The sequence below is a fragment of the Polaromonas sp. genome (assembly GCF_035638815.1).
GTDB lineage: Bacteria > Pseudomonadota > Gammaproteobacteria > Burkholderiales > Burkholderiaceae_C > Polaromonas.
The window spans coordinates 1-55,814 of sequence record NZ_DASQZG010000009.1 but is presented as its reverse complement, the minus strand read 5'-3'; the positions used below and the strand labels follow the sequence as shown (position 1 = coordinate 55,814).

53 protein-coding genes (1 of these 53 running past the window's edge) are annotated in these 55,814 nt (G+C 58.7%); 28 read left to right on the top strand and 25 right to left on the bottom strand.

The features are described 5' to 3' along the window. From glmS to VE934_RS04145, 3 genes are all read left to right on the top strand, one after another. A protein-coding gene (gene glmS, locus VE934_RS04155) for a glutamine--fructose-6-phosphate transaminase (isomerizing) (RefSeq protein WP_324884626.1) crosses the window boundary here: on the top strand, positions 1–1,716 show its 3' portion. It extends 132 nt beyond the left edge of the window; only the last 1,716 of its 1,848 coding nucleotides appear in the window; the start codon falls outside the window, past its left edge; its stop codon occupies positions 1,714–1,716. Between the two features lie 128 nt (positions 1,717–1,844). After that, the gene (locus tag VE934_RS04150) at positions 1,845–2,648 is read left to right on the top strand and encodes an alpha/beta hydrolase (RefSeq protein ID WP_324884623.1); all 804 of its coding nucleotides are present in this window, start codon (positions 1,845–1,847) and stop codon (positions 2,646–2,648) included. Continuing rightward, complete coding sequence (locus VE934_RS04145; RefSeq protein ID WP_324884622.1) at positions 2,611–3,780, top strand: HAMP domain-containing sensor histidine kinase; 1,170 nt, start codon at positions 2,611–2,613, stop codon at positions 3,778–3,780. The genes VE934_RS04150 and VE934_RS04145 overlap by 38 nt, the downstream gene beginning before the upstream one ends. Here the strand turns inward: VE934_RS04145 and VE934_RS04140 are convergent. Next, the gene (locus VE934_RS04140) at positions 3,758–4,618 is read right to left on the bottom strand and encodes a helix-turn-helix transcriptional regulator (RefSeq protein ID WP_324884620.1); all 861 of its coding nucleotides are present in this window, start codon (positions 4,616–4,618) and stop codon (positions 3,758–3,760) included. The genes VE934_RS04145 and VE934_RS04140 overlap by 23 nt on opposite strands. 115 nt (positions 4,619–4,733) lie before the next feature. Here VE934_RS04140 and VE934_RS04135 point away from each other — a divergent pair, with 115 nt between their 5' ends. Next, positions 4,734–5,147: a hypothetical protein gene (locus VE934_RS04135; RefSeq protein ID WP_324884618.1), complete on the top strand. Its 414-nt coding sequence runs from the start codon at positions 4,734–4,736 to the stop codon at positions 5,145–5,147. Positions 5,148–5,155: 8 nt separating this feature from the next. Here VE934_RS04135 and VE934_RS04130 read toward each other — a convergent pair whose 3' ends face one another. Then, positions 5,156–6,094 carry a Ku protein gene (locus VE934_RS04130; protein ID WP_324884617.1) on the bottom strand — a complete coding sequence of 313 codons (939 nt, stop codon included), beginning with the start codon at positions 6,092–6,094 and terminating at the stop codon, positions 5,156–5,158. Continuing rightward, a complete protein-coding gene (locus VE934_RS04125; protein WP_324884615.1) occupies positions 6,094–6,273 on the bottom strand; it encodes a DUF3606 domain-containing protein in 180 nt (59 codons plus the stop codon). The genes VE934_RS04130 and VE934_RS04125 overlap by 1 nt, the downstream gene beginning before the upstream one ends. 252 nt (positions 6,274–6,525) lie before the next feature. Between VE934_RS04125 and VE934_RS04120 the strand changes: the two genes are divergently transcribed. Then, positions 6,526–6,900 (top strand): response regulator, encoded by a 375-nt coding sequence (locus VE934_RS04120; protein WP_324884613.1) that lies wholly within the window; start codon positions 6,526–6,528, stop codon positions 6,898–6,900. A gap of 112 nt (positions 6,901–7,012) precedes the next feature. Here VE934_RS04120 and VE934_RS04115 read toward each other — a convergent pair whose 3' ends face one another. The 4 genes from VE934_RS04115 to VE934_RS04100 form a co-directional block, all read right to left on the bottom strand. Next, positions 7,013–7,573, bottom strand: coding sequence for an alpha/beta hydrolase family protein (locus VE934_RS04115; protein ID WP_324884612.1), 561 nt, complete (start codon positions 7,571–7,573; stop codon positions 7,013–7,015). Beyond that, the gene (locus VE934_RS04110) at positions 7,516–9,024 is read right to left on the bottom strand and encodes a S9 family peptidase (RefSeq protein ID WP_324884610.1); all 1,509 of its coding nucleotides are present in this window, start codon (positions 9,022–9,024) and stop codon (positions 7,516–7,518) included. Before VE934_RS04110 ends, VE934_RS04115 begins: the two co-directional genes overlap by 58 nt. Positions 9,025–9,181: 157 nt before the next feature. Then, positions 9,182–9,658, bottom strand: coding sequence for a peptidylprolyl isomerase (locus VE934_RS04105; protein ID WP_324884608.1), 477 nt, complete (start codon positions 9,656–9,658; stop codon positions 9,182–9,184). A gap of 80 nt (positions 9,659–9,738) precedes the next feature. Then, positions 9,739–10,647, bottom strand: a complete 909-nt coding sequence (locus tag VE934_RS04100; RefSeq protein ID WP_324884606.1) for a LysR family transcriptional regulator ArgP — start codon at positions 10,645–10,647, stop codon at positions 9,739–9,741. A 97-nt stretch (positions 10,648–10,744) separates the two neighbouring features. Between VE934_RS04100 and VE934_RS04095 the strand changes: the two genes are divergently transcribed. The 3 genes from VE934_RS04095 (at position 10,745) to queC (ending at position 13,445) form a co-directional block, all read left to right on the top strand. Further along, the gene (locus VE934_RS04095) at positions 10,745–12,034 is read left to right on the top strand and encodes a D-amino acid dehydrogenase (protein ID WP_324884605.1); all 1,290 of its coding nucleotides are present in this window, start codon (positions 10,745–10,747) and stop codon (positions 12,032–12,034) included. 130 nt (positions 12,035–12,164) lie between these two features. Then, positions 12,165–12,629: a CBS domain-containing protein gene (locus VE934_RS04090; protein ID WP_324884603.1), complete on the top strand. Its 465-nt coding sequence runs from the start codon at positions 12,165–12,167 to the stop codon at positions 12,627–12,629. A gap of 108 nt (positions 12,630–12,737) precedes the next feature. After that, positions 12,738–13,445, top strand: a complete 708-nt coding sequence (queC, locus tag VE934_RS04085) for a 7-cyano-7-deazaguanine synthase QueC (protein WP_324884601.1) — start codon at positions 12,738–12,740, stop codon at positions 13,443–13,445. A 128-nt stretch (positions 13,446–13,573) separates the two neighbouring features. Here the strand turns inward: queC and VE934_RS04080 are convergent, their stop codons facing one another. The 6 genes from VE934_RS04080 to ilvA form a co-directional block, all read right to left on the bottom strand. Further along, positions 13,574–15,373 carry an ABC transporter ATP-binding protein/permease gene (locus VE934_RS04080; protein WP_324884599.1) on the bottom strand — a complete coding sequence of 600 codons (1,800 nt, stop codon included), beginning with the start codon at positions 15,371–15,373 and terminating at the stop codon, positions 13,574–13,576. A gap of 23 nt (positions 15,374–15,396) precedes the next feature. Beyond that, positions 15,397–16,365, bottom strand: coding sequence for a 5'-nucleotidase (locus VE934_RS04075; RefSeq protein ID WP_324884597.1), 969 nt, complete (start codon positions 16,363–16,365; stop codon positions 15,397–15,399). A 183-nt stretch (positions 16,366–16,548) separates the two neighbouring features. Further along, entirely contained in the window at positions 16,549–17,094 is a 546-nt protein-coding gene (locus VE934_RS04070; protein ID WP_324884595.1) for a histidine phosphatase family protein, read from the bottom strand. Then, positions 17,091–17,933 carry an adenosylcobinamide-GDP ribazoletransferase gene (locus VE934_RS04065; RefSeq protein ID WP_324884593.1) on the bottom strand — a complete coding sequence of 281 codons (843 nt, stop codon included), beginning with the start codon at positions 17,931–17,933 and terminating at the stop codon, positions 17,091–17,093. The genes VE934_RS04070 and VE934_RS04065 overlap by 4 nt, the downstream gene beginning before the upstream one ends. A gap of 2 nt (positions 17,934–17,935) precedes the next feature. Further along, the gene (gene cobT, locus VE934_RS04060; protein WP_324884592.1) at positions 17,936–18,979 is read right to left on the bottom strand and encodes a nicotinate-nucleotide--dimethylbenzimidazole phosphoribosyltransferase; all 1,044 of its coding nucleotides are present in this window, start codon (positions 18,977–18,979) and stop codon (positions 17,936–17,938) included. A gap of 17 nt (positions 18,980–18,996) precedes the next feature. Further along, a complete protein-coding gene (gene ilvA / locus VE934_RS04055; protein ID WP_324884590.1) occupies positions 18,997–20,613 on the bottom strand; it encodes a threonine ammonia-lyase, biosynthetic in 1,617 nt (538 codons plus the stop codon). Between the two features lie 244 nt (positions 20,614–20,857). On the opposite strand from ilvA, the gene VE934_RS04050 reads away from it, so the two are divergent. Continuing rightward, positions 20,858–21,328 carry an OsmC family protein gene (locus VE934_RS04050; protein WP_324884588.1) on the top strand — a complete coding sequence of 157 codons (471 nt, stop codon included), beginning with the start codon at positions 20,858–20,860 and terminating at the stop codon, positions 21,326–21,328. A gap of 65 nt (positions 21,329–21,393) precedes the next feature. On the opposite strand, the gene coq7 is transcribed toward VE934_RS04050, so the two are convergent. Then, positions 21,394–22,011 (bottom strand): 2-polyprenyl-3-methyl-6-methoxy-1,4-benzoquinone monooxygenase, encoded by a 618-nt coding sequence (gene coq7, locus VE934_RS04045; protein ID WP_324884586.1) that lies wholly within the window; start codon positions 22,009–22,011, stop codon positions 21,394–21,396. A 297-nt stretch (positions 22,012–22,308) separates the two neighbouring features. Between coq7 and VE934_RS04040 the strand changes: the two genes are divergently transcribed. The 9 genes from VE934_RS04040 (at position 22,309) to VE934_RS04000 (ending at position 33,137) form a co-directional block, all read left to right on the top strand. Next, a complete protein-coding gene (locus tag VE934_RS04040; RefSeq protein WP_324884584.1) occupies positions 22,309–23,547 on the top strand; it encodes a porin in 1,239 nt (412 codons plus the stop codon). 261 nt (positions 23,548–23,808) lie between these two features. Beyond that, a complete protein-coding gene (locus VE934_RS04035; RefSeq protein WP_324884582.1) occupies positions 23,809–24,465 on the top strand; it encodes a DUF3047 domain-containing protein in 657 nt (218 codons plus the stop codon). 90 nt (positions 24,466–24,555) lie between these two features. Next, positions 24,556–26,139, top strand: a complete 1,584-nt coding sequence (locus tag VE934_RS04030; protein ID WP_324884580.1) for an ABC transporter substrate-binding protein — start codon at positions 24,556–24,558, stop codon at positions 26,137–26,139. A gap of 126 nt (positions 26,140–26,265) precedes the next feature. After that, positions 26,266–27,246 carry an ABC transporter permease gene (locus VE934_RS04025; protein WP_324884578.1) on the top strand — a complete coding sequence of 327 codons (981 nt, stop codon included), beginning with the start codon at positions 26,266–26,268 and terminating at the stop codon, positions 27,244–27,246. Next, positions 27,246–28,484, top strand: a complete 1,239-nt coding sequence (locus VE934_RS04020; RefSeq protein WP_324884576.1) for a M20 aminoacylase family protein — start codon at positions 27,246–27,248, stop codon at positions 28,482–28,484. Before VE934_RS04025 ends, VE934_RS04020 begins: the two co-directional genes overlap by 1 nt. Positions 28,485–28,512: 28 nt before the next feature. Then, complete coding sequence (locus VE934_RS04015; protein ID WP_324884574.1) at positions 28,513–30,093, top strand: ABC transporter substrate-binding protein; 1,581 nt, start codon at positions 28,513–28,515, stop codon at positions 30,091–30,093. Positions 30,094–30,153: 60 nt separating this feature from the next. Continuing rightward, on the top strand, positions 30,154–31,065 hold the full coding sequence (locus tag VE934_RS04010; RefSeq protein WP_324884573.1) for an ABC transporter permease: 912 nt from the start codon (positions 30,154–30,156) through the stop codon (positions 31,063–31,065). Between the two features lie 102 nt (positions 31,066–31,167). Next, the gene (locus tag VE934_RS04005; RefSeq protein WP_324884571.1) at positions 31,168–32,145 is read left to right on the top strand and encodes an ABC transporter ATP-binding protein; all 978 of its coding nucleotides are present in this window, start codon (positions 31,168–31,170) and stop codon (positions 32,143–32,145) included. Then, positions 32,142–33,137, top strand: coding sequence for a dipeptide ABC transporter ATP-binding protein (locus VE934_RS04000; protein ID WP_324884569.1), 996 nt, complete (start codon positions 32,142–32,144; stop codon positions 33,135–33,137). The genes VE934_RS04005 and VE934_RS04000 overlap by 4 nt, the downstream gene beginning before the upstream one ends. A 618-nt stretch (positions 33,138–33,755) precedes the next feature. Here the strand turns inward: VE934_RS04000 and VE934_RS03995 are convergent. Beyond that, positions 33,756–34,604, bottom strand: coding sequence for an SIS domain-containing protein (locus VE934_RS03995; RefSeq protein ID WP_324884567.1), 849 nt, complete (start codon positions 34,602–34,604; stop codon positions 33,756–33,758). A gap of 180 nt (positions 34,605–34,784) precedes the next feature. Next, the gene (gene zwf, locus VE934_RS03990) at positions 34,785–36,251 is read right to left on the bottom strand and encodes a glucose-6-phosphate dehydrogenase (protein ID WP_324884565.1); all 1,467 of its coding nucleotides are present in this window, start codon (positions 36,249–36,251) and stop codon (positions 34,785–34,787) included. Between the two features lie 118 nt (positions 36,252–36,369). On the opposite strand from zwf, the gene tal reads away from it, so the two are divergent. From tal to VE934_RS03970, 4 genes are all read left to right on the top strand, one after another. After that, positions 36,370–37,317, top strand: coding sequence for a transaldolase (gene tal / locus VE934_RS03985; protein WP_324884564.1), 948 nt, complete (start codon positions 36,370–36,372; stop codon positions 37,315–37,317). Between the two features lie 2 nt (positions 37,318–37,319). Further along, positions 37,320–38,894: a glucose-6-phosphate isomerase gene (pgi, locus tag VE934_RS03980; RefSeq protein ID WP_324884562.1), complete on the top strand. Its 1,575-nt coding sequence runs from the start codon at positions 37,320–37,322 to the stop codon at positions 38,892–38,894. Next, positions 38,891–39,544, top strand: a complete 654-nt coding sequence (locus VE934_RS03975) for an HAD family phosphatase (protein ID WP_324884560.1) — start codon at positions 38,891–38,893, stop codon at positions 39,542–39,544. Before pgi ends, VE934_RS03975 begins: the two co-directional genes overlap by 4 nt. A gap of 134 nt (positions 39,545–39,678) precedes the next feature. Then, on the top strand, positions 39,679–40,008 hold the full coding sequence (locus tag VE934_RS03970) for a DUF805 domain-containing protein (RefSeq protein ID WP_324884558.1): 330 nt from the start codon (positions 39,679–39,681) through the stop codon (positions 40,006–40,008). Between the two features lie 55 nt (positions 40,009–40,063). Here VE934_RS03970 and VE934_RS03965 read toward each other — a convergent pair whose 3' ends face one another. The 4 genes from VE934_RS03965 to phnC are packed head-to-tail and all read right to left on the bottom strand — an operon-like array spanning position 40,064 to position 43,625. Then, a complete protein-coding gene (locus VE934_RS03965; protein ID WP_324884556.1) occupies positions 40,064–41,056 on the bottom strand; it encodes an NAD(P)-dependent oxidoreductase in 993 nt (330 codons plus the stop codon). 18 nt (positions 41,057–41,074) lie between these two features. After that, positions 41,075–41,887, bottom strand: coding sequence for a phosphonate ABC transporter, permease protein PhnE (phnE, locus tag VE934_RS03960; protein ID WP_324884554.1), 813 nt, complete (start codon positions 41,885–41,887; stop codon positions 41,075–41,077). Further along, positions 41,884–42,753: a phosphate/phosphite/phosphonate ABC transporter substrate-binding protein gene (phnD, locus tag VE934_RS03955; protein ID WP_324884553.1), complete on the bottom strand. Its 870-nt coding sequence runs from the start codon at positions 42,751–42,753 to the stop codon at positions 41,884–41,886. Before phnD ends, phnE begins: the two co-directional genes overlap by 4 nt. Further along, entirely contained in the window at positions 42,750–43,625 is an 876-nt protein-coding gene (gene phnC, locus VE934_RS03950) for a phosphonate ABC transporter ATP-binding protein (protein ID WP_324884551.1), read from the bottom strand. The genes phnD and phnC overlap by 4 nt, the downstream gene beginning before the upstream one ends. Positions 43,626–43,704: 79 nt before the next feature. Between phnC and VE934_RS03945 the strand changes: the two genes are divergently transcribed. After that, positions 43,705–44,598, top strand: coding sequence for a LysR substrate-binding domain-containing protein (locus VE934_RS03945; protein WP_324884549.1), 894 nt, complete (start codon positions 43,705–43,707; stop codon positions 44,596–44,598). A 104-nt stretch (positions 44,599–44,702) separates the two neighbouring features. On the opposite strand, the gene groL is transcribed toward VE934_RS03945, so the two are convergent. Beyond that, a complete protein-coding gene (gene groL, locus VE934_RS03940; RefSeq protein ID WP_324884547.1) occupies positions 44,703–46,361 on the bottom strand; it encodes a chaperonin GroEL in 1,659 nt (552 codons plus the stop codon). A gap of 94 nt (positions 46,362–46,455) precedes the next feature. Then, positions 46,456–46,746: a co-chaperone GroES gene (groES, locus tag VE934_RS03935; protein WP_096667046.1), complete on the bottom strand. Its 291-nt coding sequence runs from the start codon at positions 46,744–46,746 to the stop codon at positions 46,456–46,458. A gap of 504 nt (positions 46,747–47,250) precedes the next feature. Between groES and VE934_RS03930 the strand changes: the two genes are divergently transcribed. From VE934_RS03930 to VE934_RS03920, 3 genes are all read left to right on the top strand, one after another. After that, complete coding sequence (locus tag VE934_RS03930) at positions 47,251–47,445, top strand: hypothetical protein (RefSeq protein WP_324884541.1); 195 nt, start codon at positions 47,251–47,253, stop codon at positions 47,443–47,445. 208 nt (positions 47,446–47,653) lie between these two features. Beyond that, a complete protein-coding gene (locus tag VE934_RS03925; RefSeq protein ID WP_324884539.1) occupies positions 47,654–49,156 on the top strand; it encodes an ATPase domain-containing protein in 1,503 nt (500 codons plus the stop codon). Continuing rightward, positions 49,157–50,662: a response regulator gene (locus VE934_RS03920; RefSeq protein WP_324884537.1), complete on the top strand. Its 1,506-nt coding sequence runs from the start codon at positions 49,157–49,159 to the stop codon at positions 50,660–50,662. A 193-nt stretch (positions 50,663–50,855) separates the two neighbouring features. On the opposite strand, the gene metK is transcribed toward VE934_RS03920, so the two are convergent. Next, positions 50,856–52,037 carry a methionine adenosyltransferase gene (metK, locus tag VE934_RS03915; RefSeq protein ID WP_324884535.1) on the bottom strand — a complete coding sequence of 394 codons (1,182 nt, stop codon included), beginning with the start codon at positions 52,035–52,037 and terminating at the stop codon, positions 50,856–50,858. Between the two features lie 162 nt (positions 52,038–52,199). On the opposite strand from metK, the gene VE934_RS03910 reads away from it, so the two are divergent. Then, the gene (locus VE934_RS03910; protein ID WP_324884533.1) at positions 52,200–53,048 is read left to right on the top strand and encodes a lysophospholipid acyltransferase family protein; all 849 of its coding nucleotides are present in this window, start codon (positions 52,200–52,202) and stop codon (positions 53,046–53,048) included. After that, positions 53,045–53,941 carry a lipid A biosynthesis acyltransferase gene (locus VE934_RS03905; RefSeq protein WP_324884531.1) on the top strand — a complete coding sequence of 299 codons (897 nt, stop codon included), beginning with the start codon at positions 53,045–53,047 and terminating at the stop codon, positions 53,939–53,941. Before VE934_RS03910 ends, VE934_RS03905 begins: the two co-directional genes overlap by 4 nt. A gap of 71 nt (positions 53,942–54,012) precedes the next feature. Here VE934_RS03905 and VE934_RS03900 read toward each other — a convergent pair whose 3' ends face one another. Both VE934_RS03900 and yihA read right to left on the bottom strand, forming a co-directional pair. Next, complete coding sequence (locus tag VE934_RS03900) at positions 54,013–54,924, bottom strand: alpha/beta hydrolase (RefSeq protein ID WP_324884529.1); 912 nt, start codon at positions 54,922–54,924, stop codon at positions 54,013–54,015. Between the two features lie 103 nt (positions 54,925–55,027). After that, on the bottom strand, positions 55,028–55,750 hold the full coding sequence (gene yihA, locus VE934_RS03895) for a ribosome biogenesis GTP-binding protein YihA/YsxC (RefSeq protein ID WP_324884937.1): 723 nt from the start codon (positions 55,748–55,750) through the stop codon (positions 55,028–55,030). Positions 55,751–55,814 lie beyond the last annotated feature (64 nt).

The window sequence follows — 55,814 nt, the reverse complement described above, 5'->3', positions numbered from 1 at the left end:
CGCAGCACCGCCCGGGTGGCGGAACTGATGGAGCAGGTCAAAACGGACCATATTGAAAGCGGTACCGGCATCGCCCACACGCGCTGGGCCACCCATGGCGCACCAGCCGTGCACAACGCCCACCCCCACTTCAGCCACGGCACAGGCGAGTCTGGCAGCAAGCCGGGCAAAGTGGCGCTGGTCCACAACGGCATCATTGAAAACCATGAAGAGCTGCGCGCTGCGCTGCAGGCCAAGGGTTATGTTTTTACAAGCCAGACCGACACCGAAGTGATCGTCCACCTGATGGACAGTCTGTATGACGGCGATTTGTTTGAAGCACTCAAGGCCACCACTGCCCAGCTTCACGGCGCCTATGCGATTGCAGCTTTCTGCAAGGACGAGCCACAGCGGGTGGTTGGTGCACGCGCCGGTTCCCCGCTGATTCTGGGTGTGGGCAAGGAGGGCGGCGAAGTTTTCCTGGCCAGCGATGCCATGGCCCTGGCAGGCGTGACCGACCAGATCCTGTACCTTGAAGAAGGTGACCTGGTCGACATGCAGCTTGGCAAATACTGGGTTATTGACCGCGATCACAAAAAAGTGGAGCGCGAGGTCAAAACCGTTCATGCACACAGCGGAGCGGCAGAGCTGGGCCCGTATCGGCACTACATGCAAAAAGAAATTTTTGAGCAGCCGCGCGCTATTGCCGACACGCTGGAAGGCGTGGAGGGCATCATCCCCGAGCTGTTTGGAGACGACGCCTACCGAACCTTCAAGGAAATCGACTCGGTACTCATTCTTGCGTGCGGCACCAGCTACTACAGTGGCTGCACCGCCAAGTACTGGCTCGAAAGCCTTGCCGGCATTCCGACGCAGGTTGAAGTGGCCAGCGAGTACCGCTATCGCACCTCGGTCCCCAATCCCAAAACGTTGATCGTCACGATCACGCAAAGCGGTGAAACCGCTGACACCCTGGCTGCCCTGCGCCATGCGCAATCGCTGGGTATGAACCACACACTCACCATCTGCAACGTATCTACTTCTGCCATGGTGCGAGAGTGCAAACTTGCCTACATTACGCGGGCGGGTGTCGAGATTGGCGTTGCGTCCACCAAAGCGTTCACCACGCAGCTGGCCGGTCTCTTTTTGCTGACACTGGCACTAGCGCAAAGCAAAGGCCGACTGAGTGAAGAAGAAGAAGCGGCGCACCTCAAAGCCATGCGCCACTTGCCCGCCGCTCTGGGGGGTGTACTCGCACTCGAGCCGCAAATCATCAGCTGGTCAGAAGATTTTGCAAAAATGGAAAACGCGCTTTTCCTGGGCCGCGGCATGCATTACCCCATCGCCATGGAAGGCGCGCTGAAGCTCAAGGAAATCAGCTACATCCACGCCGAGGCCTATCCCGCCGGCGAGCTCAAGCATGGCCCGCTGGCGCTGGTCACCAGCGCGATGCCGGTAGTCACCGTGGCGCCCAACGACAGTTTGCTGGAAAAACTCAAGAGCAACCTGCAGGAAGTACGCGCGCGTGGCGGTGTGCTTTATGTTTTGGCCGACGCGGATACGAAAATTGAAAACGCGGAAGGCATTCATGTCATCCGCATGCCTGAGCACTACGGCGCCCTCAGCCCGCTGCTGCATGTGGTGCCCCTGCAGTTGCTGGCGTATCACACCGCCCTGGCGCGTGGCACGGATGTGGACAAGCCGCGTAACCTCGCAAAAAGTGTGACTGTGGAGTAACTTGGCTTGGCTAAAAGCCGCCCCTAAAAGAAAATCTGTAAGCGGGGCTGCAAAGTCCCGCTTGCAAAAACCCACACGGGACGATTGATCAATGTCCTTCGGTGCGAAGGGTTCATGGAGGAGATGGGATGACGGTACTTCAACGCAACAACGTCAAGGTTTCGGGCACAGGGCCGGCGACCATGTTCTTTGCGCACGGTTTTGGTTGCGACCAGAACATGTGGCGCTTGCTCCAGCCCAGCTATGCCCAGCGTTATCGGACGGTTGCGTTTGACCTGGTCGGGAGTGGCAGCTCTGATCTGTCCGCCTACGACCCGACAAAATACGGCTCGCTTCAAGGGTATGCGGACGACATTCTTGAGATTGTTGAAGAGTTTGGTGAGGGCCCCGCCATCTTTGTTGGTCACTCCGTCAGTTCAATGATCGGCGTGCTCGCCGACCTGAAAGCCTCGGGAAAATTTTCGGCTCAGATCATGGTGGGACCGTCCCCGTGCTACCTGAATGACGGCGATTACCGCGGCGGGTTCGAGCGAGCCGACATCGAATCGCTTTTGGGTACGCTGGAAAGCAACTATCTGGGTTGGGCGAGCAGCATGGCACCGGCCATCATGGGCGCGCCCGGTCAACCTGAACTCGGACAGGAATTGACAAACAGTTTTTGCCGCACCGATCCTGAGGTGGCCAAGCAATTTGCCAAGGTGACATTTCTATCTGACCACCGCGCCGATCTGCCAAAGCTGAAAACGCCCACGCTGATCCTGCAATGCAGCGAAGACATCATTGCGCCCGTCACGGTTGGCGAGTACATGCACAGCACGCTTCCCGACAGCGAACTGGCGATTATTGAGAACGTCGGACATTGCCCGCACTTAAGTTCTCCCGGATCCAGTACGGATGCAATCGACAGGTTTTTATCCAGGCGCGGGTTTTAACCAAGTGATCTCTGGTGATGGATGCTCGCCAGAGGTAGCTCGCGCGCTGGACGACGCGCCTTGTGGACTCGCGCGAACCTCGCAGGACGGGGTGTTCCTTCGGGTCAACTCTGCCTTTTGCGCGTGGGTGGGTTATTCCGCGGAAGAGCTCGTCGGCAAGCGCAAAGTCCAGGACTTGCTGACCATGGGCGGGAAAATTTTTCATCAGACGCATTGGGCGCCATTGCTGCAAATGCAGGGCTCCATTTCTGAAGTGAGGCTGGAAATCATCCGCAAGGATGGCGGCACCATACCGATGATCCTGAACGCTGTTCGTTCAGAAAAGCACGGGGTGATTGTTCATGACCTCGCAGCCTTCGTGTCCCGTGACAGGGACAAATTTGAACAGGAGCTTGTGGCGGCACGCAGAAAGCTGGAAGTCATTGTGGCGGAAGCTACGCAAATGCGGGAAGAAACAAAAGACCGCGCGCTCTTTGCAGAGCAATTGGTCGGAATTGCAAGCCACGATCTTCGCAACCCTCTTTCAACGATTTCCATGGGGGCTGCCGTTCTGGCGCGCGGTGAACTTTCTGCATCGCAGATTGGGGTGCTGGGGCGGGTGACCCGTGCCGTAGAGCGGGCCAATCGTCTTATCACCGACCTGCTGGACTTTACCCAGGCGCGACTTGGGCAAGGTCTCAAAGTCTCTCGTAAACCCATTGATCTTCACCGGGCAGTTGCAGAGGCAGTCGAGGAACTGTCTCTTGCCTTTCCGACCCGCGAGCTGCGCCATATCAAAGAGGGGCCTGGTGCCTGTAATGCTGATGCCGATCGCCTCTCGCAAATGGTTGGCAATCTGGTTTCCAACGCGATGTCATACGGAAACCCCGCGCACCCTGTGACGGTGACATCGAAACCAGCAAACGGTAAATTTTCAGTTTCCGTGCATAACTTTGGAAAACCCATACCGGTTGAAGCGCGCGCTACGCTATTTCAAGCCATGGTGCGTGGCGAAGCGGCTACCAGTTCAGCGCGCAGTGTTGGACTTGGGCTCTATATCGTGAGCGAGATAGCAAAGGCCCATGGTGGTGGTGTTGAGGTGTCTTCCGATGAGACGAGCGGCACTGAGTTTACGGTGACGATTCCTGGCTAGTCTGGTCGATCAGGCCAATGCTTGCTTGCGAAGATCCAGGCTTCACTAAATGAAGCTTTTCACAAATTTCGCGTGTGGCCTGGTCAAGCGGGAAATAACTTTCAATCCGCAGTTCTTCCAGTGTCACCAACCTTGGCGCGGCGAAAGTGGTGACCGTTGTCATGAACCGCACGGCCAGTTCACCACGGCGCAGGCAAATGCTGAGGGTGCTGCCGAGCTCGGCGCTGAAATCGGGACGACGCCATTCGTCCTTGACGTCGGGGTACTGCATCACCCGGTCCAGCAATGCTGGCAGGCGCGCGTCACCCGGGTTTTGCAGGGCTTCACGGTGCAGCCGTGCGAGCATGTGATGCGCCACTTGAGGCCAATCAACCACGAACGGCTTGGCTTGGGCAGGGTCGAAGACCAGGGCGAACATGTTCGGGGTCTGATCGGGTCGAGGTGGGTTCGCCATGAAAAGTTGGAAGATCCGCCCCGCGGCAACGTTGCGCCTGAAAATGCAGTAGTCGGACGACAACACCGTCATCGGATAGGGCTCCTGCTGGGCGAGCATTCGATCGATGGCCCACTCAATTTCTGGGGAAATTTCCTGCAACTCGGGTTCGGGAAAGCGCGGCGCGTACCCGGCCACGGTTAATGCCTCGTTTTGGTCACGCAATGAAAGGCCAAGCACAGACACCAGCCGCAGCACCATCTCTTCGCTGGGCATGGCCCTGCCGGATTCCAGGAAGCTAATGTGCCGCGCCGACACGCCCGACTCTAGTGCGAGGTCGAGTTGCGACTGTCCATGGCGGTTGCGCCAGTATTTCAGCAGGGCGGGGAAGAGTCTGGCCGACATGGCGCGACTCTAGCAGTTGATTAGGCGGACGCAATGACCTCTCCAGGTAATTGCCCGCGCGCCGAGGCTTACATAGGATCAGCTCCACCGTGCAGCAGCACAATCCGGAGGTCCTATGAGCCGAAAAGTTTTTCTCACCGTGGTGAGTTTCATTGCAACAGCCGTGGGGAGTGCGGCCTTGTTCCTGCCGGCTGCTTTACTCGAAAGCAAGGGCGTGGTGCCGCATGCCGCAACCATCGTCTGGGTACGCGAAGTGGGCGTTGCGCTGATAGCGATAGGCCTTGTTGCGTGGATGGTCAGGGGACATCCAGACTCGCCAACCATGAGGGCGTTTCTCATGGGCAATGCGGTGCTTCAGCTTGGTCTGTTGCCCATAGAAATCATTGCATTTGCCAATGGCACCCTCTCCAAAGTGTCGGGCATCGTCCCCAACTCACTACTGCACGCGACATTGGCTGCGGCGTTCGTCTACTACGCCTGGAAGGTCTGCAACGTTAAAGCGGGTGAAAGCCGGACAACACGAGCTTGATACCCGCTTTACGCTGCCTTGCGAAGCTTGGGCGCTGATTTTTTAGCGGGCGCTTTTGCGGCCGGTGCCTTTTTGGCCGGCGCCGATTTTGCTGCGGGCGTGCGTGTGCCCCCGGCAATGCTTCGCTTGAGCAGTTCTGTCAGATCAACAACCTGGCCGCCGGAGCCACCGCCTGACTCGGGCGCGATTGTCTCAACTTGCTCTACCTGGCCCGACTTGGCCTTGTCTTCCACCAGCCGCATGATCGCCTCATGGAACGAATCCCGAAACTGGTCGGCGTCCCAGCTTGTGGTCATGTCCTTGACTAATTGCTTGGCCATGGCAAGCTCGGCGTCCTTGATTCCGGCTTCCTTTGCCCCCTGGGGTGGCAATTGAAGCGCGCTCCAGGACCGTATTTCACCACCCCAGCGGAGCAGGTTCAGCACCAGGGCCGGGCCGCATGGCATCAACAGGGCCAGATGCTGCTTGTTGGAAATAACGACCTTGGCAACGCCCACCATCTGGGTTGCTGCAAGCGCTTCACGTAGCAGCGCGTAGACCTTCTGGCCCTTGTTTACCGGCGCGGTGTAGTACGGCTTCTCGAGGTAGACGAAAGGAATCTGATCAATAGGCACAAAAGCTTCGATCTCAATCGTCTGGGTGGTTTTGGGATAAGCCTTCTCAATTTCCTCAGGAGACACCAAAACAAATTGGCCGTCCTCCCATTCAACACCTTTAACAATGTCGGCCATGGCAACTTCTTTGCCAGACTTTTTGTTGATGCGTTTGTAGCCCACCGGGTCCATCGACCGCTTGTCAATCATCTTGAAGTTCATGTCGGTTTCGGACGTTGCCGAAAACAGCGCCACGGGGACATGTACAAGGCCAAAGCTGATGGCCCCCTTCCACAGCGACCGGGTAGAACTGGCCGCCTTGCCGGCATCCGGATCGGATTTCGCCTTGGCCATTATTTGCGGCCGGAAAGGTATTTGCGCACGGCGTCCGCAGAGTTGCCGACCGCCTCCACCGCTGCACGCAATTGTTTTTCCGTGCACCCCAAAGATTGAGTCCAGTCGCGCAGTTCGTACTCCTGCTCCAGACTGATGAGTTTGCGGTCGTTTCCGGTTTTGCTTTTGTCGTCTGACATGGCGGCTCCTGATTTGTATGCCGGATCGTAGACGTGCGGAAAGGCTGTGTCCTGTAGGACACGGTCGGATCATCGATTCGGGAAAATCTTCGTCAGGCGCGGATTGACGGAGGAGTGGCTGTGTGAAAGGGGTGGCTATCCCTCTGCGCGCAGGACTCGCTTAGATGAAGTCCTACAGACCGTTGCACTGTAGTGCGGTACTGTTGGATACATCTGTCCATAACTACACCAAGAGCAAGAGAGTACGAGAGCATGAGAGTTGTCCTGATTGAAGACAATGAGGTTTTTCGCACGCATATGAAGAGGTTGCTCAGCATGCTGCCGGGCACCAGTATTGTCAAAGAGTTGAGCGTCCAGAACGAGGCTGAGCAGTGGTTCCGCGATCACCCCTCGGATTGGGATTTGGCACTGGTCGATTTATTTCTGGCGACAGGCAACGGCTTTCATGTTTTGAAAAGCTGTCTGGCAAGAAGCCCATCCCAGAAGGTAGTTGTTGCTACCAACTACGACACGGATTTCGTACGCGGGCAGGTGCGAAGTTTTGGTGCGGACGCATTTTTTGACAAGGCCCTGGAGCTGGATGCGCTGGCGGACTACTGCAAGGACATTGCCACAAGCCGCATTTAGCGACAGTCCAACGCGGAAGAGCAAACTTGCCGCGGTCGATGACCATGCTGCTGTCAAAGATTGCGCCGCTACAGAGTCGGTAGAGCCGATGCGGCTGCTTCTTCGCGCGTCCTCAGACAACTCCTTCAAGCTGGGCGACGGAGTTCTCTGCTGCAGTGGGTGTTGAGGTTTCCGGTGTTTGTTCCAGGTGAGATTCGTGCCAGTCAATGATTCGCTGCGCTGCGTCGGCCCGGCACATGGGCTTGCCCTCGCCCAGAAAAAGATGGCCTTCCTCTGGATAGAGCACCAGTTCAGTCCGGGTGTCTCCTGCGGTGTAGAGGCTCACAAAAAGTTCTTCGGACTGACATTTCGGGCAGCGTTCGTCATCTTTCCCCTGAAGGAAAAGAGTGGGCGTTTTTGCGGATTCAATGAACTGAAGTGGCGATAATTCGCGCGCCCGCTTGCGGCTGAATTCGGGCTCTGTTCCCAGATAGAGTGGGTCGGCGTAATACCCGCCGTCCGACGTGCCGTAGTGGGTTTCGATGTTGCCGACCGGCGCCATGACCACAGCGGCCTGAAACATGTCGGAGTGACCAATTGCCCAACTGCTCAGATAGCCACCATAGGACTTGCCGGTCACGCACACCCTGTCGTCGCAAATGCCTTCAGCCTGCAATTGTTTGATGGCCGCCATATGCTGCGGAAAGTCCAGGCCCCCCATTTTCCAGCCAATCGCGTGCGGAAGTCTTCGCCATAGCTGCTGGAGCCGACGGCGTTGAGCAAAAGGATGGTCCAACCTCTGGAGCACATGGCCTGCCAGTACACATTGGTGTCGTAGTCGAGAAGGGCGTAGCTCCCGGGTCCGCCGTGGATGTCGTCGAGTAAGGGGGAGGGTTGGCCCTTGGGCGTGTCTGTGCCCCGCAGCAACCAGCCATGTATTTTCTCCAGACCACCTTTTCCGTCAGGCACCTCAAATGTTCGCTCCGACATTTCGATGGCGCTGCGTGAAGCCCACCAGCTGTTCAGATTGGACAGTTGCAGCTTCTGTCCACCTTCGAACGATTTGTAAAACAGCTCTTCCGGTGCGTCAGGCGACTGCGATGAGAAGGCGTAGCCATCTGCCATCGGCGACATGGCGCCGATTTGACGGGGGCCGGTCAGCAGAACGTCAATGTCGCCATCTTGCACCCCCACTGACACAAGCTCGTGGCGCCCGCGCCACGCCCGCACAAGATAAATTTTTTGGTCGTCCTCATCCCAGCAAAGTGACTCTGGATGCGCCACCTCGACCGCGTCGCCCCCGACGCAGCGCGACATGCCTGTTTTGAGATCGAGAATCCACAGCCGGGCTTCACTGTCACCGGCCTTGCGTGCACCTGCATAAGCGAGTGACTGGCTATCGGGTGCCCACGAAGGCTGCATAACTGTGGAAACGTCATGCGTCACCTGGCGGTGGTTTTTGCCCTCTGCATCGCAAATCCACAGATCCGAGAGGTGGGCATATTTGCCATCGCGCGCGCGTACGTAGGCGATGTGCTTTCCGTCTTGCGAGGGCTCAAAAGCGAGCACATCAAAGGGCCCGTCTGTGATTTGTTCGGTCTGTCGTGTGTTGACGCCAATGCGGAACAGATGAATTTCCCGTTTGAGGAGATAACCCACGCCGTCACTTTTGTAGGGGAGTTTCCAGCAGACTTCGGGGTCACTTTCACTTTGGGTTTCCGGACTCTTGCCGCGTTTTCCCCTTACGTCCGGCGACACGCTGGTCGGCACTGCCAGGATCAAACTCTGCGAATCGCTTGCCCAGCGCAAGCTGCTGACCCCGCTGGCGAAATTGCCCAGTTGTTTGGCTTCACCACTGTCCAATGCAAGCAAATGGAGTTGGGTATTGTCCCCGCCCCGGTTTGAAAGAAACGCCAGCGTCATGCCATCGGGCGAAAGTCTGGGCGAGTTGTCCGACCCATCACCGGGGGTCGCGGGCTCGGCGGTTTTTGTCAGTGCCTCAAACCGCCAGATCTGCGTGCTGTAGGTGTTGTCTTTTCTGTTGACTGAGCGGACAGTTCCAAAGGATTTCGTATGGCCGGCCAAGCCATGAAGGTCAATGAGTTTTTTTTGCTCGTAAAGGTCGTCTGCGGTAAAGGGTTTCATGATTGAAGCGTCGTGTGGAATGCTTCAAATCTTGCGCACCCTTACGCCCGGACCTGTAGGATAAAAGCGCGCGCCGCTGCCCAACTTGTTCGACTGGAAAGCTGGGGGCAGGGGCGGGCCGTGAGGGCCCCTAAGTCATGGCGCCGGAAGCGAATGCTCAGTGGTGGTGGCCGTGCTCACCGTGCACGTGGCGGTGGGCAATTTCTTCTTCTGAGGCTGCGCGTACATCCGTCACGGTGAGCTTGAAACGCAAGGCCTTGCCAGCCAGGGGGTGGTTGCCGTCCAGAATGACGGTGTCGCCCTTGATCTTGATGACCGTGAAGGCGACTGTGTGTCCGTCTTCACCGCGACCTTCGAGCTGACCGCCTACTTTGACGCCTGGTGGAAACTGGCTTTTGGGGATGGTTCGCACAAGGTTTTCGTCGCGCACGCCAAAGGCGTCTTGTGCCTGCAGTTCCAGAGTGGTTTGGTAGCCTTTTGTCTTTCCGTCGAGAGCTTCCTCGATTTTGGGCAGGGTGTTGCCATAACCGCCGTGCAGATAGACCATGGGTTCGTTGCTTTCCTCAACAACTTTGCCCAGCAGATCGGTGACTTTAAAGCGCAAGGTAACGGCGGTGTCTTTTTCGATTTTCATGGCGTGACTGGATGAGATGAAGGGGATGATGTGTGGGATTCTCGCACCCCGCGCAAGTTGGACTCAAAAGGCGCCCTCCGTCAGGCCAGGAGCTTTTCTGCCCTGGTACTCAGCGCAACGGTGATGGCGTCCAGCACGTCGGATTCGAGATTCCAGCAATGCCAGTAGAGTTGGGTGGCCATCACATGGCCGGGCGCTACATTGACCAGTGCCCCGGTTTCAACCAGTCCGCGCACCAGCAGCTCCGGCACCACACTCACACCCCAGCCACCCAGCGCCGCCCTGACTTGGCCCTCGGAACTGGGCACAAACAATTGGCAAAGACTGATGTGCTTGAGGCCAAGGGCTTTGGCTACAAAGTCACGCTGCATGTCGTCTTTGCGATTAAAGGCAATGTAGGTGATGTTGCGAAAGTTGGACGCATCCAGACCGCCTGCCAGATGAGTCTGCGCATAAGCCGGCGTTGCGACGGCTACGTAATTCATGGCGCCAAGGCCAGTCACTTTGCAGCCACGCAGGGGTTGCTTGAGTGTGGTGACGCAGCCCAGCACCTGGCCCTCACGGAGCCAGTCGTGGGTGAAGTCCTGGTCATCGGCAATGATTTCGATGGGAAGGCCCTGGGTGACCAAATCGGTCAGCGCGTCGAGCGCCCAGCTGGCAATGCTGTCGGCGTTGATGGCAATCGAAATACGGCCGTCTTCACGGATGCCGCCGGATGCGCCCGGGGCCAGTTCCTTAAGGTCGCGCTCCAGGTCGGTGCGGATCAGGCGGAGCTGCTTTGCGTGTTTGAGCAGCAAGCGGCCCGCCGATGTTGCCTGTAGCGGCCGGCTTCGGACGATCAGGATGGCGCCAACCTGGCCCTCCAGAACCCGCAGGCGCTGCGAGATGGCCGACTGCGTGACGTTCAGGCGCTGCGCAGCACGCTCAAAACCACCTTCTTCAATGATGGCGGCCAGGCATTCCAGCGCAAGGGGGTCGTAGATAGTCATGGGCTCAGGAGCGGGTTTAACATTAGGTCTCCTAATGAATTGCCAAAGAGTTTATCCATGCTGTTCATTTATTGCAAGTTCATTCAAACTGTCGATCATGAAAATCATCGTCCTCGGCGCCGGCATCATTGGAATCAGCACGGCCTGGCACCTGGCCAGGCGCGGGCATGAGGTGACGGTGATTGAGCGCCAGCCCGGCGCCGCGCTGGAGACCAGTTTTGCCAATGCCGGACAAATATCGGTGAGCTACTGTGAGCCGTGGGCCAGCCCGGAGGCGCCGGCCAAGCTTGTGAAATGGATGTTTCGCAAGGACGCACCCCTGTTGTTTCGTCCCAAGCTGGATTGGCGTCAATGGCGTTGGGGCTTGCAGTTTTTAAGCCAGTGCAATGACGCTGCCTTCAAGCGCAACGTCGAGCAACTGGTGGCCCTGGGAGCCTACAGCCACGAAGCGCTGAAAGACATCGTTGGCGTGACCAACATTGACTACAACCGGCTGGAACGCGGCATTGCCCACTACTACACGGATCAAAGATCGTTTGATCTGGCTGCCGACGCGGCGGTGCTGATGCAGGGCTTTGGCGTCAAGCGCCAGGTGATCAGCCGGGAGGAGTTGTTCAAGCTGGAGCCTGCCTACCGCGCGTTTGCCCGCCGGATTGTCGGTGCCACCTACACCCCCAGCGATGAAAGTGGCGATGCGCGCATGTTCACTCAGGAGCTGGCGCGCCAATGCGAAGCAATGGGCGTGCAGTTTTTGTACGGACACGACATCCTGCGGCTTGAAAAAACAGGAGGGGCTATCACTGCGGTCAAGGTCGCGCAGCGCAGCACCGGCCTTGAATCTTCGTGGAAGGCCGACGCCTTTGTGGCCGCCTGTGGTTCCTACACGGCGCCTTTGCTGCAAGAGGTTGGGGTCGAATTGCCCATCTATCCCGGCAAGGGCTACAGCGCAACATTCAAAATACTCCGACCCGATCTCGCACCCTATGTCAGCACGATTGATGACGAGGTCAAGTGCGCGATCAGCCGTCTGGGCGACAGCCTGCGGGTAGCGGGAACGATTGAGGTGGCGGGTTACGACCTGACGCTGGACACCCCACTGGCCAAAGCCCGCTGCCAGATGCTTGCCGACCGGATTGAGCAGGTGCTGCCGGGCGTTTGCGATACCCGTAGCGTGGCCGAGGGCGGGCAGCCCGACTACTGGGCAGGCCTCAGACCCGCAACGCCGACCAACATCCCCTTCATTGGCAAAACCGGTGTTGAAAAACTCTGGGTTAACGCGGGGCACGGGACTTTAGGATGGACACACGGCGCTGGCTCGGGCAAGGCCCTTGCGGAGTTGATCGACGGTCAGCGGCCTGGCCTGCGCTTCAAATTTCTCGGCGATTGAAAGCCACGGCAGCGCCTACGTCAGGCTTGGCGCTTGTCTGACAGTTGTGTGCGGGGTGCGGGGCTAAGGTGTTAAAAGTGCCAGCTTGCCTGGTGAAACATCAACACTTCTTTTCCCATCAGGAGCTTTTATGCCTACCGTATCCAGCATCATGACGCGCGATGTGCGCGTCCTTGCCCCAACAGACTCCCTGCGCCGTGCAGCGCAGCTCATGGAAGAGCTTAATGTCGGCGTAATTCCTGTTTGCAACGGCAAAAAACTGGTGGGAATGGTGACGGACCGGGACATTACGCTGCGCGGAGTTGCAAAAGGTCTCGGCGTTGAAGACACGCCGCTGTCAGTCATCATGACCGAAGAAGTCCTCTGGTGTTTTGAGGACCAGCCCGTGAGCGAAGTGATGGAAAAAATGGGCGATGCCCAGGTCAGGCGCCTGCCAGTGGTTGACCGCGAGAAACATCTAGTTGGCATCTTGTCCTTGGGAGACATTGCAGCCAAGGCCGACGGGAAATCTGTTGGTGCAGTTTTGCAGGATATTTCCGAGACTTCGTCGCCTGAGCGCACCAGCACGCCGGCCGCCAGCCAGTCTGGCGGCTAAATTCACGTTAACGGTTATGCGGGCTGTGCGCCATTCGCACAGAGGCAGGGCACGGCAAAGTGATTCACACGGGGCACAATAGGCCCCGTTTTCATTTGTTTTTGCAGCATGCACACCACCGCACTCGTACTCTTCTCAGGCGGGCAGGACTCGACCACCTGCCTGGCGCAGGCGCTCTCAAAATATGAGCGTGTGGAAACCGTGGCCTTTGACTACGGCCAGCGCCACAGCGTCGAGTTGCAGGCGCGGCTGGAGGTCCTGCGCGAGATCAAAACGCGTTTTCCTCATTGGGCTTCAAAGATGGGAGAAGACCACATGCTGGATCTGGCCGTCCTGGGTCAGGTCAGCGAGACGTCCCTGACCCGCGACACAGCTTTCAAGATGGAAGCCTCTGGTTTGCCCAACACCTTTGTACCGGGCCGCAACTTGCTGTTCCTGACGCTGGCTGCGGCCCTGGCGTACAGGCGTGACTTGCAGGTGCTGGTAACAGGCGTGTGCGAGACGGATTTTTCAGGCTACCCCGATTGCCGCGACGACACGATCAAGGCCATGCAACTGGCTTTGTCCCTGGGCATGGACAAACGCTTCCTCATTGACACGCCGCTGATGTGGATAGACAAGTCCGCCACTTGGGCAATGGCGCATTCGCTGGGCGGGCAGGCACTGGTAGAGCTGATCATCGAACACACCCACACTTGTTATATGGGTGACCGAGAACACCGCCACGCCTGGGGTTATGGCTGCGGTGCATGCCCGGCCTGTGAGCTGCGTGCGCGCGGCTTTGCTTCTTACAGCGCTGGGCTTTCAAAGCCGTAATTGCGCTCCACTTTGGCGATGCGGGTTTTGTACTGGCGATACCAATCGGTTCGCCCGGTCTGCTGCGTCAGGGGACGCTCTGCCCAACTCGCACCGTGCTCGGCACGGCGCGGTGGGCGTCGCGGCGATCACGCAACCTTTTCCTTGAGCTGGTACAGCGCAGGCGAGCCCTCGGGTAACTTTTCCAGCTCCCAGCGCTTGCTGTGATAGTCTGCAACGGCAGGACGGTGCGCTATTGAAACGATAGCGCCTCCCGCTTGTTGCACTTGGGCAATCAGCCGTTCGTACAAGGTTTTTTCTGCGGCTTCATCCAATGCACTGGTGGCCTCATCGGCAAACAACCATTTCGGTTTTTTCAGCAGCACACGGGCAATGGCCAGGCGCTGCTGTTCACCGCCCGAGAGCTTCTGGCCCCACGCGTCTTCGTCGTTGAGGCGTTGCTTGAGCTGGGGCAACAGGGCGTCGTCCAGCGCCTGACGCAGGGCCTCGTCGGTGTAGCTGCCAGCTGGCTGCGGGTAAGCCAACGCATCACGCAGGGTGCCGTTGGGAAAGTAGGGTCGCTGCGGGATAAACATGGCGTCGGGCGGCAAACTGGTGCGACCTCGACTGAACGGCCAGATGCCGGCGAAGGCCCTGAACAGCGTTGACTTGCCGCTGCCCGAGGGACCCTTGAGCAGCACGCTGTCGCCCGCTTCCGCATGCAGGGACAGGCCCGAAAGCAGCACCGAGCCATTCGGCAGGCTGAGTGTCAGGTCTTCGGCGTCCAAGGTATTGTTCGTCCCGGATGCTACTGAATAGATAGCAGACTGCGCCCGTCCCGCCTGGGCCAATTGCTGAAAACTCTCTTCGAAACTTGTCAGACGGTCGGTCGTGGCACGCCAGGCAGCCAAACTGCTGTAGTTGTCGACAAACCAGCTCAACGAGTCCTGCACCCGGCCGAAGGCAGACGCAATCTGCATCAGCTGCCCGAGCTGGATGGCGCCGCTGAAAAAACGCGGCGCTGCCACGATGAATGGAAACACCACGGCGGCCTGCCCAAAAAAGTTGGTGAACCAGATCAGGTTTTTCTGCTTTTTGATGAGTGTCAGGTAGTTACCCAGCACGGTGGAAAACCGGGTGTCGAGTTGCACGCGCTCCACTGCTTCGCCTTTGTCCAGCGCAATTGACTCACTGTATTCGCGCACCCGCACCAGATGGTGGCGAAAGTCGGCCTCATAACGTTGTTGCAGAAAGTTGAGCTTGATCTGGGGGCGGCCAATGTAGTGGGTAATGAGGCTGCCCACGGCGCAGTAAAGCACCGCCATCCAGACCATGAAGCCGGGGATATTGAAACTGCTCTCTCCAACCGTGAAAGCAAACGGACCCGAGAGGCCCCACAGAATGCCGACAAAGCTCAGCAGGGTCACCACCGCATTGAGCAGGCCCATGCTCAGCGACACGGTGTAGGTTGTGAAGAGGTTCAGGTCTTCCTGAATACGCTGGTCCGGGTTGTCGGGTGTGGCTTGCTCCCCGCTGGCTGTTGCATACCGCGCCAACTCCAGTTTGTAAAACGCGTGGTTGCTGAGCCAGCGCTGCAGGTAGTGCGCCGTCATCCAGGCGCGCCAGCGGATCTCCAGCAGTTGCGTCAAGTAAAAGCGGTAAACCGCAATGATGATGAAGGCAAATGCAAGGTAAGTAAAACGTCCCAACTGCTCCCAGAACACTGGCTGGTTTTTCTCCTGCAAGGCGTCGTAAAACACGCGATTCCACTCATTGAGCAACACCAGCATGTAAACCGCAGCCAGGTTGAGCACAACAATGGCCAGCAGCAGGCCACGCGCTTTCCATTTTTCTTCTGACTGGAAGTAGGGCTTGGTCAGCGCCCAGGCCTTGCGGCAAAAGTCCCGGAAGCTGTTCAGTTTTCCGGACGTGGTGGTGGGAAGGTTCATGCGTGGAGCCTCGCTGGGTAGTATCAGGACAACTGGTTTGACACACCGCTCACCACATGGCCGGACGGCACATGTTGCGCGGCAGAATTCACGTGACCGGTCTGGTCATCAAAGAAAAAATCGGGCTCGAACTCGCGCAGGAATTCGCCCTTGGGGAGGCCGCCCAGAAACATCGCTTCATCAACCTCGATGTTCCAGTCCATCAGCGTGCGGATCGCGCGCTCATGCGCCGGCGCGCTGCGCGCGGTGACCAGCGCGGTGCGTATGCGCATGTGCGATGTGCCGACCTGTTGCAGGCGATGCAATGCCTCCAGCAACGGTTTGAAAGGGCCAGCCAGCAAGGGTTGACCGGCCTTGTCACGCTCGTGCGCCTGAAAGGCAGACAGCCCATGCGACTGGAACACACGCTCGGCTTCGTCTGAAAAAATGACTGCGTCACCGTCAAAGGCAATGCGTACTTCATGCGGATGTTTATCGCTGGCGTGGGCTGATTGCGGATAGACCTGGGCAGCAGGCACACCAGCCGCCAACGCATCGCGCACATCGCTCAAGTGGGCCGACAAAAACAGGTTCGCATGCAGCGGTTTGAGGTAGCGCCACGGCGCCTCGCCCCGGTTGAAGGTGCCGCGCTGGATGTTCAGGCCGTAGTGTTGTGCTGAGCGAAACACGCGCATGCCAGACACCGGGTCATTTCGCGAGAGGATGACCACTTCCACGCGTTGTGCCAGTTTGGCGGCAGGAGAGGCATCGTCCAGGCTGTCGGGGGCGTCATTGAAGGCCAGCAGTTTTTTGACCAGTGAAAACGCCACGCCCGGCTTGGCCGGCACGTCGAGCCGGTCTAACTGCATTTGCATGTAGGCCGCGTCTTTTTTGCGGCCGGGTTCGGGTGACTGCACAATGCCGTCTTCAAACACCCGGTTTTCTTCCTCAAAGTCAAACAGCGCGCGCGATGAAATCGCCACCACCAGTTGTCCGTCAAGATTTGCTGCCATGGATTACCTGCTCACTTCAAAAGCCTACTGTAACGCCGGCCTGCTCCCCGGTCCCTGTGTAACCAGCAGCTCTCGCCTGTCATCCCGGGCGCTAGACCCGGGATCCATGCCGAGCAACCCACCGACGGGAGTTCTCCATCCCCGACCGCTACTGCAAGCCCGCAATAAAAAGCGCACTCACCGCTACAGAGTCAAGCATCGCCAATGTCCGCACCCCGTACCCTCCACAGGCCATTGGCCGGCATCCGTGACCTGGCGAATCCCTTGTGCCACCAACTGCGCGCTACGGATGATGCCGGCGTGGGTGATCCAGACTGAATCGCGCCCGGAAGGAAGTTCGTCAAAAGCCTGGGCAACACGTTCCATCACGGCATTGGTGCTTTCTCCATGGCCGCCAACGGCGTGGTCAGCAAAGTTGCCCATCCATTGGTCGAATTCGGTGCGTGCAATGTGGTCCCAGAGTTTGCCTTCCCAATCCCCGAAGTTCATTTCCTTCAAACGGGCATCCGTTTGAAGGGTCAAATCGGGCCGAAGCCCAATCAACACCTGCGCAAGCTGCGCACATCTTTGTAGCGGGGAGGCACTGACGGCGGCATTCGGAGGGAGCACGGTTGCAAGTGCTTTGGCGCATTGCCGGGTGGCGTTCGGGTCGGCCGCGACATCCATGGCGCCATAACACGTGCCCGGCTCCATCAGGACTTGTGCGTGGCGGACCAGCCAGAGGGTCATGGAAAGCTGAGCGCCAGGCCAAGGTAGAAGGCGATCTCGCAGACCTGCTGCGTGGCACCCAGGCAATCACCCGTGAAACCTTGCAGACGCCGCGTGAAAAGCCGGCCCATCCAGAGCAGGGCAATCACCGAGAAGCTGAAAGCCACTATCAAAGTTATAGCAGGTAGCGCCCATGATGAAAGGGCAAGAGCGCCAAGACACCAAACAGCCGCAATGAAGAGGCTGTTTGGACTGATCTGGGCGGCCAGCGGCTTTGATTTGGAGTTTGCGCTGTCGCCCACATGTGGCAGGGAGTAAATCAGTAGCAGCGGCAGGGCGCGAGAAGCGACATGCGCGGCAAAGAGCGCGGTGGCGACCAACCAGCCGTTGAAAAGCACGGGGGCGTCTTCTTCTTGGGGCACGGCGCCTTCAAGCGAGCCAAGCAGGCCAAGGAGTGCCAGCTTGCTCACCAGCGCGAGGACCAGCGCGATGGCGCCGAAGGCGCCCACGCGCGAGTCCTTCATGATTTCCAGCGCGCGATCACGTTCTGCGCTTCCACCCAGACCATCGGCGACATCCGCAAGCCCGTCCTCATGAAAGGCCCCGGTCAATAAAACGCCAGTAACTGTCGACAGTACCGCCGCAACCAGCGGCGTGAACGTGGTGGCTGGTAGCAGAGCCAGCAGCAGAAGGTAGGTTCCGGCGGTCACGGCGCCAACAATCCAGCCAATGCCAGGGAAATGGGCAGCGCTGGCGCGGAGCATCTCGGGGCTAAAACCTACCCAATCGGCCAGACGCCCGGTGATGGGGATGCGGGTAAAAAACTGTACTGCCAGCAGAAAGTGGCGAATGGACTGCATCGCTAATTTTTCCCGCTAACCCCAGCGGACTCAAAACTCGCCATTTCCGCAAGAAAAAGCGCTGCAGACTGCAGCAACGGCCAGGCCAGCAGCGCACCCGTGCCTTCGCCCAGACGCATCTCCAAGTCCAGCAGTGGTGTGGCCTGCAAATGAGCCAGCAATAGGCGGTGTCCAGTCTCGGCCGAGCGATGGCAAAACACCAGGTAGTCTCTGGCGTGCGGTGCCAGCGCGCAAGCCACCAAAGCCGCCGTACCTGCGATAAAACCATCAACCAGCACCACGCGGCGCTCGCTGGCGGCCTGCAGCATGGCGCCGCTCATCATGGCAATTTCAAAACCGCCGAGTGCTGCGAGAACGGGCAGGGTGTCCTTCACATCGGCATGTTGGGTCAAAGCGCGTGCGAGGATGGCCTGCTTGTGTGCCAGTTGCGTGTCGTCCAGCCCAGTGCCGCGGCCGACCACATCGCTCAAAGGCAAGCCGGTCAGCCGCGCCAGCAGCAGGGCGGCTGCGGATGTGTTGCCAATGCCCATCTCGCCAAATGCCACCACATTGCCAGGTAGTCCTCGCATGACAGTCTTGCCGGCTTGCAGCGCCTGCTCTGCCTGGGCCATCGACATCGCAGGCCCTGTGCAACTGTTGCGCGTGCCCATCGCAATCTTGTGTTTGATCAGCTGCGGGTGGTCTTCGAATTCTGCGGCCACGCCAGCGTCCACCACATGCAGCGCAAAGCCGTGCTGACGCGCAAACACATTGATAGCCGCCCCGCCAGACAGCATGTTGCCCACCATCTGCACCGTCACGGCTTGCGGAAAAGCCGACACGCCTTCTGCGGCAATGCCATGGTCGGCGGCAAAAACCACCATTTGCGGCGAGTCAAAAGAAATAGTTTCACTGCGTTGGATCAAGCCCAGTTGCAGTGCCAATGTCTCTAGCTGGCCCAGCGCGCCCAGCGGTTTGGTTTTCGTATCAATGCGGTGCTGTAGCCGCACTTGCAGCGTGGCGTTGTGGGTGGACTCAATGGGAGGCAGAAAGGACAGCGCTGTCATTGGGGCACTAGCGCTGGTCAACGCGCGGCCTGCAGGAACAGACGGTAAACCGGGTTGTCGGTTTCTTCCACGTGCGGGTAGCCCAAGGTATCCAGAAAATCCTTGAAGGCCTTGTTGTCCGCCTTGGGCACCTGCAGGCCCACAAGAATGCGGCCATAGTCGGCGCCCTGGTTGCGGTAGTGAAACAGCGAAATGTTCCAGCCCGGCTTCATGGCGCCCAAAAATTTCATCAACGCCCCGGGCCGCTCGGGAAACACAAAACGCAGCAATCGCTCGTTGCTTGAGAGCGCGCTGTGCCCGCCCACCATGTGGCGGATGTGTTCCTTGGCCAAATCATCGTGGGTCAGGTCCAGCGCCTTGAAGCCGTGCTTGCTGAAGTTATTGGCAATTTTGGTGCTTTCGCCTTTGCCTAGCGTGGTCAGGCCGACAAACACGTGCGCCTCGCTGGCGTCGCTGATGCGGTAGTTGAACTCAGTCACGCTGCGTGGGCCGCCGGGGAGCTCGCCTATCAGCTCGCAAAAGCGCCTGAAGCTGCCGCGCTCTTCGGGAATTGTCACTGCAAACAGTGCCTCGCGCTCTTCGCCCACTTCGGCGCGCTCAGCGACGAAGCGCAGGCGGTCAAAGTTCATGTTGGCGCCGCACAAAATGGCGGCGTAGGTTTCGCCTTTGGTTTTGTGGGTGGCCACGTATTGCTTGATGGCGGCCACGCTCATCGCGCCTGATGGCTCGACGATGCTGCGCGTATCGATGAACACGTCCTTGATGGCGGCGCACACAGCGTCGGTGTCCACGGTGATGAACTCGTCCACCAGCTCGCGGCTGATGCGGAAGGTTTCTTCGCCTACCAGCTTGACGGCTGTACCGTCGGCAAACAGGCCCACGTTGGGTAATGTCACCCGCTTGCCGGCGCCCACAGACAGCGCCATGGCGTTGGAGTCGTTCATCTGCACGCCTATGACCTTGACCTCAGGCCGAACCGCCTTGATGTAGTTGGCCACGCCAGAAATCAACCCGCCGCCGCCTATTGCCACAAACACCGCATCCAGCGAGCCTTTGCCTGTGGTCTGAATCTGCCGCAGGATTTCCACGGCGATCGTGCCCTGTCCGGCAATCACGTCCGGATCATCAAACGGGTGCACAAAAGTCAGCCCCTTCTTTTTCTCCAGCGTCACCGCGTAGGTGTAGGCGTCTGAATAGCTGTCGCCGTGCAGGATCACCTCGCCGCCGAAAGACTTGACCGCGTCCACCTTGACCTGCGGCGTTGTGACAGGCATCACGATCACGGCGCGCGTGCCCAGCTTGTGCGCACCCAGCGCCACGCCTTGGGCATGGTTGCCGGCCGAGGCGCAAATCACGCCTTTTTTGAGCTGGGCCGGGCTCAAATTCGCCATCTTGTTGTAGGCGCCGCGCAGTTTGAAGCTGAATACGGCTTGCTGGTCTTCGCGCTTGAGCAGCACCGTGTTGTTGACGCGCCGGCTGAGATTTTTGGCCGGCTCCAGGGGGGACTCCACCGCCACGTCGTAAACCCGCGCTGTCAGAATTTTTTTCAGGTAATCAGCCGGTTTGAGATCCCGGGTTGACGCCGCAGCTGTTTTTTGGGGTGATTTGGCGGTGGTTTTTTTGGCAGGCAACATATTTTTTCTCGCAGGGCCGAATCATAGGCCCAAGAAAAAAGGCCCAGTCCTTGCGGACTGGGCCTGTAAATCCACCCTTAGAGGGATGGAGGAGACAAACGGTGCACGAAAAACAAAATCTGTTCGTGCGATGATTTCAGTATAGCGGGCAGATGTTGCGCTGCAACAATATCTGTTGCGAAAAATAAACGTTTAGAGGCTTCTGCCCAGTCATTCTGGGCTTTTTTTAAAGGGATGGCGAGTGATGGAATGCACAGTGAGCTGGACCGGCGCAGGCGCCAGCACGGGGGCGGGTACAACTTCGGGCTCTGCCATGAGTTTTTTGGCAACTACCGGCAGCGGCCACACATTGGTGATGGACGGGGCGCCCGATGCCGCCAAGCCAGAAAACGGCGGGGCAAATTTGGCGCCGCGCCCCATGGAAACTGTGCTGGCCGGCACCGGGGGTTGCACCGCCTACGATGTGGTGCTGATCCTCAAACGTGGCCGTCACGATGTGCGCGGCTGCGTTGTCAAGCTCACCTCCGAGCGTGCCGAAGTGGACCCGAAGGTATTTACCAAAATTCACATGCATTTCGTGGTTACCGGACGCGGTATTCCGGCTAGTGCGGTAGAGCGCGCCATCGCCATGAGCCACGACAAATATTGCTCGGCCACCATCATGCTGGGCAAAACTGCGGACATCACCACCGGTTTTGAGCTGATCGAGGCCTGAATTTAAGGAAAAGACGCTATTCGCCCTTTATTTGCAAAGCTTTATCGCTATTAAATGCATAGCAATTAGATGTAGTGAGCCGTTGTTGTCATGACTTTGGCCGATGCCCGCATTAAGGCTTTAACAGGTGCAGGAAGCTCAAATCCGCCTGCATTTTGAGCCTCTTGCGCATGCCGGGCTTCGTCGTCCTTCATCTGCGCCACGATGGCGCGCGAGGCGTGGTCGCCAGAGGGCAGGCGCTCCAGGTGGGTGGCCAGATGGGCCTCAACCTGCCGCTCGGTTTCGACGACAAAGCCCAGGCTGGCCTTGTCCCCCAGGCGCCCCGCCAATAGACCCAGGCCAAATGCACCCGCATACCAGAGGGGATTGAGCAGGGACGGCCGTGCGCCCAGCTCTTCAAGCCTTTCGCGCGTCCACGCCAGGTGGTCACCTTCTTCGCGGCTGGCCTCCATGAAATGCTGGCGCAAAACAGGGTTTTTGGTGCTTAGCGCCTGGGAGGCGTAAAGGGCCTGGGCGCAAACTTCCCCCACGTGGTTGACCCGCATCAAGGCGCCCACAAGGGCTTTTTCAGGACCACTCAGCTCTGTGGCTTGCCCGGCAACGGTGGGGCATGCCCGGCTGGCGTGGGGTTTAGCGAAAAGGGTGCGCAGGGCACTGTCGGCGGCATTGAGCAGGGTGTCCATGAGGTTCCGGGGGTCTTTTCACTTGTTTTTAAGCTGACAGGCGGCGAGAAGACAGTTTATCTGTCCGGATGCGGAGGGGCGCCTCCCCGTACCCAGAGCCCCTTTTGCTTGGCTTGTGGCGTTTGTCCTACGAGGTGACGGGCATTTGTTGCAAGGGTGCAACGGAAATGAAATTAGGTGGCTATTTCCTTTGCGAAAGGTCCCGGCCTCTGGTGCAATACATACAACTTCCTAAACGGAGGTTGGCCCGGGGATCCGAATCCTGGAGCCCTATGTTTAACCTTGGAGAAACTCGCAATGAAAAAATCCCTAGTCGCGCTGGCTGCACTGTCCTTCATCGGTGCAGTCTCCGCTCAGTCTTCTGTCACCCTGTATGGCCGTTTGGACATGGGTCACGCTGTCAACAAGAACACATCTAGCACCACAACGACAACGCCCGCTGGCGTCAGCACCACAACGAACTCGGACTCCAAGAGCACCAGCTTGGCAGGCGCAGAAAGCATGCGCACAACGCAGCGCCTGGGCGTTCGCGGTACTGAAGACCTCGGTGGCGGTTTGCGCGCTAACTTCGCGTTTGAAACACGCCTTGCTTCTGACAATGCTCCTGGAGCATCCCAGTTGAGCAACGGCTACAGCACCCAAGCTACTTCTTTCGGCGCTACCCGTTTGGCTCTGGTCCAGTTGGCTGGCGGTTTCGGTTCCGTGACCATTGGTACCTACCTCAACTCGCTTGACGACGTCCGCGGTTACAGTGCTGGCACGTTCAACATCGCTGGCGGTGACTATCTGGCCAAGAGCGTTCAGCCCGCCGGTCTCAGCGGTCGTTCACAGAACGCAATCGCATACAAGACTCCAAATATGGGCGGCTTTACAGCTTCGATCGGTTTTGTCGGCGAGCGTACCAAAGGTTCTTCGCAAGTCATTACCGGTGGTGTTGCGGCTCCAGCTACAAGTACGGACGCTCGGACCCGCGGTGCCATGGCTAGCGTTGCCTACAACAATGGTCCTTTGAATACGCAATTGACCCACGGGCAAGCTCGCGTCTCCACACAGACCGGCGCTGCGGCGACTTCGGCAACTACTGACGGCAAAGTCCGTGACACAGCATTTGCTTTGAGCTACAACTTTGGGGTAGCGATTCCTTACATCATCATGGAGCGTGCACGCACGACAGGTGCTACTCAGACCCTGCCAGCGGCGGCCCTGCCTGTTAGCCTGCGTACGCGCGGCGTTGAAATCGGCTCGAAGTTTCCTATGGGTGCGTTTACTCCCTACGTTCTGGTCGCTACTGGCAAGACAAGCAGCAGCGCAGACGCTGGGGGCAACACCATAGTTAACGACAGCAAAACACGCGCGTTCCAAATCGGCACCACGTACGACCTCAGCAAGCGTACTTATGTGTACGCAGCAGTTGGTCGTGATCGTGTGACCGGCTCTGGACGCTCCAACGCCATCGTTGGCGGTGCTTTGGTTAACACCACTGGTTCTTCCTCGCGCAACTCTGGCTACGCCCTCGGCGTTGTCCACCAGTTCTGATTTTTGCTAGCGCAAGCTAGCTGATTGACGAGCCAAAAAACCCTGCCGTGGTCACACGGCAGGGTTTTTTATTGCTTTGACACGGTGTTATCCGCATCCCAAATTATTTCGATGAACAGGTTGTCCGTGCACTTAAGTCGAAATGGACTCCTGGCATTTTTTCGTCGAGCTTTTACTGGTGCACTGATTTTGCAACTGGTCGCCTGTGCTTCTTTTCCCGGCAATCCCGCTTTATTTGAAGATCAAGCCAAGCCGTGGGTCATGGCCTCGACCGCGCAGACTGCGGAAAATGCCCCGCCCCCCGTGTGGCGGCACCAGTCATTTCCCGGTAAACAGGCCAGTCAGTTCAAGTATGTACGGCTTGATGGCCGGGACGCCATAGCGGCTACATCCTTGTCGTCTGCCAGCATGGTGCGGCAGGTAGTTCGTGTAGAGCCTGCGCAATTGGACGGTGTTCGCTTTTCGTGGATGGTGCCTGAGCTGATCGCCCTAGCTGACATGGGTGTTCGCGAATCTGACGACTCCCCTGTTCGCATCGTTCTGGCTTTTGAGGGGGATCGCAGCAAGCTGTCCGCCAAAAACACCATGTTGTCCGAGCTCGCCAATGCCTTGAGCGGCGAGCCCATGCCGTACGCCACCCTCATGTATGTGTGGTGCAATACGCGCCAACCCGGCTCGGTCATCGTTAACGACCGCACAGATCGGGTCCGTAAACTCGTTGTGGAGTCCGGCGAGGCCAGGCTGCACCAGTGGATCAATTACGAGCGAAACATTCGCGCTGACTACAAAAAAGCATTTGGTGAAGAACCCGGCGCTTTGGTTGGCATCGCCATCATGACGGACAGCGACAACACCCGCTCAAAAGCCAAAGCCTGGTATGGCCCTGTCACACTCGGGACTGCAATGCTGCCCAGATAGTCGGGGCGGGCAGTCATTGAGGGAAAGTCCTTGGATGCATCAGGCATTCTTGTTGCATAGTAGGCAGCTTTCCAACTGATAGGTCTTCCTATGAAACTCAAACTTGCATTGTGTGCTGCTGCCGCCGTTGCAGTTCTCTCGGGCGCGCCAGCCCTCCATGCCAAAACATTCAAATGGGCCGCCGCCGGTGAAATTTCCACCTGGGACATTCACTCTCAAAACAATGCTTTGCAGAGTGGAATTCACGCCGCTGTGTACGAGTCCCTTGTGTACTACAACAGCCGGACTTTCAAGATAGAGCCCATGCTGGCCACCTCTTGGACGCAGGTAAATCCAAGTCAGTTGCGCGTCACCCTGCGTCAAGGTGTCAAATTTTCTGATGGATCGCTTTTTACTGCTGACGACGCGGTCTACTCATTGACGAGGGCCATGGCCAAGACGTCCAATTTCACGCCTTATGTTTCCGGATTTGACCGCATAGTGAAAGTCGGCCCGAATACGATTGACATTTTCACGAAGGGGCCAAACCCTGTTCTTCTCAATCAACTTACCGAGTTGCGGATGATGAGCAAAGCGTGGGCTGAGAAGAACGACTCTGTGGAGCCTAAAGACATCAAAAACGTTAACCAAGAGACTTTTGCCAACCGGAACGCGATGGGCACTGGGCCTTTTACCCTCACGCTGTGGCAGCCTGATCAAAAAATGGTTTTCAACGCCAATCCGAACTGGTGGGGAAAGATGGAAGGGAATATCACCGAGATTATCTTCACGCCGATTAAATCCGAGGCCACACGAGTGGCGGCCTTGTTGTCTGGTGAAGTTGACTTTGTGCTCGACCCTAGCCCGCAGGATCTGGCCCGCCTGCGCAGCAGTCCCAACCTGAAGGTGATCGACGGCGTGGAAAATCGCACACTTTTCTTTGGCATGGACCAGTTCCGAGAAGAATTGCCTGGCTCCAACATCAAAGGCAAAAATCCACTTAAGGACTTGCGGGTGCGAAAGGCCTTATACCAGGCTATCGACGTCAATAGCATTGTCCGCGTGAGCTTGCGCGGCTTGGGTCAGGCCACGGGTGCCATGGTGGCGCCGCAGGTCAACGGCTGGACCGAAGGCGTGCACAAGCGTCTTCCCTTTGATCCTGAAGTGTCTAAAAAACTTCTGGCCGAAGCTGGCTACCCTAGCGGTTTCGAAGTCGATTTTGCTTGTCCAAATAACCGCTACATCAATGATGAGGAAATTTGTCAGGCGGTGACGGCCATGTGGTCGCGCATTGGCGTGAAGGCAAAGTTGCGCACGCTCCCCTTGGTCACCTATTTCCCGATGATCCAGCGTTACGAAGCCAGCATCTACATGCTGGGCTGGGGTGTGCCAACGTTTGACGCGATGTATAGCCTGCAGTCACTCACGCGTAGTGTAGGAACGGGCGGCGATGGCAATTACAACGTGGGTCGCTACAGCAACCCGCGCATGGACGCCGTCGTTGATCGCGCCAAATCGGAAAGTGACATCTTGATACGCAACCGCCTTCTAACCGAAGGCCTGCAGCTGAGTAACGATACCGTGTCGCACCTGCCTCTGTACAACCAGATCATTCCATGGGCCATGAAGAAAAACATTGATTTGGTGCATCGTGCTGATGCCCGGATCGACTGGCGACTTATCAAGGTCAACTAAGCCAGGCAAAAAAGGATCCTCCGGGATCCTTTTTTCTACGCATTCCCTTTAGGTCTAAAGGAAATCCCGGTACCGGCACGTTGCTTGCTCTGCTAGCATCAGCTGACGTTTTTAATCTCAATTTCGATGTTTGCATTCATTCTTCGTCGCCTGTTTCAGGCTGTGATCGTCATGATCAGTGTGGCGTTTATCGCCTTCATGCTATTTCAGTACGTGGGTGATCCGGTCGTGTTTTTGCTTGGACAGGACGCTCAACCTGCGCAGATTGCACAGTTACGCGCAGATCTCGGGCTGGACCAGCCCTTCTTTGTGCAATTTGGCCACTTTCTGGTCAATGCAGTTCAAGGCGAGTTCGGTCTGAGTTTGCGCCAGGGAGCCAAAGTCTCGCGCCTGATTGCCGAGCGCTTTCCCGCCACGCTGGAGCTTGCGTTGGCAGCCGCTCTGCTGGCCCTGTTCATCGGAATTCCTATGGGTGTTTACGCAGCACTGCGCCGCGGCACTTTTTTGAGTCAGCTGTTCATGACGGTTTCTTTGCTCGGTGTCTCTCTGCCGACTTTTCTGATCGGTATTTTGCTGATCCTTGTCTTCGCAGTAGGCTTGGGCTGGTTCCCGAGTTTCGGACGCGGTGACGTGGTGAAAATGGGCTGGTGGAGCACTGGCCTGCTGACGGCCAAAGGCTGGCAGCATCTTGTCCTGCCCGCTGTGACCCTCGCCATCTTCCAGCTCACGCTGATCATGCGACTGGTCCGTGCAGAGATGCTGGAAGTGCTGCGCACGGATTACATCAAGTTTGCGCGCGCTCGTGGCCTGTCCAATAGTGCCATCCACTTCGGGCACGCCCTTAAAAACACGCTCGTGCCCGTAATGACCATCACCGGGTTGCAGTTGGGGGGGCTGATCGCCTTCGCCATCATTACGGAGACGGTTTTTCAATGGCCTGGCATGGGGTTATTGTTTATTCAGGCCGTCACCTTTGCCGACATCCCTGTCATGGCAGCCTATTTGTGTCTGATCGCGCTCATCTTCGTGGTAATCAATCTGGTGGTGGACTTGCTGTACTTCGTGGTCGACCCACGGCTGCGCGTCGGTGGTGCCGGGGGTCATTGATGCTGGCGCCGCGCCCCGTCCCCACGCTAAAGGCCAATGGCCGTGCGTTTGCCCATATCAGCGCTTACCACCCCGAGCTGACTGCTTTTCGCCGTGATTTGCATGCTCATCCCGAGCTGGGCTTTGAAGAGGTTTACACCGCCGCCCGTGTGAAGGAAGCGCTTGAGCATTGCGGCGCGGACGAGATTCACTCCGGCATTGGCAAGACCGGAGTGGTTGCCGTCATCAAAGGAAAGCGCAACACCAGCGGCAAAATGACGGGCCTGCGCGCCGACATGGATGCGCTGACCATGACCGAGCACAACGACTTTGCCTGGAAGTCCCAGAAGACCGGCATGATGCATGGTTGTGGGCACGACGGGCATACGGCCATGCTGGTTGGAGCTGCGCGCTATCTTGCGGCTACCCGCGAGTTTGATGGCACGGCCGTGCTGATTTTTCAACCCGGTGAAGAAGGTTTTGCGGGCGCGAAGGCCATGATTGAAGACGGCCTCTTCGACCGCTTTCCGGTTGACGCGGTGTACGCCATGCACAACTGGCCGGCCATGAAGCCGGGAACGGTAGGCATCCGGACGGGGCCGATGATGGCAGCTGCAGACCGCGTCACCATTGAAATCACGGGGCGCGGCGGTCACGGCGCCCATGCTTACATGACGGTCGACCCGGTGCTGGCCGCCGCCCACATCATCACCGCTGTCCAGAGTATTGCCTCGCGCAATGTCAACCCGGTTGATAGTGCGGTGGTCAGCATATGCGCCATGCAGGCCGGGGACCTGGGTGCCATGAGCGTGGTGCCGGGCAAGGCCACATTGGTGGGCACGGTTCGCAGCTTCAATCCGGAAGTTCAGGACCTGATAGAGCGCCGCCTGAGCGAGTTGTGCAGTGCGGTGGCTCTGGGCTTTGGTGCCACGGCCTCTGTGCACTATGAACGCATCTACCCGGCCACCGTGAACTCATTCGACGAAACCCGGTTCGCAGTGAAAGTAGCTGAATCGGTGGTGGGCCCGGACCATGTGGTGAGCGACATGGCGCCCAGCATGGGGGCAGAAGACTTTTCTTTCATGTTGCAGGTCAAGCCAGGCGCTTACATGCGCATCGGGCAGGGAGCTGAAAACGGCGTTGGTAGCTGTTTTTTGCACAACGCCCGCTACGACTTCAACGACGACATCCTGCCCCTCGGTGCAGCTTTGCACGCAGGCCTGGTTGAACAATCCATGCCTTTAATCGCGTCACGCTAAACAACTTTTTGTTCAACAGGAGAACTTCATGAGTTTCAAAAAAAATGCTGTCTTTACGCTGGTGGGCGCGGCCCTGGCAGCCGCGGCCTTTGCGGCGTCTGCGCAGACGGTGCGAATCGCCAATCAGGGCGACGCATTGTCCATGGATCCCCACTCGCTCAATGAGTCGCTGCAACTCAGCGTGACGGGCAACGTCTACGAAGGCCTGGTGGGGCGCAACAAGGATTTGAGCCTGGCGCCCGCGCTGGCAACCGCCTGGCGCCAAACGTCGCCAACGGTTTGGCGCTTTGAGCTTCGCAAAGGCGTGACCTTCCACGACGGCACCCCGTTTACCGCAGATGACGTGCTGTTCTCGTTTGCACGCACCCAGGCCGAAGGCTCTGACATGAAGAGTTATACCAACGACTTCAAGGAAGTCCGCAAGGTTGATGACTTCACGGTGGATATCGAAACCAAGACGCCTTTCCCCATCCTCCCCGAGGTGCTGTCGCTGGCCTACATCATGAGCAAAAAATGGTGTGAGACCAACCAGGCGCTGCGTCCCGTCGATCGGCGCAAGGGTATTGAAAATGCGGCCTCTTTCCGCGCCAACGGCACTGGCCCTTATCGCCTGCGTGAGCGCCAGCCCAACGTGCGCACGACGTTCTCCCGCAACGGGAACTACTGGGGCAAGATTGAGGGCAACGTGCAGGATGTGGTCTACACACCGATTGGCAATGACCCAACGCGCGTGGCTGCCTTGCTGTCTGGCGAAATCGACGTGATGGAGCCGGTGCCCGTGCAGGACGTGGCGCGTGTCAATGCCAGCGCTGGCGCACGTGCCGTCACAGGCCCGGAGTTGCGCACCATATTCTTGGGCATGGACCAAAAGCGTGACGAGCTCCTTTACTCCAGCGTTAAGGGCAAAAACCCATTCAAGGACAAACGCGTCCGTCAGGCGGTTTATCAGGCCATCGATATCGAGGGTATCAAGCGCACGGTAATGCGTGGTGCCTCCAACCCTACGGCATTGATGGTAGGACCAGGTATTAACGGATTTTCTGCAGAAGCCAAGCGCCTGCCTTTTGATCCTGAGGCGTCAAAGAAGTTGTTGACTGAGGCGGGTTATCCGACTGGCTTCGAGGTGACAATGAACTGCCCCAACGACCGGTACGTCAACGACGGTCAGATTTGTGAAGCGGTCGCTGCCAACCTGTCGCGCATTGGCGTCAAGATCAATCTCGCCGCTGAAACCAAGGGTACTTATTTCCCGAAGATTCTGCGCCGCGACACCAGCTTTTATTTGCTGGGCTGGACGCCGGGTACCTATGACGCGCACAACGCGCTGAACGCGCTGATGGCCTGCGTTGACGACAAAGGCGCAGGACAGTTCAATCTGGGTGCTTATTGCAATCCAAAAGTTGATCAACTCACCAAGGCCATCCAGTCTGAAACCGACAAGACCAAACGTGCGGCGATGATCAAGGAAGCGTTTGACGCCCACTCCGCAGAGGTCGGACACATTCCTTTGCATCAGCAGGCGCTGGCATGGGGCGTCAGCAAGAAGGTGGACCTGGTCCAGCTGGCTGACAATTTCATGTTCTTCAAGTGGATGACTGTCAAGAAGTAACCGCGTCAAGCGAAGAAGGCGCTGACCCTTTGGCGCAGCGCCTTCCCATCTCTCCTACCCATGAAAAAAATAATTGCCGGCTGGCTGGACAGCGACATTGGTTACAGCTTTCGCACCTCTCCGGTCGCGATGGCTGCAGCCCTTGTCGCCCTGATCTGTATTTTCTGTTCGGTGTTTGCAGGCTTTGTCGCTCCGCATAACCCGTTTGACCTGACCACACTTGAGCTGAGCGATGCGCGTTTGCCTCCGGCCTGGTCGGAAGGCGGTTCGTCAAAGTACTTGCTGGGCACCGACGATCAGGGCCGTGACATCCTTTCGGCTTTGATGTACGGTGCCCGTATTTCCCTGGCGGTCGGTTTTGCGTCCGTGGTGTTATCCGTCGTCGTGGGCGTGGGTTTCGGTCTTCTGGCCGGCTTTTACGGCGGGTGGATTGATTCAGCCCTCATGCGCCTGTGCGACGTGATGCTGTCCTTCCCTGCAATTTTGGTGGCCTTGCTCATTGCAGGTGTGGGAAGGGCGCTCTTTCCGAACGCGCAGGACTCCCTTGCACTGGCGGTGTTGATCGTATCCATCACCCTCACAGGGTGGGTGCAATACGCGCGTACTGTGCGTGGCTCCACGCTGGTTGAGCGCAACAAGGAGTATGTGCAGGCTGCACGCGTAACCGGTGTGACTCCGCTGCGCATCATGCGCCGCCATGTGCTGCCCAACGTCATGGGCCCGGTGCTGGTGCTGGCAACCATCCAGGTGGCCACGGCCATCATCACGGAGGCGACCTTGTCTTTTCTGGGCGTGGGCGCGCCGCCCACCTCGCCGTCGCTGGGTACCCTGATCCGCATTGGCAACGACTACCTGTTTTCCGGCGAGTGGTGGATCACCGTGTTTCCCGGTGTGATGCTGGTAACGATTTCACTCAGCGTCAACCTGCTGGGCGACTGGTTGCGTGACGCACTCAATCCGAGGTTACGGTGACACCCCCGAAGCGGCCTTCGGCCGCCTCCCCCTCCAGGGGGCTCCACCTGTGGCCCGGCAAAGCCGGTTCCACGGTGGCCGCTTAAATTAAGTGAGTAGCGAATGAGTCTTCTACAAGTCAAAAACCTGATCGTCGAGTTTCCGGGCCGGCGCGGCACCTTGCGCGCGCTGGACGACATCTCCTTTGAAATCGCACCGGGTGAAATCCTTGGCGTGGTGGGTGAGTCCGGCGCCGGCAAGTCGCTGACCGGTGCTGCCATCATCGGCCTGCTGGAGCCGCCGGGCCGCATCGGCGGCGGGCAGATCCTGCTCGAAGGCCAGCGCATCGACAACCTGCCGTACGACCAGATGCGGCGCATCCGCGGCCGCAAGATTGGCGCGATTTTTCAGGATCCCTTGACCTCCCTCAACCCCTTGTACACGGTGGGTCGACAGCTGACAGAAACCATTCAGGCACATCTGCCGGTCAGCAATGCAGAAGCCCGCCAACGCGCGATTTCGCTGCTGCAGGACACGGGCATTCCTGCAGCTGAGCAGCGTATTGAGCACTACCCGCACCAGTTCTCCGGCGGCATGCGCCAGCGTGTTGTGATCGCCCTGGCACTGGCTGCTGAGCCCAAGCTGATTGTTGCCGACGAGCCGACCACAGCGCTGGATGTATCCATTCAGGCACAGATTATCACGCTGCTCAAAAGCATTTGCAAAAAACGCGGTGCCGCCGTCATGCTGATCACCCACGACATGGGCGTGATTGCCGAAACCTGCGACCGTGTTGCCGTGATGTACGCAGGGCGCATTGCCGAAATTGGCCCCGTTCATCAGGTGATCAACCACCCGGCGCACCCATACACCGCAGGGTTGATGGCAGCGATTCCCGACATCACCATGGATCGCGAAATGCTTAACCAGATTGACGGCGCCATGCCGCGCCTGAACGCCATTCCCGCGGGTTGCGCGTTTAACCCGCGCTGCCCGAAAGTGTTCGACCGGTGCAGACAGGAAAGACCGGCTTTGTTGCCGGCGGGTGAGACGCGGGCTGCCTGCTGGCTTCACGACGTCCGTGCGGGGGTGCCAGCATGAGCGCTCCTCTTGTTCAGGCGCATGACCTTGCAAAGACATTTGATGTATCGCCGCCATGGTTGAACCGTGTCCTCGAAGGCAAGCCCAAACTTATGCTGAACGCTGTTGACGGTGTCAGCTTCGAAATTGAAAAAGGTAAAACACTTGCGCTGGTGGGCGAATCAGGTTGTGGGAAAAGTACCGTGGCCCGGTTATTGGTCGGCTTGTACGAGCCCACTCGCGGTGGCCTGACTTTTGACGGTCAGGATGCACATGCCGCGTTCAAAACCCCCCAAGGCAGGCAGTTGCGCCGCCGCATCCAGATGATTTTTCAGGATCCGTACGCGAGCCTGAATCCGCGCTGGATTGTTGAAGACATAGTGGGAGAGCCCCTCAAAGAGCACGGCCTCATAACTGACGCAGCGGAGCTGAAGGCCCGCGTCGGAGAACTTCTCAAGTCAGTGGGCCTGTCACCACTGGACATGGTCAAGTACCCGCACCAGTTTTCAGGTGGCCAGCGGCAGCGCATTTCCATCGCCCGCGCTCTGGCGACAGAGCCGGAATTTTTGGTGTGTGACGAGCCAACCTCAGCGCTTGACGTGTCGGTGCAGGCTCAGGTTCTCAACATCATGAAGAACCTGCAGCGGGACCGTGGGTTGACCTATCTGTTCATTTCCCACAATCTGGCCGTGGTGCGCCACGTCAGTGACCAGGTGGGCGTGATGTACCTGGGCCGCCTGGTTGAGCTGGCCGACAAACAAACGCTGTTTGCAAGTCCGCGCCATCCGTACACGCGCATGCTGCTCGATGCCATTCCGAAGATGCACGACACCGGCAGGGCACGGACCCCGGTGCAGGGCGAGGTTCCCAATCCCTTGAATCCTCCAACAGGCTGCACTTTTCATCCGCGTTGCCCACACGTCAACGATCGTTGCCGTGCCGAGAGGCCACAGCTGCTGAACATTCAGGGCATCAAGATTGCTTGTCATGCGGTTGAAGAAGGGCGTATTTAGGCGCTATCGTTTTAATAGCTGTTGGCGCCCGTGGATAAAGGGCTGCGACGCTTTTTATTTGCGAAATGAGTTTGTTGGCGTCACGCTGCGTCTGCGTTGCGCCTTGGGCGGCAGGACTAACTCCCCACTCCCAACCCCCCCGCCCTTCCCTCGCCCCGCTGGGCGAGGGAAAGGAGCCACATTTGGCCCAGTGTGCTGCGCTCGCGTGCATGAATGGCGGTCTCGTGCAAGCTCTTGCGCGCAAAGCGCGCTAGAGCTTGTCATTCCGGCGAAGGCCGGAATCCATCCTCGCATCCGCATTTGATCTTGACTCCGCGCCCCACCCCGCTGTCTGCGTCCCGCAGCATCGCTGCGGGACGCAGACAGCAGGGTCGCCTTTTCTTTGGTGACTTTCTTTTGGCGACGCAAAAGAGAGTTACTTGCCGCCGCGCAACCCCCGGCAAGCAGGCAAATTACCAAAGTAAGAAGCAAAGAAGGCTTCGACAAGCTCAGCCCGAACGGTGGACAGTAGAAAGCGAACATGGATTCCCGATCGAGTCGGGAATGACAGGCCCGGAGGCAAAGGGGGTAAGGACGAACTCAGGGCCGACCGAGCAGCTCAATTAGCAACCGCAGACCTCACGTGTAACGCTTACTCCGCAAGTTATTCTTCATCTCCTTGAGCAAGGGTTGCAGCTTCGCACCGCCTATGCGCAGGGCCACTGTCGTCGCCAGGATGTCGATGATCATCAAATGCAACAGGCGCGACACCATGGGGCTGTAGCGGTCGTAACCTTCGGGATGATCTGCGGCCAGGTGGATGTGACCAGCTGCGGCCAAGGGCGAACCCGTCGCCGTGATCACGATGGTGGTAGCGCCATTTTTGCGCGCAATGTCGCAGGCATCCATCAAGTCCCGCGTGCGGCCCGAGTTGGAAACAATCACCACGCAGTCACCCGCGCCCAGCATGGAAGCGCTCATCACCTGCATGTGCCCGTCGCTGTAGGCGATGGTGTTGACGCCCAGCCGGAAAAACTTGTGTTGTGCGTCCTGTGCGACGATGCCGGAATTTCCGGCCCCATAGAACTCAATGCGTCGCCCGGTTTTGTAAGTTCCTGCCAGTGCGGCGCAGGCTTTTTCAATGGCGAAGGTAGACGCGTCGTTGCGATACTTCAGAAAAGCGGCGACGGTGTTGTCAATGACCTTGACCAGTATGTCGCTCGTTTTGTCGTCCACATCGACGCTGCGATGAATGAAGGGCACGCCTTCGCTGACGCTGCCCGCCAGCTTGAGTTTGAAGTCAGACAGGCCGTCATAGCCGACGCTGCGGCAAAAACGAATAACCGTTGGTTTGCTCACGTGCGCACGCATGGCGAGCTCCGACACTGGTAAGTTGGCAAATGCCCGCGGGTCACTCAATACCAAATTCGCCACACGCTGCTCCGCTGGCGCCAGCGATGGCAACGAGGCTTTGATACGGTCAAGCATAGGAGTTGCCCCCGTTTTGGTGTTGCAAGCAGGGGCGGCGGCCCTGACTTGAAAGATACCAGCGCGTCGAAGGTGCGCGTTGTTCCATTCCAGTCCGAGCCGCGGAACCGGCTTCGCCGGGCCGCAGGCGGGGCGCCCCCTCGGGGGGCAGCGCAGTACACGAAGTGACAAGCGTGGGGGCTAACATTCCTCGGACCAGCAATAGTTATCGCGCGCAATCATTCCGCTCGACGCGCTCGGACCCCAAGTTCCCGCCGCATAAGGGCGCGGGCCATTCGAATCATTTTTCCACGCGTCCAGAATCGGTTCCACCCAGCGCCAGGCTTCTTCCTGTTCGTCGCTGCGCACAAAGAGGTTCAGCCGGCCGTCAATCACATCAAGCAGCAGCCGCTCATACGCGCCAACGCGTTCCGCGCCAAAGCGTTTGTCAAAATCCAGATCCAGCTGCACGGGTGCCAGGGTCTGACTGGCTGCGCGGGCGCCCAGCCGGTTGTCCTGGCCCTGCGCCAGCAGATGCAACTCCAGCCCGTCTTTGGGCTGCAGATTGATCACCAGCCGGTTACCGGGGCCCAGCGGGGTTTTGAAAATCGCGTGCGGTGTGGGCCTGAAGTTCACCTCGATATGCGCATCGCGGTCGGCAAGACGTTTCCCGGTCCGGATATAAAAAGGCACGCCGGCCCAGCGCCAGTTGGCAATCTCTGTGCGCAGGGCAACAAAGGTTTCGGTATGGCTGTCGGGGTTGACGCCGCTTTCCTGAAGATATCCGGGCACCGCCTCACCGTTGATGCTGCCGCTTGCGTACTGGCCGCGCACCACATGTTGTTTCAGCGTCTCGGGGGTCCATGTTTTGAGCGAACGCAGCACCTTGAGTTTTTCGTCGCGTATGGCGTCGGCATGGGCGTTGATGGGTGGCTCCATGCCAATAGCGCAGAGCAGCTGCAGGGCATGGTTTTGCACCATGTCGCGCAGCGCGCCGGTGTTGTCGTAAAAGGCGCCCCGTTTTTCAACGCCCAGTTCTTCGGCAATCGTGATCTGAATGTTGGCGATGGTTTCCCGGCGCCACAGCGGTTCGAACAGCGAGTTGCCGAAGCGCAGCGCAAACAAGTTTTGTACCGATGGTTTGCCCAGGTAGTGGTCAATCCGGAAGATCTGGTTTTCAGGCAGCACCCGCAAGACGGCTTCATTGATGGCGCGGTTGGACGCCAGGTCGTGCCCGAGCGGCTTTTCCAGCACCACGCGTGTTTGCGGGCCGTTGAGGCCAACGGCGGCCATGTTTTCGCAAATGCCCGTGAACAAGGCCGGCGCCGTCGCCAGATACATCACCACCGTCTTGGCTTGCCTTGCATTCAGCGTCTCGGCTAGACGCGCATAGTCGGCTGGCCGGGACAGGTCCATGGGCAGGTAGTGCAGCAGGGCGGCAAATCGCTCAAACTCGTCTGTGCTGGGGCGCTTCGCCAGTTCAACCTTGTCAAAGCGCGACTGGATCAGCGCCCGGTACTGCGCGTTATCAAGCGGGTCACGGCCCACGCCGAGAATGCGTCCGTCTTTGGGCAGGGAGCCGTGCCTGAAAGCCTGAAACAGCGCAGGCATCAACTTGCGCCAGGTCAAGTCGCCGGTGCCGCCAAAAAGAACCAGGTCAAAGCTCATATCGAATCCCAAAAAACCCGAGGTTGTAATAAAGTTTCTTACTTTTCTGGTGTAATGGTAACTCAATCGGGGCTTCTTCTGACAGACCCCACCGTGTTTGCCAACCTACACTTTTGCCATGAATCAACTCGAAGCCCTCAAAAAATTCACCACCGTCGTTGCGGACACCGGCGATTTCAAGCAACTGGACGCTTTCAAACCGCAGGACGCGACCACCAATCCGTCGCTGATCCTCAAGGCGGTACAAAAGCCTGACTACCAGCCGCTCCTGGCCGATACGATGGCCAAATTCAGCGGCCGTGCCCTTGACGAGACCATGGACCGCCTGCTGGTGCGTTTTGGCTGCGAGATCCTGTCCATCATTCCGGGCCGGGTGTCCACAGAAGTCGACGCCAGACTCAGCTTTGACAGCAACGCCACCTTCACGCGCGGAGAACGCATCATTGAGCTGTACGAAGCGGAGGGCATTCACATTGATCGTGTGCTGATCAAGGTGGCGGCGACTTGGGAGGGCATCGAAGCCGCGCGCCGGCTGGAAGACCGCGGCATCCACACCAACCTGACTTTGCTTTTCTCTTTTTGCCAGGCAGTGGCGTGCGGTCAAGCCAAGGTGCAACTGATCTCCCCGTTTGTGGGCCGCATTTACGACTGGTACAAAAAGTCTGCGGGTGCTGGCTGGGACGAGGCTGCCAAGGCGGGCGCAAACGACCCTGGTGTTCAGTCCGTTCGCGAGATCTACAACCACTACAAACACTTCGGCATCCCCACCGAAGTTATGGGCGCGAGCTTTCGCAATATCGGTCAAATCACCGCGCTGGCAGGCTGCGATCTGCTGACCATCAGTCCCGACCTGCTGGCGCAGTTGGCGGCCAGCGATGCACCCTTGCAACCCGCGCTGGATGCCAAGGCGGCGCAGGCGCTTGATCTCCCAGCCGTGAATTTTGATGAAGTGACTTTCCGTTTCGCACTCAATGAAGATGCGATGGCCACAGAGAAACTGGCAGAAGGCATACGCGCTTTTGCAGCCGATGCAGTCAAGCTTGAACAGTTGATGCTGGCTGCGTAGGCATGGCTAATCCTTCTCTCCGGTGTGATCAAACGCCAGCCTGGGCCGCGCTCAAGGCTCACCACGCAGCTTCCCCGAGGCCATTTGATTTGCACGCGGCTTTTGCCGCAGATCCCCGGCGCTTTGAAAACTTCAGTCAGGACGCGCCGCACGTTTTTGCCGACCTTTCCAAAAACCTGGTCGATGCCGGCACCGAAGCTTTGCTGTTCGATCTGGCTGATCAGTGTGAGCTTGCGAAGCACCGCGATGCAATGTTCGCCGGAGAGTTGGTCAACAGCACCGAAAACCGTGCTGTGATGCACTGGTTGTTAAGAAATCCGGCTCCTGCCGAGGAAACACGGGTAAAAGTTGCTACAAATAGCATAGCAGCCGAGCTGACGCAGGTTCATGACACACTGGAGCCGATGCTGGCTTACGCGGAGAAAATTCGCGCGGACGATAACATCACCGACATCGTCAACATCGGTATCGGAGGCTCAGACCTGGGTCCGCAGATGGTGGTGCTGGCACTTGAAGATTTTCGATTGCCGGGCAAGCGCATTCACTTTGTATCCAACGTGGACGGCAGTGAACTTGCCGGTGTCCTGGCGCAGCTTAAACCGCAGAACACGCTGTTTTTGATTGCCTCGAAGACCTTCACGACAACCGAGACCATGACCAACGCGGCATCTGCCAGGCAGTGGTTTGAAGCACGGGGTGGTAAGGACATAGCACGCCACTTTGCTGCATTGACGACAAACGTTGCCGCAGCCAATGCGTTTGGTATCAGCACGACTTTCGGATTTTGGGATTGGGTGGGTGGACGCTATTCACTGTGGTCGGCCATTGGCTTGCCGATTGCCATTGCAATCGGTGGTGCTGGCTTTCGCGAGTTGCTGGCTGGTGCCCATGCGATGGACGCACATTTTCGTACGGCCCCGCTCGCGCAAAACCTGCCGGTTCGCCTGGGCCTGCTCGACGTCTGGTACCGAAACTTCCTCGGCTTCACCAGCCGCAGTATTGCGCCGTACAGCAGCGCCTTGCGCCGCTTGCCTGCCTACCTGCAACAGCTGGAAATGGAGAGCAACGGTAAAAGTGTCGACGCACAGGGCACGACGCTGCCATATGCCACAGCGCCCGTGCTGTGGGGCGAGCCTGGTACCAACGGCCAGCACGCGTACTTTCAAATGCTGCACCAGGGCACGGATGTGGTGCCGGTCGAATTTGTGACTGTAAAAAAAGCCGGGCATGGATTGCCCGGACATCAGGAAAAATTGCTCGCCAACGCCCTGGCCCAAGCCCAGGCCCTGATGTTGGGCAAGGCAGATGACGGTGGCCACAAACATTTCTCGGGCAACCGGCCCAGCACATTTTTGTTGCTGGACACTTTGACACCCGCGAGCCTGGGCGCCCTGATTGCCCTGCAAGAACACCGCGTGTTTGTCAGTGGCGCGATTTGGGGCATCAACAGTTTCGACCAGTGGGGCGTCGAGCTTGGCAAGGTTTTGGCCAAGGATCTGGAAGCACGCCTGGAGAGTGGAGATTCTGCGGGGCTGGACGGGTCGACCGCTGGCCTCCTGACGAGGCTGCGCGCATGAACATCGTGTTCGACTTTGGTGCCATCCTGTTTGCATGGCAGCCAGCACAGCTTTTGCGCCGGCATTTTCCCGAGTTCACAGAAACGCCGGATCAGGCCCAACAATTTGCGCGAGAGGTTTTTCACCACAACGACTGGCAAGACTTCGACCGAGGCGTGGTCGAACTGGATGCCGTGGTTCATAAGACCGCTGCGCGTCTCTCGCTCCCGTCTGACGCGTTGCATGGGTTGATGGCTCCCATCGGCGAAGAGTTAGCCCCCATCGTGTGCAACGTGAATTTGCTGTCCCGCCTGCGCGGCCAGCGGGATCAGGGCGCTGATCTGCAGCTTTATTTCCTCTCCAACATGCCCGCACCATTTGCCCGGTCTCTGGAGCGAAAGCATGCTTTTCTCAAGTGGTTTGATGGCGGCATTTTTTCCGGGGACGTCAAGCTCGCCAAACCGGGCGCAGCCATCTATGAGTTGCTGGCAGAGCGCCATGGCCTTGAGCCTGTCCGGACGCTTTTTATTGATGACGCGTTGGTGAATGTGGATGCGGCACGTGCCCTGGGGTGGCACGCTATCCACTGTGTCGAGCCTGAACAACTTGCAGATCAGCTGTATGGGACCTTGAATCAACTGAACCCGGTTCTCGCGAGCGCTATCGCGTAGCAGCTGTAAAACATTCATGGCGGGACAGTGGCTGAGCGCCGATTTGATGACCGTTTGCGATAGTTGGAAGCGCGACTCTCGCATATCATGGCGCGGGGAATTCACCCCGTATCTATCCTGAGGAGGAGAGAGCCATGGACTTCGGCCAAGCCATATCAACCTGTTTTTCAAAATACGCCACTTTTTCCGGGCGCGCAACGCGCGCCGAGTTCTGGTGGTTTTTCCTGTTTCAGATTCTGGTCTCTATCGTCACTTCTTTCTTTGGTGACGTGATTAATTTTCTTGCGGCTTTGGCCATGGTGCTGCCGGCGGTTGCTGTTGGCGCACGCCGCCTCCACGACATAGGCCGCAGTGGTTGGTGGCAACTGATTGCGTTCACGGTAATCGGGATCTTGCTGCTCCTTTACTGGGCGGCGCAGCCTTCGACTGAGGGTTCAAACGAGTACGACCAGGCGTCTACCTGAGTAGTGGCTGGACATGAAAGGTCCCGTCGCGCCGGCGCCGGGACCTTTTGCTTTTTCAGGCCGCTATCTGCTCCGGCGCGTTGATGGCGTTCGGCGGCGTTTTCCCCATCAGCACCGCGATGATGTTATCGGCAGCGCTTTGCTCTATGGCCAGCCGTACGGCACGAACCGCAGAACCAATGTGCGGGGTGAACAGGGTGTTGTCCAGTGCCAAGAGGTCGGGAGAGACGCACCGCGGACGTCCAGGCAACTGCCAGTCTTCGCAGCCAAACACGTCAGCAGCATAGCCTCCTATGCACCCGGCTTGCAATGCCCGCAAGACAGCCCCCTCATCGACGACGGAACCGCGACCCACGTTGATGATTAACTGGCCTGCTCTGGCATGTCCGAGCTGTGTGTCGCTGACCAGGTGATGACTGCTGGCGGTCAGAGGTGCCGCCACAAACAGATAGTCTGCCTGCCGCATCGCCACATCCAGCGAGGATGCTTCTACCCCTTCAAGCACAGCACCCGGATCAACCCCCAGAATACGCGCGCAGCCAAACCCCTGCAGCCTCTGAATAATCGCGCTGCCCACCTGGCCCAGCCCCACAACCGCGGCGACCGAGCCATGCAGGCCGGTGCCGTAGAAATGCGTCCGCCAGCCGGCGAAGTCTCCCGTACGCATGTAGGCATCGCCCTGGCGAACGTGGCGGGCGAGACCAATGGCCAGGCCAATAGCCAGCTCGGCCGTTGGCTCGGTCAGAAGATCCGGCACGATGCTGAGCCACACGCCAGATTGCGTGCATGCGTCTACGTCGTAGTTGTCATAGCCCTTCAGGGCGCAGGCTACAACTTCAAGATCGGGGGCGGCATGGAGCAGGTCTGTGTCAACCTGGTCGGTCATAAAACCCATGATGGCAGTGGCGCTGGCGGCTCGCCTGATGATCTCGGCGCGTGGCCAGGGATCGGGGCTGTCGTTCATGTCCAGATCGCCGTGCACAGAGAGGCGGCGCTGGACTTCTTCGTGGATGCGCTGGGTGACGAGAATTTTCGGGCGTTTGCTCATGGATGTCGGATGAATTTGTTACTTGAGTTTGCGGCGCAGCATCGCGCCAATGCTGTCCACGACCAGTACACAGGCCAGGATGGCGAGCAAGATGGCAGACACTTCGTCGTACTTGATCAGCCGCAGGGCCGCCATCAGTTCAAAGCCAATGCCGCCTGCGCCAACAATCCCCAGCACTGCCGATGCGCGGAAGTGATACTCCCAGCGATAAATTGTGATGTCGGCCAGCTGCGGCAGCACCTGCGGCAGTACGGCGTGGGTGATCACCTGCAAGCGGCTCGCGCCCGCGGCACTGGCTGCTTCCAGTGGCCGCGGATCCACGTGTTCAATGGACTCTGCATAAAACTTGGCAACCATTCCCATGGAATGAAGAGCCAGCGCCAGGACGCCCGGCAGGGCGCCAAAGCCAACCACCGCCACAAAAAGAATACCGAGAATGATTTCAGGCACTGAGCGGAAGGCGGCCAGAAACACGCGGGTGACGCGGTAGACCACCGCGTTGGGCGTGGTGTTGGGTGCTGCCATCAAGGCCAGGGGCAGCGAAAAGACAACGGCCAATGCAGTGCCCGCGATCGACATGGCCAGGGTATCAAGCAGGGGTTTGATCCAGCTTTGCCACCGTGAGAAATTGGGCGGCACCATTTCAGAGGCGAGCTGGGCCACCGCGGGCGCACCTTCCACAAAGCGGCCGAGGTCAAAAAAACCTGTGAGCCACAGCGCGGCTATACACACAGCGACGATACATCCCACCAGCCTGGCCTGTCGGCCCGACTGCCTGCCCGCGCTAGCGAGAATTTCGGCGTACCGCTCGGAAGCGATGGCAGCTGTCATTTTGTTTTGGCCAAATCGAGCTTGAGCAGGGTTGCGGTTTCGCGCAACACGTCGTAGGCCTTGTCATCGGTCGCGGCGAAGCCGTCCACACGAAATGCCTTGAGCACTTCCTTGTCTTTCATCGTTAAAAAGGCCGCGCGTATGGCCTGCTTCAGGCCGGGTGCCAAATCGCCTTGCATCACCATGGGGTAATTGGGAATGGGCGCGGACAGGTCGAGCTGCACCACTTTGCTGGCGTCGATCGTGCCCTTGGTGACCAGCGTGTCAAAAATCGCTTTCGAGAGCGCGCCGGCCGGCACTTGCCCTGCCTGCACCGCACGGGCCACCGCGTCGTGTGCACCGAGGTGTACCGGTTTGTAGTCCTTCGTGCCGTCCAGTCCCGCCTTCTTGAGGAGGTGCGCCCGCGGGGCGAGGTGGCTGGACGTGGAAGCCTGGTCGCCAAAGGCAAAGGGCTGGCCCTTGATGTCTGCCAATGATTTCACCGGCCCGCCTGCGGTGGCGATCAGGATCGAGTTGTAGGTCGGGGAACCACGCTCTACGCCGACGGCGAAGGGCTCTATATTGGGCGCGCGCGATTTGGCCAGTACATATGAAAACGGGCCGAAGTACGCCACCTCGATGCGGCCAAAGCGCATGGCTTCAATCATCGACGAGTAGTCGGTGGTAACAATCAGCTCGACGTCCTTCTTCAGGGTTTGCTCCAGATACAGCTTGAGCGGCTGGGCATTCTGAATAAGGGTGGCTGCGTTTTCATCAGGCAGCAGTGCCACGCGAAGTTTGGCGGGGTCTTTGCCCTGCGCGAAAACAGGGCTGGACAAAGCGGTAGCGAGGACGGCAAGAGAAAGTAGATGTTGACGACGATTCATGAGAGGGCTCCGGCAGGTTGAAAGTTGATGACGTTATGAGGGGTTTGTTTCAGCGAAGACGAGGATTGCGTGCCGTAGAGGCTTTGTGCCCGCTCCGGCGTCAGCGCGGCGGGCGCGCCATCGAAGACGACCGACCCCGCGTGCAGACCTACGATGCGGTCGGCAAACTGCTTTGCGAATTCAACCTGGTGCAGGCTGACGATCAGCGTCAGGCCGTCAGATTTACAAATGCCGTGCAGCAGAGATAACAGACGTTCTGCGGTGGCGGGGTCGAGGCTGGCCACGGGTTCGTCCGCCAGCAATACTCTGGGTTCCTGCACCAGTGCGCGGGCAACACCTACGCGCTGCTGCTGCCCACCTGAGAGCTGGTCAGCCCGATCGAGTGCGCGGTCCAACAGCCCGACGCGGTCAAGAGCGGCCAGCGCGCTTTCCTTCTCGGCGCGTGACCATGGGGCGAGGGTTGCGAGCAGACTGTGATATCCCAGCCTGCCTGTGAGCACATTGGCCAGAACCGACAGACGGCCGATCAAATGATGCTGCTGAAAAATCATGCCGGTCTTGCGGCGATGGTTCCGAAGGTGTGCGGGGTCGGAGAGGTCGCCTGTGCCGGTGGCAATGACCTGGCCAGCCCCGGGACGGATCAGTCCGTTCAACGAACGCAGCAGCGTGGACTTGCCGGCGCCGGATGCGCCCAGCAGAACAATAAATTCACCCTGCGCGAATTCCAGAGAGGTCGGGAGCAGCGCGCGGGTCCCATTGTCATAAGTAACTTCAAGTCCTTGCGTGCGAAGGACGGTTGGCGCGTTGGCGTGCGACGAATGAATGGAGGGATCCCTGGCGACGCTGGGTGTAATTGGGTGGATGGCGGGCATGGGGGAAGTTTGCGCAGGCCGTATGACACAGCCATTAATAAAACTGTCATCTCCGGCAATTAATCTATAGGTTGTATCTATGGATCTGTCTTCTTCAGCCGAACTGAAAGCGTTTGATGCCACCGCGCGCAGCGGCAGCATGTCTGCGGCTGCGCGTTTGCTGGGGATTCGTCAGCCAACGGTTTCTGCGCACATCGCGGGCCTGGAAAAGCGGTTTGGGGTCGAGCTGTTTGTGCGCCGCGGCCGCGGGGTGGAACTCACCACTTTTGGGCATGCGCTGCATGAGGTGAGCAACCGCATCTACCGCGCCGAGCAGCAAGCAGCCATGCTGCTCCTCAGCGCGCGCAGCCAGTACGAGGGGCATTTAAAAATCTGCGCCGTTGGGCCTTACAACGTGCTGCCCATGGTCAAACAGTACCGTGGACTCTTTCCGAAAATCCGGCTGGCAGTCAGCGTGGGAGATTCCCGACAGATCGTTGAAAAAATACTCGACCATCGCGACGATGTTGGCGTGCTCTTGCACGCGGTCGACGATGAACGCGTGCATTGCGTCCCCTATCGACGCCAGGCCCTGATCGTATTTGCAGCCGCAGGTCATCCACTTGCGGCAGCTGAAAGCGTGACGCTGTCCGATCTGGAGGGGCAGGAGTTTGTGCTGCGTGAACACGGTTCCCAAACCCGTTCCGTGTTTGAGGCTGGACTGGCGGCTGCAGGCGTGCGTGTGCGCAGCTCCGTGGAAATGGGCAGCCGGGAATCGGTACGCGAAGCCGTGGCACAGGGGCTGGGTCTGGGCGTTGTTGCCGAGACAGCTTTCGTGCCGGATGCCCGTCTTGTGGTGCTACCGATTCAGGACTTGCAGTTGAGCACGCATGTGCATGTCATCTGCCTGGCGGAGCGGCGATCAGCCCCGTTGATCGCCGGTTTTCTCGCCGTGGTCGACAAGCTCAAAGTGCGGGAGGATGCGCCGGGCTGATGACGGCATAACCGTCCGGGCAAAGAAAAACCCGCAGGCTTTCGCGCTGCGGGTCGAGGTGCCGATGGGTCGCACTTTTCAGGGTGCGATCCGGACAGCGGACATTACATGTCCATACCGCCCATGCCACCCATACCGCCCATGCCACCACCCATGCCGCCAGGACCGCCGGCGCCGGACTCGTCTTTCGGAGCCTCGGCAACCATGCACTCGGTTGTCAGCATCAGCGACGACACGGACGCTGCGTTTTGCAGTGCAGTGCGGGTCACTTTGGTTGGGTCCAGGATACCCATGTCGATCATGTCGCCATAGGTCGCGTTGGCGGCGTTGTAGCCGTAGTTGCCTTTGCCGGCCAGCACAGCATTGACCACTACGCTTGGCTCTTCGCCAGCGTTGGAGACGATGATGCGCAGTGGCTCTTCGATGGCGCGCAGGATCAGCTTGATGCCGGCTTCCTGGTCAGCGTTGTCGCCTTTGATAACGCCAGCTGTTTGCTTGGCGCGCAGCAGGGCCACGCCGCCGCCGGCAACAATGCCTTCTTCCACAGCAGCGCGGGTAGCGTGCAGGGCGTCTTCCACGCGGGCTTTTTTCTCTTTCATTTCGACTTCGGTGGCAGCGCCAACTTTGATCACGGCAACACCGCCGGCCAGCTTGGCCACGCGCTCTTGCAGTTTTTCACGGTCGTAGTCGCTGGTGGCTTCTTCGATCTGGACACGAACCTGCTTGACGCGGGCTTCGATGTCAGCAGCAGCGCCGGCGCCGTCGATGATGATGGTGTTTTCCTTGCCCACTTCGATGCGCTTGGCCTGGCCGAGGTCAGCCAGGGTCACTTTTTCGAGTGTCAGGCCAACTTCTTCAGCGATGACCTTGCCGCCGGTCAGGGTGGCTATGTCTTCCAGCATGGCTTTGCGGCGGTCGCCGAAACCAGGGGCCTTCACAGCCACAACCTTCAAAATGCCGCGGATGGTGTTGACCACCAGCGTAGCCAGGGCCTCGCCTTCGACGTCTTCCGAGATGATCAGCAGCGGACGGCTGGACTTGGCCACTTGCTCAAGCGTAGGCAGCAGGTCACGGATGTTGCTGATCTTTTTGTCGTAGAGCAGAACAAACGGGTTGTCCAGAATCGCGGACTGCTTTTCAGGGTTGTTGATGAAGTAAGGCGACAGGTAGCCGCGGTCAAACTGCATGCCTTCAACCACGTCGAGTTCGCTGTTGAGCGACTTGCCGTCTTCAACCGTGATAACGCCTTCTTTGCCGACTTTATCCATCGCTTCAGCGATGATCTTGCCGACTTCTTCGTCGCTATTGGCAGAGATGGTGCCGACCTGGGCAATTTCCTTGCTGGTGGTGGTGGGCTTGGAAGCTTTTTTCAGCTCTTCAACCAGGGCTGTCACAGCCTTGTCGATGCCGCGCTTCAGGTCCATCGGGTTCATGCCGGCGGCAACGTATTTCATGCCTTCGCGAACAATGGCTTGTGCCAGAACGGTAGCGGTCGTGGTGCCGTCACCAGCGATGTCAGAAGTCTTGGAAGCAACTTCCTTGACCATCTGCGCGCCCATGTTCTGCAGCTTGTCTTTGAGTTCGATTTCTTTGGCGACGGACACACCGTCTTTGGTCACGGTAGGGGCGCCGAAAGAGCGCTCCAGCACCACATTGCGGCCTTTAGGGCCCAGGGTTACCTTGACTGCGTTGGCCAGGATGTTCACACCCTCAACCATGCGTGCGCGGGCTTCGCCGCCGAAAATTACGTCTTTTGCTGCCATGATGCAGATTCCTTAAAGTTTATGAGTGAAATCGCTTGCTAGCCCAATTGGTGCGGGCGCTAGCAGCTATCAAATAAGTAGCAGATGCGAAAAATTACTTCTCGACCACTGCGAAGAGGTCGTCTTCTTTCATGACCAGCAATTCGTCGCCATCAACCTTGACGGTCTGGCCGCTGTATTTGCCGAACAAAACGCGGTCACCGACCTTGACGGCCATGGCGCTGATTTCGCCCTTGTCGTTTTTCTTGCCAGGGCCCACGGCCAGCACTTCGCCCTGATCAGGCTTTTCTGCGGCGCTGTCAGGAATGACGATGCCGGAGGCGGTTTTGGTTTCGTTTTCGACACGTTTGACGATCACGCGATCGTGCAGGGGACGAAGTTTCATGGGAGCTCCTTGTTTGAAACAATGGTTTTGGGATCAAAAAAGCACGCGTACGGGGTACGGGTACTTGTGAACGGGCTGGAATGAGTTTGTTAGCACTCAATACTATCGAGTGCTAATGATAAGGGGTTTCGGGGCTGTTTCAAGGCGGCGGTCAAAAAAATTGCCTCAGGGCGGCCGGCTTGTCCTACAAATTCCGAGGGGTGAATCCCACAAATTCGCCCAGCTTCCCTGCTTACAGTGAATCAATCCCTTCAGCCGCCACATCCCTTCCAGGAATTAGCCATGAACTTCAATATTGAAATGTCGAGTCGTTACGCCGATTCCCGTCCCGGCGATTTTTCGCGATCTGAGGACAAGTTCCCTACGGACGCGGTCCGGTCACGCGTGGGGCGGGCCTCCTGGCCATTTTTGGTGGGTGCGCGCAGAACGCCTGATCGTCGCGAGTGTCGGGAAGTGGCGGGCAACGAGCCAAGTTTTTCCATCTAACAGCCAATTAGGGGTCATATGGGTCATACCAGCGTCGGCGTAGGTGATTCGCGGGACAACAACGAAAACGATGCTGATCCTGTGGACGCCGAGAAAAAGACATTTGGCGAGGAGGGCACCAACAAGACCCAGCCTCTGCCCGATCCCAAGGCCAAGCCTGACGATGTGCCAGGCAGCGGCAAGCACGTGAGTTCGACGCCTTACGTGCGATAGCCGGCGGTACCGGAACAAAACCACCTGTTGAGGTGGTTTTTTTACGCCCGTACTTTTTGGGCATGCGTTTTTTCGGTTCTGTCCTACAGATGTTGCGGGCGTAAAAAACTGGCGCTTTTTCGCGCCGAAATTATTATTTTTCCAAAGGGGGTCACACGGCATCTTCCGGCGGTCGCCCTTTGATAACAACTCGAAGACTTTGGCAGACATGAACATCCAGACCAACGCAAGACAGGCGGTTTTATCAACAGGCATTGCCGGCCTGGACAATATCCTTGGGGGAGGGCTTACCCAGGAGCGCGTTTACCTGATTGAAGGCGAGCCTGGCACCGGGAAGACAACGACCGGGCTGCAGTTCCTGCTCGAGGGGGCGAAAAACGGCGAGTCAACTGTCTACATCACGCTGGCGGAAACGGCAGCGGAGTTGCGCGGTGTGGCCGAGTCCCATGGCTGGGACATCAGCGGCATTCATATCCAGGAGGTACTGCCTTCTGAAAACCTGCTTCTTCCCGAAGCGCAATACACCATGTTCCATCCGTCCGAGGTGGAAATGGGCAGTACGACCCAGCGCATTCTTGCGGTGGTTGAGGAGCGCAAACCGACCAGGGTCGTGCTGGACTCATTGTCCGAGTTGCAGCTGCTGGCGGATTCACCCTTGCGCTACCGGCGTCAGGTGTTGGCGCTCAAACAATTCTTCGCCAGCCGCTCCTGTACCGTCATGCTGCTTGATGACCGGACGGCTGCGGGGATCGATTTACAGGTTCGCAGCATTGCCCATTGCGTGGTCACGCTGGAGCAATCGGTCAAGGACTACGGAGCCGAGCGTCGCCGCGTGCGGGTTGTGAAATACCGTGGCGTGGCTTTTCGTGGCGGCTTGCATGACTACGACATTCGCTATGGCGGTTTGCATGTTTATCCCCGGCTGGTGGCAGCTGAGTCCCGCGTGTCGGGCAAACGCAGCCAGACCAACAGTGGCTTGAGTGAGCTGGATCTGTTGCTGGGCGGCGGGCTTGAAGAGGGCAGCAGTACCTTGATTGCCGGCCCGGCCGGGGCGGGCAAGTCTTCGCTGGCCTGCCAGTTTATTGATGCGGCTGCGCAACGCGGCCAGCGTAGCGCCATGTTTTTGTTTGAGGAGTCCGTCAACAACCTTCTCAACCGCGTCGATGGGCTGGGTCTGGGAATTCGCGACGCCTATGACAGCGGGGTGGTGACCCTGCAACAAGTCGATCCCGCTGAGTTGTCGCCCGGGGAATTTTCTGCCGCCGTTTGCAAGGCAGCCGATGATGGGGCCAAGGTTGTGGTGATTGACAGCATTAATGGCTATCTCAATGCCATGCCTGATGAAAGATTCCTGTCCACCCACTTGCATGAACTGTTGACCTATCTCGGCCAGCGAGGCGTGGTAACCATTCTGGTGGGCGTGCAGCAAGGCCTGTTGGGCAGCCAGATGTCGACGGCGATGGATGCCAGCTATATGGCCGACAACGTGGTGATGCTTCGTTACTTTGAGTATGACGGCGAGGTCAAACGTGCCGTCTCCGTCGTGAAGAAGCGTGGCAGCCTGCATGAAAGAACCATACGACAGTTTGAAATGTCGTCAGAGGGCATTCATGTCGGCAAGGTGCTGCGCGGCTTCAGGGGCATTCTGACCGGTGTGCCTGTTTATGTTGGAAATGCGAATACGGCAGGTGAGACCGCGGAGGTGCGATAAGTGGAGCGGCGCATCGTCATTTGTGCCCCCACGGGGCAGGATGGACCACTTACCGCCCGGGTGTTTGCCTCGGTCGGCATTGACAGTGTGGTGTGCGGCGGGGTCGGCGACTTGATGAACGAGCTTGCTCAAGGCGCCGGCGCATTGCTGCTGGCTGAAGAGGTGATAGGCGGCAACGGCATGCTTGCTCTGGCGGACTATGTCCTCTCACAACCCACATGGTCCGATCTTCCCATTTTGGTGCTGACTCGAAGCGGCGCCGATTCTGTTGATGCCCAGCGAGCAGTGGAACATCTGGGCAATGTCACCTTGCTCGAGAGGCCGGTGCGCACCATTGCGTTAATCACGGCCAGCCGGTCAGCCATCCGCGCTCGCGAGAGGCAATACCAGGTCAGGGATGCCGATCAGCGCAAGGACGAATTTTTGGCAACGCTTGCGCACGAGCTGCGCAATCCGCTGGCCCCGATTCGCACATCCATGGGCATATTGCGGCACCTTCACCCGGATTCGGGGCCGGTTACCCAACTGCGCAATGTGGTGGACCGGCAGGTGACTCACCTCACCCGTCTGGTGGATGACCTGCTCGATGTGGCCCGAATCACCAGCGGAAAAGTTGTGTTGAGGAGAGGGCCGATCGCGTTGCAGTCGGTCATTCATCACGCGGTGGAACTATCAAGCGCCATCATGGAAGGCAAGGGGCATACCTTGCAAATTGAGGAGCCCTCAGGCCCTCATGTGCTGGATGCGGACCACGCCCGACTGGTGCAAAGTGTGGCCAACCTGCTGGTGAACGCGGCCAAGTTCACGCCCAGCCAGGGGACGATTCTGCTTCGCGTTGAAGTGGAGGGTGATACGGTGGTTTTTAGGGTGCGGGACAACGGCATTGGACTTGAAGCCAAATCCTTGACGAGGATCTTCGAACTTTTTGCGCAAAATCCCGTGCCCGGCGAGGCGCCAACCGGGCTTGGTATTGGTCTGAGCCTGGCCAAACAGTTCGCCGAAATGCACGGCGGAAGGGTCTGGGTAACCAGCGACGGGCTGGGCAAAGGCAGTGAGTTTATTTTGACTCTGCCAGTGGTGCTTCAGCAGCAGGACGAACCGACCAAGCCCGACCCCATGCCAGCGGTTGACGCCAGCACGGGCTTGAAAAACTCGTTGAATATTCTGGTGGTGGATGACAACGTCGATGCGGCAGACACGCTGGAGGCGCTGCTTGGCATGGACGGTTTTACGGTCACCACCGTGTATGACGGCGTTGCCGCGGTTGCCAAGGTCGGCAATGCACGTCCGGACGTGGTGGTGATGGACATTGGCATGCCCGGAATAGACGGCTACGACGCTGCCCGCCAGATTCGCCAACAACCTGGGGGCGAAAAAATCCTGCTGATTGCGCTAACCGGCTGGGGGCAGGCTGCCGATAAACAGCGCGCCGACCAGGCCGGTTTTGACCACCATCTGGTCAAACCGGTTGATTACGGCATGCTGATGAGCTGCATTCAGGCTTGAAAGCCTGAATGCGGACCTTTTACTTCAGGTCTGCGGCAGCCCGCAAGGCGGCTGCTTTACAGGCCCGCTGCTGCCCGAAGGGCCGCAGCTTTATCCGTCCGTTAGCTTCGGCCGGGCCATTGGCCCTTAACTTCGCTGCGCGAAGTTAGCCTGCGCTGAAAAACCGCCAACCGTGCCGAGGCACGGGCCGGACTTACAGTCCGGCTGCAGCCCGCAAAGCGGTTGCCTTGTCGGTTTTCTCCCACGTAAATTCTGGCTCGTCGCGGCCGAAGTGGCCATAGGCAGCAGTTTTTTCGTAGATCGGGCGCAGCAGGTCCAGCATCTGGATGATGCCTTTTGGACGCAGGTCAAAGTGCTCGTTGACCAATGCCGAGAGTTTGTCGTCCGGCATCACGCCGGTGCCTTCGGTGTACACGGTGACGTTCATTGGATGGGCAACGCCGATGGCATAAGCCACCTGGATCTGGCACTGCTTGGCCAGGCCTGCGGCCACGATGTTCTTGGCCACGTAACGGGCGGCATAAGCGGCGGAGCGATCCACCTTGGAAGGGTCTTTGCCGCTGAACGCGCCGCCGCCGTGAGGGCAGGCGCCGCCGTAGGTGTCAACAATGATCTTGCGGCCAGTCAGGCCGCAATCGCCCTGCGGGCCGCCGATAACAAAACGGCCGGTCGGGTTGATCAGGTATTTGGTGTCTTTGAGCCACTCTTTGGGCAGCACAGGTTTGATGATTTCTTCAATGATGGCTTCCACGAAGGATGCCTTCATCTTGTGCTGGTTCTCGCTCTGGTCGGGGCTGTGCTGGGTGGACAGCACCACGGTGTCAATGCTGTGTGGCTTGCCGTCCACATAACGCATGGTCACCTGGCTTTTGGCGTCGGGACGCAGGAAAGGCAGGCGGCCGTCTTTGCGGAGCTGGGCCTGGCGCTCGACCAAACGGTGCGCGTAATAAATAGGCGCGGGCATCAACTCGGGCGTCTCGTCGCAGGCGTAACCAAACATCAGGCCCTGATCGCCAGCGCCGATGTTGAGGTGGTCGTCAGACGCGTGGTCCACGCCCTGGGCGATGTCGTTGGACTGCTTGTCGTAGCAGACCATGACCGCGCAGCCTTTGTAATCGATGCCGTACTCGGTGTTGTCGTAGCCAATGCGCTTGATGGTGTCACGCGCCACTTGGATGTAGTCCACGTGGGCGTTGGTGGTGATCTCGCCAGCCAGGACAACCAGACCCGTGTTGGTCAGGGTTTCAGCGGCAACGCGCGAACGTGGGTCCTGCTTGAAGATGGCATCTAGGATGGCATCGGAAATCTGGTCGGCTACCTTGTCAGGATGGCCTTCGGAGACGGATTCGGAAGTAAAGAGAAAATCGTTCGCCATTGCGTACACTCCATGAAGTTTGTCGGCGCGTTGCCGGCTGGAATGCCTCGGCGAACGCTTTAGCAGTTTGGTTTAATGTCGCCCTGCAAGTAGTTCAGTAACTCAGCGACAGCCGCGATTATATCGTTTACACATTTCCCTCTCCCTTCCCCAGCCTTCTTGATGCTTTATCTGTTCCGCTTCCTGTCCCATTGGCCGCTACGCGTCTTGCATGCGGTGGGCGCGGGTCTGGGTTGGCTTGTGTGGGCTGCGAGCCCCACCTACCGCGCGCAATTTCGCGCCAATGTGGCGCAGGCCGGTTTTCCGTTTGAGACCGCGCGCCCAGCAATCGGCGAGGCGGGCCGCTTCGTCGGCGAGCTGCCCAAGCTGTGGATGCGGCCACCTGATGAATCCTGTCTGGGCAACGTGCAGATTGAAGGCCGTGACATCGCCAGTCAGGCGTTTAACCTTGGTAAAGGCGTGATTTTTTTTGGACCCCACTGCGGCAGTTTTGAGCTGGGTCCGCAGGCGCTGGCCGAGTTGTACGGGCCGATCACCGCGATTTACCGCCCCGCACGCAAGCCCTGGCTCGCGCGTCTGGAGCTTTTGGCGCGCAGCCGCCCCGGCTTCACCGTGGTGCCCGCCAGTTTGAGCAGCATCCGCCTGATGCTCAAGGCCTTGAAAAACAACCAGGCCGTTGCATTGTTGACCGATCAGGTGCCGCCTGAGGGGCAGGGTGTCTGGGCCCCGTTTTTTGGCAAACCGGCCTACACCATGACTCTGGCAGCCCGCCTGGCGCTGCAAAGCGGCGCGACGCTCTTGCCCGTGAGTTGCGAGCGCCTGCCGCGCGGCCGGGGTTATTTCCTGAAGATCTGGCCAGCGGTGGAGGGCGTGCAGCCGTCGGGTCAGGCAGATCTGCTCGACGCCGTGACCCGAATCAACCGCGCGATTGAAGCGATTGTGCTGAGCCAGCCCGGCCAGTATCTGTGGGGATATGCCCGCTACAAAACACCCCGCGAGGACGCACGTTGAGAACACTTCGCCAATTGACCAGCCGCTTGACGACCCGCGCTGGTATTGCTTTCATGCAGGCGCTGGCTGTTGTCCCGCTGTCCTGGACGCGCTTGCTGGGCAAGTTACTTGGCTGGGCACTGTATCTCCTAGTGGGTGCGCGCAGGCGAGTCGTTCAAACCAATTTGCGTTTGTGTTTTCCCGAGTGGCCCGAGGCTGAGCGGCGTCGCTTGACGCGTCAGACCTTCGTTTATTTCGCACAGGCCTGGCTGGACCGGGCCTGGTTGTGGCATGCGCCCAGGGCCTGGGTTCAGGAGCGCGTGCGGCTGACGGGGGCAGTTGGCGAGCTTGACGGAAACGAAGCCACGGTGATTTTTCTGCCGCACTTTGTGGGTCTGGACGCGGCGTGGGCTGGCGTGGCGCTGCACAAACCCCGGGCTTCAACCACGATTTACACAGACCAGTCCAACAAGCTGGTGGACCGCTGGATTTTGCGTGGCCGTATGCGCTTTGGAAATCTGCGCCTGTTCGGGCGGTCCCACGGCGTCAAACCCATCGTCACGGCCTTGCGGGAAGGACAACCGCTGTACCTGCTGCCTGACATGGACTTTGGCCCCGAGGACTCGGTGTTTGTGCCGTTTTACCGGCTGCCTACCGCCACCGTGCCGTCGCTCGCGCGTTTTGCCCGGCTGGGCCGCGCCAAAATCGTGCCCCTGTTGCCGCGCCTGACAGCATCGGGTTATGAGGTGGAAGTACTTCCTCATTGGGCGAATTTCCCCAGCAATTACCCGCTGGCCGATACCGCGCTGATGAACGAGCGTTTGCAGGAATACATCAGCACCATGCCGGCGCAGTACTACTGGGTGCACAAGCGCTTTAAAACCCGTCCCGAGGGCGAAGATTCGCTCTATTGAGCCCGCCTTCAAGCCTTTTTGGCCCCTTGCCCTTTAACGACGGCAATAGTTTGCTATTTAAAATATAGCAATCAGGATGTGGCCAGAAAGCGCTGGATATACCCGGCCACCTGCTCCGGGAGCTCATGCACGATCCAGTGCGAGGCGCCTTTGACCCGCTCGAGCTGCATGTTGGGCACATAGTCCGCCAGTCCATCGAGCAGCGCGGGCGGCAGCGCAGTGTCGTCCATCGCCCAGACCACCAGGGTAGGCAGCAAGACCGTCAACATCTCGCGCGGAAGGGTGACGGCCGCAGCGGCCGGGTCTTCAGGGCGGGGCGGGCGCAAGGGCGAAGCGCGGTAGAGGTTGCACCCGCCGGTCAGGCCGGCGGACCAAACCTCGCGGTATTGGGCCTTGACGCTGTCTGTCAGCCACGCGTTGGGGCCGCTTGCCGCCCCCATGTTGGTGAAAAACTCCCACAGACGGCGAAAGTCATCCTCGGCCAGCAGTACTTCGGCATCGGGCCGGATCAGGAAATTCATGTAAGCGCTGCTGGCCTGCTGGGCAGGTGAGTGCTGAAGCTCGCGCAAAAAAGTGCCTGCGTGCGGGGAGTTGATGATGACCAGCTTTTTCATCAACTGCGGCATGGTGGCAGCCAGCGCCCAGGCCACCGCGCCGCCCCAGTCGTGGGCGACTAAACATTCCAGCTGTCCGGGCCTGCAGGTTTGTGCAATCAGCGCCGAGATGTCCTGCACCAGATGCTTGGCCCGGTAGGCAGCGGGATCAGTGGGCGAGCTGGATTTTTCAAACCCGCGAAGGTTGGGCGCGACGCAGAAGTAGCCGCCGTTTTCCGGTTTGGAGAAGTGTTCAAGCAACCCATCCCAGACAAAAGCCGCTTCCGGAAAACCGTGCAAAAACATCAGCACCGGCCGGCCTTCGACACCCGCCATGCGACAGGACAGGGTGATGCCGTGAGGAAGGGGCAGCTGACGGGTTTGAATCATATTCGCTATGTTTTTAATAGCTGTCAGCGCCCGTCAATAAAGGGCGAGAGCCGTAAATTACCGATAAATCCAGCGGGCAAGCCTTCCAGCCCACCCTTGCCGGTTAAAGGCTGTCAGGCACTTCGGCTTCAGGCTTGGGCGGCGCCTTGGCGGGCTTTTCTGCCTTGACCGGCGGATGCGCCCATTGCCACAAGTGCTGGGCCACTTCCTCCACGCCCTGGCGCTTCAATGCAGAAAAGAGTTTGACATCGCCGCCACCCGCCTGCAGTCGCACAATGGACAGCGCCTTGGCCGCTTCGGTTTTGTTGAGCTTGTCAGACTTGGTCAGCAACACCAGAAACTTCAGGCCTTCCTCGACACGCGGGCGGATCACGTCCAGCAAAATTTCGTCCAGCTCGGTCAGGCCGAGGCGCGGGTCGCACAGCAGCACCACGCCTTTGAGGTTGTCACGCGTCTGCAGGTAGTTGCCCATCACCTGTTGCCAGCGATACTTGGCCGCTTTGGGCACGGCCGCGTAGCCGTAACCGGGCAAATCGGCCAGCACGGCGTCGGTCACGCCCTGTTTGCCCAGCGAAAACAGGTTGATGCTTTGGGTGCGGCCGGGTGTTTTGGAGGCAAAAGCCAGGCGGTTGATCTGGGTCAGGGTGTTGATGCAAGTGGATTTGCCCGCGTTGGAACGGCCCACAAAAGCTATCTCGGGAAACTCAATCTCCGGCAAATGCTTGAGTTCGGGCGCCGTGGTCAAAAACTTCGCGGTGTGCAGCCAGCCCATGGCAATTTTGGCCTCGGCAGACTGGGGTGGCGCGGCTGCCAGAGCCGCGGCCATTTTGGCAGCCGCCACTTTGGGCGTAGGCCGGTTGTGGCTTGGCTTGGCTATTTTGATGGGGGTT

What these genes read in the sequence shown, in the direction of transcription:
- groL (WP_324884547.1), bottom strand. Translation starts at nt 46,361, where the DNA reads ATGGCAGCAAAAGACGTAATTTTCGGCGGCGAAGCCCGCGCACGCATG.
- pgi (WP_324884562.1), top strand. Translation starts at nt 37,320, where the DNA reads ATGGCTAATCCTTCTCTCCGGTGTGATCAAACGCCAGCCTGGGCCGCG.
- VE934_RS04000 (WP_324884569.1), top strand. Translation starts at nt 32,142, where the DNA reads ATGAGCGCTCCTCTTGTTCAGGCGCATGACCTTGCAAAGACATTTGAT.
- VE934_RS04040 (WP_324884584.1), top strand. Translation starts at nt 22,309, where the DNA reads ATGAAAAAATCCCTAGTCGCGCTGGCTGCACTGTCCTTCATCGGTGCA.
- VE934_RS04115 (WP_324884612.1), bottom strand. Translation starts at nt 7,573, where the DNA reads ATGGCGGCCATCAAACAATTGCAGGCTGAAGGCATTTGCGACGACAGG.
- VE934_RS04005 (WP_324884571.1), top strand. Translation starts at nt 31,168, where the DNA reads ATGAGTCTTCTACAAGTCAAAAACCTGATCGTCGAGTTTCCGGGCCGG.
- VE934_RS04030 (WP_324884580.1), top strand. Translation starts at nt 24,556, where the DNA reads ATGAAACTCAAACTTGCATTGTGTGCTGCTGCCGCCGTTGCAGTTCTC.
- VE934_RS04120 (WP_324884613.1), top strand. Translation starts at nt 6,526, where the DNA reads ATGAGAGTTGTCCTGATTGAAGACAATGAGGTTTTTCGCACGCATATG.
- VE934_RS04070 (WP_324884595.1), bottom strand. Translation starts at nt 17,094, where the DNA reads ATGACCCTCTGGCTGGTCCGCCACGCACAAGTCCTGATGGAGCCGGGC.
- cobT (WP_324884592.1), bottom strand. Translation starts at nt 18,979, where the DNA reads ATGACAGCGCTGTCCTTTCTGCCTCCCATTGAGTCCACCCACAACGCC.
- metK (WP_324884535.1), bottom strand. Translation starts at nt 52,037, where the DNA reads ATGGCGAACGATTTTCTCTTTACTTCCGAATCCGTCTCCGAAGGCCAT.
- VE934_RS04015 (WP_324884574.1), top strand. Translation starts at nt 28,513, where the DNA reads ATGAGTTTCAAAAAAAATGCTGTCTTTACGCTGGTGGGCGCGGCCCTG.
- VE934_RS04125 (WP_324884615.1), bottom strand. Translation starts at nt 6,273, where the DNA reads ATGTCAGACGACAAAAGCAAAACCGGAAACGACCGCAAACTCATCAGT.
- VE934_RS04130 (WP_324884617.1), bottom strand. Translation starts at nt 6,094, where the DNA reads ATGGCCAAGGCGAAATCCGATCCGGATGCCGGCAAGGCGGCCAGTTCT.
- VE934_RS03900 (WP_324884529.1), bottom strand. Translation starts at nt 54,924, where the DNA reads ATGATTCAAACCCGTCAGCTGCCCCTTCCTCACGGCATCACCCTGTCC.
- VE934_RS03930 (WP_324884541.1), top strand. Translation starts at nt 47,251, where the DNA reads ATGGGTCATACCAGCGTCGGCGTAGGTGATTCGCGGGACAACAACGAA.
- VE934_RS04145 (WP_324884622.1), top strand. Translation starts at nt 2,611, where the DNA reads ATGCAATCGACAGGTTTTTATCCAGGCGCGGGTTTTAACCAAGTGATC.
- yihA (WP_324884937.1), bottom strand. Translation starts at nt 55,750, where the DNA reads ATGGCCGCGGCTCTGGCAGCCGCGCCACCCCAGTCTGCCGAGGCCAAA.
- phnC (WP_324884551.1), bottom strand. Translation starts at nt 43,625, where the DNA reads ATGCCCGCCATCCACCCAATTACACCCAGCGTCGCCAGGGATCCCTCC.
- VE934_RS04050 (WP_324884588.1), top strand. Translation starts at nt 20,858, where the DNA reads ATGGAATGCACAGTGAGCTGGACCGGCGCAGGCGCCAGCACGGGGGCG.
- VE934_RS04110 (WP_324884610.1), bottom strand. Translation starts at nt 9,024, where the DNA reads ATGAAACCCTTTACCGCAGACGACCTTTACGAGCAAAAAAAACTCATT.
- VE934_RS03995 (WP_324884567.1), bottom strand. Translation starts at nt 34,604, where the DNA reads ATGCTTGACCGTATCAAAGCCTCGTTGCCATCGCTGGCGCCAGCGGAG.
- ilvA (WP_324884590.1), bottom strand. Translation starts at nt 20,613, where the DNA reads ATGTTGCCTGCCAAAAAAACCACCGCCAAATCACCCCAAAAAACAGCT.
- VE934_RS03925 (WP_324884539.1), top strand. Translation starts at nt 47,654, where the DNA reads ATGAACATCCAGACCAACGCAAGACAGGCGGTTTTATCAACAGGCATT.
- VE934_RS03945 (WP_324884549.1), top strand. Translation starts at nt 43,705, where the DNA reads ATGGATCTGTCTTCTTCAGCCGAACTGAAAGCGTTTGATGCCACCGCG.
- phnE (WP_324884554.1), bottom strand. Translation starts at nt 41,887, where the DNA reads ATGACAGCTGCCATCGCTTCCGAGCGGTACGCCGAAATTCTCGCTAGC.
- VE934_RS04010 (WP_324884573.1), top strand. Translation starts at nt 30,154, where the DNA reads ATGAAAAAAATAATTGCCGGCTGGCTGGACAGCGACATTGGTTACAGC.
- phnD (WP_324884553.1), bottom strand. Translation starts at nt 42,753, where the DNA reads ATGAATCGTCGTCAACATCTACTTTCTCTTGCCGTCCTCGCTACCGCT.
- VE934_RS04140 (WP_324884620.1), bottom strand. Translation starts at nt 4,618, where the DNA reads ATGTCGGCCAGACTCTTCCCCGCCCTGCTGAAATACTGGCGCAACCGC.
- coq7 (WP_324884586.1), bottom strand. Translation starts at nt 22,011, where the DNA reads ATGGACACCCTGCTCAATGCCGCCGACAGTGCCCTGCGCACCCTTTTC.
- VE934_RS03975 (WP_324884560.1), top strand. Translation starts at nt 38,891, where the DNA reads ATGAACATCGTGTTCGACTTTGGTGCCATCCTGTTTGCATGGCAGCCA.
- VE934_RS04135 (WP_324884618.1), top strand. Translation starts at nt 4,734, where the DNA reads ATGAGCCGAAAAGTTTTTCTCACCGTGGTGAGTTTCATTGCAACAGCC.
- VE934_RS04105 (WP_324884608.1), bottom strand. Translation starts at nt 9,658, where the DNA reads ATGAAAATCGAAAAAGACACCGCCGTTACCTTGCGCTTTAAAGTCACC.
- queC (WP_324884601.1), top strand. Translation starts at nt 12,738, where the DNA reads ATGCACACCACCGCACTCGTACTCTTCTCAGGCGGGCAGGACTCGACC.
- VE934_RS04075 (WP_324884597.1), bottom strand. Translation starts at nt 16,365, where the DNA reads ATGGCAGCAAATCTTGACGGACAACTGGTGGTGGCGATTTCATCGCGC.
- VE934_RS04095 (WP_324884605.1), top strand. Translation starts at nt 10,745, where the DNA reads ATGAAAATCATCGTCCTCGGCGCCGGCATCATTGGAATCAGCACGGCC.
- VE934_RS04020 (WP_324884576.1), top strand. Translation starts at nt 27,246, where the DNA reads ATGCTGGCGCCGCGCCCCGTCCCCACGCTAAAGGCCAATGGCCGTGCG.
- tal (WP_324884564.1), top strand. Translation starts at nt 36,370, where the DNA reads ATGAATCAACTCGAAGCCCTCAAAAAATTCACCACCGTCGTTGCGGAC.
- VE934_RS03970 (WP_324884558.1), top strand. Translation starts at nt 39,679, where the DNA reads ATGGACTTCGGCCAAGCCATATCAACCTGTTTTTCAAAATACGCCACT.
- VE934_RS04100 (WP_324884606.1), bottom strand. Translation starts at nt 10,647, where the DNA reads ATGACTATCTACGACCCCCTTGCGCTGGAATGCCTGGCCGCCATCATT.
- VE934_RS03965 (WP_324884556.1), bottom strand. Translation starts at nt 41,056, where the DNA reads ATGAGCAAACGCCCGAAAATTCTCGTCACCCAGCGCATCCACGAAGAA.
- groES (WP_096667046.1), bottom strand. Translation starts at nt 46,746, where the DNA reads ATGAAACTTCGTCCCCTGCACGATCGCGTGATCGTCAAACGTGTCGAA.
- VE934_RS03910 (WP_324884533.1), top strand. Translation starts at nt 52,200, where the DNA reads ATGCTTTATCTGTTCCGCTTCCTGTCCCATTGGCCGCTACGCGTCTTG.
- VE934_RS04035 (WP_324884582.1), top strand. Translation starts at nt 23,809, where the DNA reads ATGGCCTCGACCGCGCAGACTGCGGAAAATGCCCCGCCCCCCGTGTGG.
- VE934_RS04080 (WP_324884599.1), bottom strand. Translation starts at nt 15,373, where the DNA reads ATGAACCTTCCCACCACCACGTCCGGAAAACTGAACAGCTTCCGGGAC.
- VE934_RS04090 (WP_324884603.1), top strand. Translation starts at nt 12,165, where the DNA reads ATGCCTACCGTATCCAGCATCATGACGCGCGATGTGCGCGTCCTTGCC.
- VE934_RS04025 (WP_324884578.1), top strand. Translation starts at nt 26,266, where the DNA reads ATGTTTGCATTCATTCTTCGTCGCCTGTTTCAGGCTGTGATCGTCATG.
- zwf (WP_324884565.1), bottom strand. Translation starts at nt 36,251, where the DNA reads ATGAGCTTTGACCTGGTTCTTTTTGGCGGCACCGGCGACTTGACCTGG.
- VE934_RS04065 (WP_324884593.1), bottom strand. Translation starts at nt 17,933, where the DNA reads ATGCAGTCCATTCGCCACTTTCTGCTGGCAGTACAGTTTTTTACCCGC.
- VE934_RS04150 (WP_324884623.1), top strand. Translation starts at nt 1,845, where the DNA reads ATGACGGTACTTCAACGCAACAACGTCAAGGTTTCGGGCACAGGGCCG.